Below are 55,473 nucleotides of genomic sequence, written 5' to 3'. Positions count from 1 at the left end.
CACCTCGCCAGGCCGCAGATCGACGGGCAGCCGGACGTCGCGGGCCAGGATGTCGCCCGCCTCGCAGTGGCGGCCCGCGATGGTGGCGGTCATCTGGGGGCCGGTGGCATGCCGGTTGGCGACCACGGCGTCGTAGCGCGCGCCGTAGAGGGCGACGCGCGGGTTGTCGCTCATGCCGCCGTCCACGGTCACATAGGTGTGGCCGTTCTCGACGTGCTTGATCGACAGCACCCGGTACAGCGTGACGCCCGCCCGCGCGACGATGGCGCGACCGGGTTCCAGGGCGATGCGCGGGCGCGGGAACCCGTGCCGGGCGCACGCCGCGTCCAGCGCGTCTTCGATGATGTCGGCCAGTTCGGCCAGATTCAGTTCCGCGTCCCCGCCGCGGTAGGCGACCGCGTGCCCGCCGCCGAGATCCAATTCGGTGAGGGTGATGCCGAATTCGTCGCGGATGCGGGCCATCTCGGCGACCATCCGCCGCACCGCCTCGCCGTAGGGGAAGGTGTTGTAGATCTGTGAACCGATGTGGCAGTGCAGGCCGATGAGTTCCAGATTGGGTTGCCGCACAATGCGGTCCACCACTTCCTTGACCGCCGTGCCGCCGATCGGGAAGCCGAACTTCTGATCGGTGACCCCGGTGCGGACCGCCGGATGCCCGTCGATGTCGATATCGGGGGTGACGCGCACCAGCACCCGTTGCGGTTTCACGGCCAGCGCCGACAGCAGCGTGATCTCGGTGAGCGAGTCGACCACGATGCGCCCGACCCCGCAGCCCACCGCGGTCTCCAGTTCGGCGAACGGTTTCCCGTTGCCGTGCAGCACGATTCGCTCCGGATCGGCCCAGCCGGACAGCGCGACCGCCAGTTCCCCGGCCGAGCACACGTCCAGGGACAGGCCCTCCTCGGTGATCCACTCGGCGACCGCGCGGGTGAGCAGGGCCTTGCCCGCGTAGATGATCTCCGCGTCCGGGAATCGGGTGCGGTAGGCGCGGCAGCGGTCCCGCACCTCGGTCTCGTCGAGGACGTAGGTGGGGGTGCCGTATTGGTCGGCGATGTCGGCCAGCGCCACCCCGCCGACGGTGATGCGCCCGTCGGCGTCGTAGTGCGTGTCGCGCGGCCAGATGGCCGGGTCGAGACGGGGGATCAGGCCCCCGTCCCGCAGCGACGGGAAGATCTCGAGCAGCGTCAAGGCGTCTCCTGGTGAGAGCTCCCCGCTTTCTCTTCTGCGGGGCCGTCACCAGGACTACGCCTGATCAAGGGGTCCGGACCGGTCCGGCACGGGCTCTTGACGAGCGCCGGCCCGATCTTGACGTTTTGCTGATCAGCCGCCGAGCTTCTTGTAGGCGGCGCCCGCCACCACCGAGGTGATGGACCGCGGGCCGAACTGTCCGGCGATGCTCATGCCCTTGCTGATCAGGCCCGGGACCACCCGCATCTTGTTGCGGGCGAGCGCGTCGATGGTGATCTTGGCGGTGTGGGCGGCGGTGACCCAGATGAACTCGGGGATCTTGCTGCCCATCTCCTCCTGGTCCGGGTTGTCGGTGCGGACCGGGCCGGGGGCCAGCAGGGTGACATTGACGCCGGAGCCCTTGAGCTCGCCGCGCAGCGACTCGGAGAAGGTGTTGGTGAACGCCTTGCTCGCCGAGTAGGTGGTGTTGTGCGGAATCGGCATATTGCCGGCGGCGGAACCGGTGATCAGGATGCCGCCCGCGCGGCGCTCCAACATGCCCGGGAGCACGGCCAGCGTGAGGTCGTGCACGGCCACCGCGTTCAGTTCCATGATGTCGCGCTCGTAGTCCAGATCCAGCTTGGCGAGCGCGCCGAAGGTGGCGACACCGGCGTTGTTGCACAGGATCGCGATATCGCGGGCGGCCAGCTCCTTGGCCAGCGGGGCCCGCTGGTCCCGGTCGGACAGATCCACCGCGCGCACCTCGGCGGTGATGCCGTACTGCTCGGTCAGCCGCTGCGCCAGGTCGGCCAGCAGATCGCCGCGCCGGGCGACGAGGATCAGCGAGTAGCCCCGCGAGGCAAGCTCTTCGGCGAGGGCGACCCCGATCCCGGAGGAGGATCCGGTCACGACGGCACGATTGTCGGCGGTGGGTGCAGGCAGGCTCACGACATGGCAGCCTACCCATGGAGTCGGCCGGCGGGCAGCCCGGTGCGAGCGCCGGGTATCCGTACGGGGTGGATACCCGGCGCCGCGGGCTCAGCGCGAACGCGCGGGAAGCGGCTCGCGTCGGCGGTGCCTGGTCAGCCCGCGTTCCCGGTGCACTGCGAATCGGCGATGTGCACGCTGCTCGGCTCGGAGCTGCCCAGGCTCACCAGCAGCGGGCTCGGGTCCGGGCCGCTGGCGGCGATGGCATTGGCCTCGGCCATGGCCTTGGTGCGGCCGAGGCCGGTGTAGAGGGTGCCGTCGCGGTTGGCGAGAGCGGCGCAGCCGTTGACCCAGCGGATCTTCACGTAGCAGCTGGAGACTCCGCACTGTTCCAGGGCGGCGGCGTCCGCGCCGCCCTGATCCTCGTAGTTCCAGGTGGTGCCGATGCTGTAGTAGTCACCGTCGATGCCGACTGCCATCGAGCCGTAGAGGTCGCCCGCGGCGTGCGCGGTGCCCATACCGCCGACGAACATCGCCGCGGTCGTAGAAGCCACCAGGCCGAGGGCGGCCTTGCGAGTCAGAGACATAGAGATTTCTCTCCCCCAAGATCGTTGAAGCACATGCCTCGTGATCATGTCAGGAAGGTACGACACCGCCGACCATCTGAATCGGTTGGCGGATAGGTCAATTCCGGGGTTTCGGCTCCATGAAGGCCACGCCCCACTGCACGTGGCCGCGCCACACTCCCGCGATGCGGCCGCCTTGAACGGCGGGTTTGGGGTCGCCGATCGGACCGCCCGCCGCGCGGACGGCGGCGACGGCGGCGTCCAGGTCGGCGGTCATGAAGGCGACGCCGACCAGGGCGGGTGGCAGGCCGGAGGTGACGGCTTCGATGAAGGGTTCGCCGACGCGGTAGAAGGCCATCTCGGGTCCCTCCGGGCCGCGGGGGAAGAAGCGGCGGCGCGGTGGGACCCCGAGGACTGCGGTCAGATCGGTGACGGCGGAGTCCAATTCGGGAACCCAGTAGACGACGTGGTCGACGATCGTCACGCCGTTGGGATGCGCCGCACCGGACTCGGACGCCGCCGATTCCAGGTAGGGCACGCCCAGGGTGGCGGGGTCGGCGTGGGTTTCGTCGAAGCCCCAGGCGGCCTCGCCCAGAACGCATTCGACCTGCCCGACGCGGAAGCGGCCGTCGGTGACGGTGAAACCCAGTGCCGCCCAGGACTGCTCGTCGCCGGGCAGGCCCAGGCGGGTGAGGTTCGGCATTACAGGCTCGCCGCCAGGCGGGTGCCCTGGTTGATGGCGCGCTTGGCATCGAGTTCGGCGGCCAGGTCGGCGCCGCCGATGAGGTGCACCTTCACGCCCGCGGTCTGCAGCGGCTCGTGCAGGTCGCGCACGGATTCCTGACCGGCGCACAGGATCACGTTGTCGCATTCGATGATCTGCGGGCGCTGCCGCTTCTCGCCGAAGCTGACGTGCAGGCCGCGGTCGTCGATGCGCTCGTAGTTGACGCCGCCGATCTGCTCGACGCCCTTGGCCTTGACCGCGGCCCGGTGCACCCAGCCGGAGGTCTTGCCCAGATCCTTGCCGAACGCGGACGACTTGCGCTGCAGCAGTACCACTTCGCGGGCCGCGGGGGAGGGCTTGGGGGCGGTGACGAAGCCGGGAACGGTCGGGTCGTCGGAGACACCCCATTCCTCCTTCCACTCGTCGAGCTTGAGGCTGGGATGCCCTTCGACGGTGAGGAATTCACTGACGTCGAAGCCGATGCCGCCCGCGCCGATCACGGCCACCTTCTTGCCGACCGGCTTGCCGTCGCGCACCAGTTCGGCGTAGGTGAGCACCTTCGGGTGGTCGATGCCGGGGATATTGGGGATGCGCGGCTTCACACCGGTGGCCAGGATGACCTCGTCGTATCCGCCCGCGATGAGCTGCTCGGCGGTGGCGCGGGTCTCCAGATGCACGCGCACGCCGGTGAGTTCGAGCTGCCGGGTGAAGTAGCGGATGGTCTCGTTGAACTCTTCCTTGCCCGGGATGCGGCGGGCGATGTCGAACTGGCCGCCGACCTTGTCGTCGGCCTCGAACAGGTCCACATGGTGCCCGCGCTCGGCCAGGCTGACCGCGGCCGACAGCCCGGCCGGGCCCGCGCCGACGACGGCGAACTTCCGGGTGCGGCGGGTGGGCAGCAGCTTCAGCTCGGTCTCGTGTCCGGCGCGCGGATTCAGCAGGCAGGATACGGTTTTGGCCTGGAAGGCGTGGTCCAGGCAGGCCTGGTTGCAGGCGATGCAGGTGTTGATCTCGTCGGTGCGCGCGTCCTGCGCCTTGCGGGCCCAGTCGGGGTCGGCGAGCAGCGGACGGGCCAGCGAGATCAGGTCGGAGTCGCCGCGGGTGAGAATCTCCTCGGCGGTCTCGGGCATATTGATGCGGTTGGACGCGCACACCGGAATGTCCACGAGGTCCTTGACCTTCGCGGTCCACTCCACGAACGCGGCGCGCGGCACCGAGGTGACGATGGTGGGCACCCGGGCCTCGTGCCAGCCGATGTCGGTGTTGATGATGGTGGCCCCGGCGGCCTCCACATCCTTGGCGACGGCGGCGATCTCGTCCCAGGTCTGGCCCTGCTCCACGAAATCGGCCATGGAGAGCCGGAACACGATGATGAAGTCCGGGCCTACCGCCTTGCGGACCCGGCGCACGATCTCCCCGGCGATGCGGCGGCGGTTCTCCGGCGAGCCACCCCACTTGTCCTTGCGCTTGTTGGTGCGTTCGGCGAGGAACTGGTTGATGAAATAGCCTTCACCGCCCATGATCTCGACGCCGTCGTACCCCGCGAACTTGGCCAGGGCGGCGGTGCGCGCGTAATCGTCGATGGTGCTCTCGACGCCCTTGCCGGACAGCGCGCGCGGCTTGAACGGATTGATCGGGGCCTTGATGGCCGAGGCGGAGACGCTGGTCGGCATGTAGGAGTAGCGGCCCGCGTGCAGGATCTGCAGCGCGATCTTGCCGCCCTCGGCGTGCACCGCCTTGGTGATGGCGCGGTGCCGGTAGGCCTCGGTCTTGTTGGTCAGCTTCGCGCCGAAGGGCAGCAGCCAGCCGGTGCGGTTGGGGGCGTAGCCGCCGGTGATGATCAGGCCCACACCGCCTTTCGCGCGTTCGGCGAAGTAGGCGGCCAGCCGGTTGGTGTGCCAGGCGCGATCCTCGAGGCCGGTGTGCATGGAGCCCATGACCACCCGGTTGCGCAGGGTGGTGAAGCCGAGGTCCAGGGGTTCGAACAGGTGCGGGTACGCGCTCATCGGCGAGTGCCTTTCGGGTCGGACGCCTGCGATCGGGCTGTGTCGCGTTTCAGGGCGTCGAGTACTTCGTCGCACCAGTCGATGAACCCCTCCTCGACGCGGATGCCGCCGCGCAGGACGAGGTACTGGTGCAGTTTCGGGCCGGTGAGGTCAGCCGGCGCGGGGTAGTCCTTCTTCTCGAAGGCGCGGTACAGGTCGAGGCGGTGGGCGTGCTGGTCGCGGTGGCGCTGCACTTCGGCGACGATCACGTCCGGGTCCCCGAGGGAGGCGGCGCGCAGCTTGACGCCGAGGTCGCTGCGGAGGGGCTCGAGGTCGGCGGTTTCGGCGATCCAGCGGACCAGCTCGGCGCGGCCGGCGTCGGAGACGGTGTAGACCTTCTTGTCCGGGCGGCCGTCCTGCGGCACGGTTTCGGCGTCCACCCAGCCCTGTTCGTCCATGCGCTTGAGCACGCGATAGATCTGCTGGTGGGTGGCGTGCCAGAAGAAGCCGATGGATTTGTCGAACCGCTGGGCCAGGTCGTAGCCCGAACTGGCGCGTTCGGTCAGCGATACCAGGAGCGCGTGTTCGAGGGCCATGCCGTCAGGGTAACTGCTACGAGACGTACTATGCAATTCAGTGCATAGAGCTCGCGCGTGGCGCTCCGGCGTCGGCGTGTCGGTTAACGCGGCCGGTAGCGGGGCTGATTTCTGAGCGAAGCACTCGCCCCGGGGGAGATACTCGGGCGGGGATGAACGTCAGGGGAGCCGATATGCGTTCGACATTCGCCACGGTGGGGGCGGCAGTCCTCATCGCGACATCCGCGGTTCTGATGACCGCGTGCAATGACAAGACGGGCACTCCGATGCCGGTGACCTCGGTCAGCCCCGCGCCGCAGGGCGCCGGGCAGCCGGGCGCCACCAAGCCCGGCGGCGTTGACACCCGGGCGTTCCTGCGCAGCATCGGCAAGACCGGTTGGTACGAGGGCTTCGAGATCACCATCGACCAGGCCACCGTCACCGCCGACGGATTCGGCGGCGCGAAGATCCGCGTCGACATCACCTACAAGAACACCACCACCGCCAACAAGACACTCGCCGTCGTGCCCGCCGTCCAGATCGGCGGCGCGATCGACGGCGGCGCCGGATGGAACAGCCCCGAGGTCCCCGGAAAGGGTTCCGCCACCGGCGATATCACCGCGTCGGTGAAGTCGTACGACACCCCCGAGCACCTGCTCGACACCATCACCATCCTCTACGGCAGCGCCGCGGAGAACCAGACCAAGTTCCCGCTGAAGACCGACGCCAAGGTCGAGAGCGTCGCCCCGCGCACGCTGAACATCACCGGCAAGCTGACCCAGGATCAGACGACGGTCGAGATCACCGGCGCCACACTGACTCCCAGCTACACCAGGAACGAGGCCGGGAAGATGGAGCTGGCGCTGCACGTCAAGTTCATCGGCGGCGGGGGCATCGCCGCGGGCGGCACCAATATCTCCTACACCGACTTCAGCGCCAAGACTCCGGCCGGGTCCACCGAGGTGGCCGACTTCCGCGGCGCCGTCATCGAACTGCTGAGCCGCAACCAGACGATCGACAAGGCCGGCAATTTCATCGTCTTCCTGGTCCCGTCGCCGGGCACCGGCCCGTACACCCTCTCCTTCGACGCCGCCAAGGGCGAGAAACCGGCGGGCACCCTGAGCTTCACCGTCAGCTGAGCCCCGCCCCGCCTCTTTTGCTCCGCGGTAGCCGCGTGCGGGTAGTCGACTACCCGCACGCCACGGTGCGGAGTTCTCCTCCCGGGTGGGCCTGCGTGCACCGCATCGGCCGTTTTGCCTGGTTCGGGTAGTTCTGTACCCGTGAGACCTCGGATCCGAGCGATGAGAATCGATCGTGTCGATTCGGGAAAGAGGCTCCGATGGCTACCACACAGAACGACCACAGCGGCGTGACGGTTCGAGTATCGATGTCCGCCGCGGGGATCGACGACGAGCACATGGACCGGCAGACCCGCATGCTGCGGGCGGAGCTGGCCGCGATGGACGGCGTCGAATCGGCGGTCCTGGCGCGCGACACCGCCGGGGCCGCACCGGGTTCGAAGGTGGCCGACCCGGTCACCCTCGGCGCGATCGTGCTGGCCTTGAGCGCTTCCGGCGGGGTGTTCACCACCCTGATCGAGACGGTGCACGACTGGCTGAGGCGCGAACCGGGCTCCCGCCGGGTGGCGGTCACCATCGAGGGCGAGAGCATCGAAATCGATGCCGCCAGTGACGCCGAGCAGCACGAGCTGGTCGAGGCCTTCCTGCGACGACACGGCGCGGTGGCGGGGTGAGTTGTCATGGCCGGCCGATTCGCCCTGGTAGTGGCGACCTACACCTTCTCCGATCCCGGACTGCGGCAGCTGACCGCACCCGCCCACGACGCCGAAGCGCTCGCCGAGGTGCTGGCCGATCCGGCCATCGGCGGGTTCGAGGTCACCACGTTGATCAACGAGCCGCACCACGTCGTCGGTTCGGCGGTCGGTGACTTCTTCAGCGACCGCAGGCGCGACGATCTGACCCTGCTGTACTTCAGCGGCCACGGCCTCAAGGACGACGCGGGCAAGCTCTATCTCGCGATGACCGACACCCGTACGTTGAACCCGCTTTTCACCTCGGTCGCCGCGGATCAGATCGACTACGCCATGACCGGGTGCCACTCCAACCACCAGATCCTCATCCTGGACTGCTGCTACAGCGGAGCGTTCCCGGTCGGCGCCATCGCCAAGGCCGACGACCAGGTCCACGCCCTGGAGAGCTTCAGCGGCCGCGGCCGCACCGTGCTCACCGCCTCCGACGCCACCCAGTACGCCTTCGAGGGCGACGTTCCGCACGGCCAGGCCTCCCAGTCGGTGTTCACCCGCCACCTGGTTGCCGGCCTCCGCGACGGCGGCGCCGACCTCGACCAGGACGGCGACATCACCGTCGACGAGCTCTACAGCTACGTCCACGACCACGTCGTCGCCGAACGCCCCCGCCAGCGCCCCAAGAAACAGGACAACGTCGAAGGCCGCACCGTCCTGGCCCGCAACCGCAATTGGCAGGTCCCGCAACACATTCGGTCCGCCCTCGAAAGCCCGGCCGTCCGCGACCGCCGCAACGCCCTCGAAGACCTGGACCAGCTCTACCGCACCGGCGGCGCCATCGTCCGCACCCGCGTCCGCGCCGCCGTCACCCAACTCGTGAACGACGACAGCCGCGCCATCGCCGCCGCGGCCACCGCCTGGCTCGACACCCACCCCACCGACACGGCAATGGCGCCGTCCGATGGCGGTATCACTCCACCCCCGAACCCCGAGTTCTATCCGGTCGATGAACCCCTCCCGGCAACGGCGCCGGATCGCACCAACGAAGCTGCGCAGCAACAGGATTCTCCGACCCTGGACCAGACTCATCCACAACCCGCGCCTGAGGAAGTAGGCGCGACCAGACCGGTTGCCCTGTTCGGCGAACCCGAATCGCCTCTGCGGACGAAACGCTGGACCGTAGAACACTTCGGTGGCTGGCTCAAACGCGGACTACGTGATCGGAAGCGGGCGGTACCTCTGGCGGCTGCTGCCATGGCGGTCGCTAGCGTCGCAGTGGTGGGCGGCTGGCATCTCGCCCCGAACGGCGTGGCCGGGCACGCCGTCGCCGGTGCGAAGGCGTTGCGGGGTCCCGAGATCGATCTGCTCAAAGTGATTGCATCACCGGGCTACCACCGCAGCACCTGCTTCCACGCGAACCCGGCCCCGGGTCAGATCGCAGCGATCGCTTGTCGACCCAACGAAGCGGCCAGTGCACCCCTTGCGGGGTTCTACCGCTTCAACAATATGGACCAACTCGCCGACTACTACCAATCCAGTATTCGGGATCGTCACACCGGCAGCTGCCCTGGTGACCCGCCTGGGCCGGATGCGCCGGTCTTCGACAATCTCGCCCGAGCGGTCGGCCGAAAGACGTGTTACCTAGATACCACGGGCGGCCCGGCAGCACCTTCGCTGATCGTGACCGATGAACCCAACCTCGCAATCGCCGAGTTCTATTATCGGCCCGACGATTGGACTGCACCGATCGCGGAACAGCTGCGGGACTACCGGGCCACACGCGGTTACAGGCAGTTCTTGGCCGCGGACGAGGCACGTGACCCAGACGAATTCACCTCCGCGGACAAAGATCTGCTGTCCTTTCTCGGCAGTGCCTTCACCCGCACGAACTGTCGGCATGAAGAACCGTCACAACTCGCCGATGCGGAAATCGTGTGTGCGACACCAGTGAACTATCCTGGCGCATCGTTCATGCAATTTCCCACCTCCGCCGAAGCGACCGTGGTTTATCAGAGTGAATTGAGCGTCCACGCGAGTCATGCCTGTGATGGTCGGCCGGGACAGGACAGCCCCCTTCTCCGGAACGGTCTCCCGATCGGTCGTTTCACTTGTTTCCCGCACCAGGGCGATGCGGCCCACCCCGACGATCACCGTCCCTGTCTGCTCTCGATCCTCGACAGCCCGCATATCGTGCGCAAGTTCTGCGCTAGCGCACCCGGCGCACCCCAGACCGCGATCACCACCGAACCAGCGTTACTCGCTTGGTTCCAGAAATGGTCCGGGTAGCACCTCAGCCGAGTGCCATCGCGAAGGCCCGTGCCGCAGCCAGATCCGCGGCGTCGGGCCGCCCCTTGCGAATTCCCCCGACCAGCTTCAACGGCGCGAAGGTATCGAACCCCCGCGCCGAGAACGTATCCACCAGCTCGAACCCCTTCCGGCCGGGTAGCCGCTTCATCGGCCCCATCACCACCGGAAACCCGCTGGTGGCGAACACGAACGCCCGCCCACCCCGCCCCTCCGGCAGCCCCCGCACAAACTCCCGCAGCCGCGGATGAAACGCCATCGAGAAGATCCCCGACCCGAACCCCACCAGGTCGTACTCCCCGATCTCGGCAGCGGTCACCTCCTCGGGCTCCACGACCCGGGCCCCCAGCACCGCCCCCATCGCGTCGGCCACCCGCCGCGTATTCCCGTGCGACACCGACACGCACACGATCAGAACCTTCATCAAATGCTCCTCGCTCCCCGCAGGATCCGGACATCTCACAGACACCGCCCGAGAACCGGATCGTGACACGTGGCGGCAGTGTCGGCGGTCATACGGACGCCGTCTCGATCAAGCTCCTTTCGAATTATTCGAAAGCGGTGCACAATGGGGTCAACCGAGGAGGGCGAATGACCGAGACGTTGGACGGGCGCACACTGCTACCGGAACACCCGGACCAGATCGCCGAGTTGCGCCGTTTTCTGGACTCGGTGCCGACCACCGTCGAAGCGGCGATCCTGCGGTCCGCGGACGGTGAGGTGGTCGCCTTGCCCGCTGAGGTCGTCGAGGCTTTGCGGCTGGTGGCGCGCGCGCTGTCGGAGGGGAAGGCGGTTACCGTCGCCCCCCTCCATACGACCCTCACCACTCAGGAGGCCGCGGAGCTGCTCGGGATGAGCAGGCCGACCTTCGTGAAGTTGCTCGATTCCGGGGCGATCCCTTTCACCCGTCCCGGCCGTCATCGACGCGTCCGTCTCACCGACGTGCTCGCGTACCGCGAGTACCGACGAGCAGAACGTGCGGCGGGTCTTTCGGAGCTGACCAGGGTCTCCGAGGACATGGGTCTCTACGACGACCTTCCACCGAATCCATTGAGACGGAACTGAATCGATGCGGCGGATACTCCTCGATACCTGCGTCCTGTACCCCGCCCACCTTCGCGACACCATTCTCCGCCTCGCGGAGGCCGACCTCATCCAGCCGCTCTGGTCCGCGGACATTCTGGCCGAACTCCATCGAAATCTCGCGGCCCGGAACGGCAATGACCCCTGTGTCGCCCTACAGGCCGACAGGCTGGTCAGCATCTTGCGCAACTGCTTTCCCGACGCGATGGTGGAGGGCTACGCGGACCTCGTCGACAGGATGGAGAACCATCCCAAGGACCGTCACGTCCTCGCCGCGGCTTTGCAGGGAAAACGCGGATGTGCTGTTGACGTTCAACCTGAAGGATTTCGCAGTCCGGCCCATCGGTGAGGGCTTCCCCGAGTTGCTGCATCCCGACGAATTCCTGTTGGACGCACTCGATCCAGCTCCGGGGCAGGTGCTTCGACTCCTCGGAAATCAGGTCGCCGAGCACAAACGGCCGCCCGAACACATCCAGGGCCTGCTGGACGTGTTGGAGAAGTCCGGAGTTCCAGCGTTCGCCGCCGAAGTCCGCCGTCGGCTGAACTGAGAATTCCGGATGGCTGCCCGACCGCGACACCGAATTGATGTGGTGGCCGTCAAGGTGGATCGGGCGACGGCGGTAGCATCGGCGGGTATGTCGGACGATGCGAGGCCGGTGCTGTGACCACGGCCGGGAGCGGGGACGCGGGATTCACCGGGGCGATTCCCGAGGTGTACGACTCGCTGCTGGTTCCGATGATCTTCGCGGAGCCGGCTCGGCTGCTTGCGCGGACGGTGGCCGCGGCCGACGGGGTCGACGTGCTCGAAACCGCCGCGGGGACCGGCGTGCTGACCAGGGCGCTGGCGCAGTTGGGGAGTCACCGGATCGTGGCGACCGATCTGAACGAGCCCATGTTGGCGGCGGCCGAGGCGCGATTGCCGTCCGAGCGGGTGCGATGGCGGGTGGCGGATGCGGGGGATCTGCCGTTTCCCGATTGCTCGTTCGATGTCGTGGTGTGCCAGTTCGGCGTCATGTTCCTGCCCGACAAGGTGCGTGGTTACGCCGAGGCCCTGCGGGTGTTGCGCCCGGGTGGGATGTTCGCGTTCACCGTCTGGGATCGGATCGAGACGAGTCCGGTCACCCGGGTCGTCACCGATGCCCTGTGTGCCGCCGCACCGGACGAGCCGCTCGAGTTCCTCCGCCGAACCCCGCACGGCTACTTCGACTTCGACCGTATCCGCGGCGAACTCGAGGAGGCCGGGTTCGACCACATCACCGGTGAGTACCTCGACGGTTCGAGCCGCCAGACGGCGGAGACCGGTGCGGTGGCGTTCTGCCAGGGCACACCGCTGCGCGGCGAGATCGAACGCCATCCGACCCTGGACGTCGAGTCCGCGACCGCGATCGCCGCCGCGGCATTGCGGGACAGATACGGGTCCGGCCAGTTCACCGCCCCGATCCGCTGGTTGCAGTGGACGGCCGGCCGTCCCCGGTAGTCGAGCACCGCGAGGACGATGACCGCGAGCGCGGCGACCGTGTAGGGGATGGCCGACCACCCGGAGGTCGATTCGAAAAGGTTTGCGGCACTGCCGGATACGTTGCCGTCTCCGGTCGCCAGGGCTGCCAGCGGTACCAGGTGATCGTCGTATTGATCGGTGAAGTCGGGCATGGTCAGCCCACCAGCCGGGCTCGAACAGTCGCACTGCCAGTGCGGCGAGGACGACCGCGAACTGGCTGGTGGCGAGCAGCACTCGTTTCATGACCAGGACCTCCGGGTAGGCGAAATCAGCCGACATGTCGATCCTGCTGATCGGCGGGCGAGCCGGGATGAGCCCGGCTACGCGCCCTCCTGAGTAGATCTGCCTGGTTGTGCGGGGCCGGGCCCTCACCGGGCCGCTTTGACGGCGAGGGTGGCGGCGACGGCGAGGGTGACTCCTTCCGCGACGGCGGTGACGCCCACGGCGCGGGCGGCGGCGACGGGGTCGGTGGCCAGGGTGAGGAAGAGGGTGCCGAAGGTGGCGACGCCGATGACCACGCCGAGTTGGACGCAGGTGACGAGGATGCCGCTGGCGTCGGCGGCCAGGGTGACGGGGATCTTGCTGGTGGCGCGGGCCATGAGGGGGCTGAAGGCGAGGCCGTAGCCGATGCCCATGAGGGCGAGGACGGTCAGGTCGAGGGGGTTGACGGAGTGGCCGTCGCGCAGGGACAGGCCCATGGCGATGGTGGTCGTGGCGGCGAGCAGGAGGCCCCCGGGGATCATCGCGCGGTGGAATCGGGCGGGGACGCGGGTCCAGTTCAGGCTCACCAGGCCGAAGGTGATGCCGTTGGGGACGAACAGGAGTCCGGCGTGGACGGGGGAGTAGCCGAGGGTCGACTGGAGATGGATGGTGAGGATGAAGACCCAGCCGCCGAAGGTGCACATGATCAGGAAGAGGGTGGCCGCGGCGACGAGCAGGCCGGGGGCGCGGACCACGCGGTCGGCGAAGAGGGGTTCGCCGCCGCGGCGGTGCACCCAGCGTTCCACCAGGGCGAAGGCGGCGAAGCCGAAGGCGGACGCGCCCAACGCGATCCGGGTCCAGGCGGGCCACTGCTGTTCGTGGCCGAGCACGAGCGGCACGGACATCGCGAGGACCGAGGCGGTGAGGACCGCCAGCCCGGGCAGGTCGAGCCGGCGTTCGGCGCGCGGGGTGGCGGCGGGCAGGACGCGTGGCGCGACCGCGAGCAGGGCGATCCCGATCGGGACGTTCACGAGAAACACTCCGCGCCAGCCGGTTCCGGCGATATCGCTGCTCACGATGATGCCGCCGAGGATCTGGCCCGCGACCATGCCGCCGGAGATGACGGCGGCGTACACCGAGAGCGCCCGCGCCCGGGTGTTCCCGGTGGCGGTGATCTGGATCAGGCTCATGACCTGCGGCACCATGGCCGCGGCCCCGATGCCCTGCAGGAAGCGGAAGGCGATGAGCGAGGCTGGATTCCAGGCCAGCCCGCAGGTGAGGGAGGCGAGGGTGAACAGCGTGAGTCCCGCGACGAACATCCCGCGCTGCCCGAACCGGTCGCCGAGTCGTGCGCCGGTGACCAGCAGCACCGCGTAGGCGATGACGTAGCCGGAGACGATCAGTTGCAGCCCGGAACCCGTGGCGTGCAGCGAGGTTCGGATCGAGGGGATGGCGACGTTCACGATGGAGGCGTCCAGGACCGCCATGAACTGCCCGAGCAGGATGACGGTGAGCACCGCGAGCGGACGGCGAACCCCGCTCGCAGCCGGTGCGGAAGGCGGAACGGATACCGGGGGTGGGGTGTGGGTGAGGCTCTGAGACATGGGATTCAGCGTGCGCGGCGACCGATCCCGCTGACAGGAGTCCGCTTATACGGGTACTGGCACCACCTGGATACCCCTAGCGAAAACCGCCACCATGGAGGAATGGTGTCAGCAGCGGGATACAACGTCCTCGTCGAGCGGACCGCCGGAGCGGTCGCCCGCGCCGGTGATCCGCGGTCGGTGCGCAAGGTCCGGCGCGGCGAGCTGTCGACGTTCCTGAAGTCGCGGCGGGCACGGATCCGGCCGGAGGACGTGGGCCTGCCGGTGGGTGCGCGGCGGCGGACGCCCGGTTTGCGCCGCGAGGAGGTGGCGCAGCTGGCCGGGGTGGGGATCACCTGGTACACCTGGCTCGAGCAGGGCCGCGACATCAATTGCAGTGTGCAGGTGCTGGATGCGATCGCCCGGGCGTTGTGCTTGGACGGGGCGGAGCACGCGCATCTGTACCGGTTGGCGGACGTGCCGACGGCTCCGGCGCTGGTGGTCGAGGAGCCGGTGCCCGAGGAGGTGCAGACCATCCTGGATCACCTGCATCCGCTGCCCGCGACGCTGTTCAGCGCCAAATACGATGTGCTGGCGCACAATGCGGCGTACGCGGCGATGTATCCGCTGTTCGTGACGGGCCATCGCAATGTGCTGCGCAAGGTCTTCCTGGCCGACGAGTGCTGTACCCCGTACCCGGCGAACTCGGAACCGGACCACCTGGCCCGCATGGTCGGCTACCTGCGTGCGGCGTACGCCCGCAATCTGGGTGACCCGGAATGGTCCGAGTTCATCGACGGCATGGTGGCCGACAGCTCGCACTTCGCGGAACTGTGGGCCCGCAATGATGTCGCGCTCCCGATCGGCCGGACCCGCGTGGTCCGCAACCTGGCCGTCGGCATGCTGGAGATGTATATGACCAGTATGTCCTTGCCGTCGATCGCGGGCGCGTGGATGCAGGTCTGGACGCCGTCGACGCCGCAGGCCTGGGATCAGCTGCACGCCCTGCTCGCCTTGACCGCCGAGGAGCGTCGCCGCCCGTGGGCCGAGCACGTCGAGCAGGTGCACGGCCGCACCCTGGCCTGACCCGCCACCCCGCGTGGATGTCGCACGCGAGTCGCGTTCGGTCGCTTAGTCTGCGCTGATGACCGAGGCGTCGGGAGAAGTCACCGTCGGGCAGGCGACCGGGCGGGGAACCGTACTGGCGTGGGGATTCTGGGATTGGGCGGGCGCGTCGTTCAACGCGGTCATCCTGACCTTCGTGTTCTCGGTGTACCTGACCGACAAGGTGGGTGAGGATCTGCCGGGCGGTATTTCGGCGAGCGCTTGGCTGGGGTGGGCGCTGGGGGCGGCGGGCCTGGTGGTGGCGTTGACCGCGCCGGTGGCGGGCCAATGGTTCGATGCCACCGCGAGACGCAAACTGGCCCTGGGCATTCTGACCTCGGTGACCGTGCTGCTGATGGCGGCCATGTTCTTCGTGAAGGACGACTACCACTACCTGTGGGTGGGTCTGGTGCTGCTGGCGGTCGGCTCGGCGTCGTTCGAACTGTCGCATGTCCCGTATTTCGCCATGCTGCGGCAGGTGTCCACGCCCGCGAATGTCGGCCGGGTGTCCGGATTCGGCTGGTCCATGGGCTATTTCGGCGGCATCATCCTGCTGCTGATCAGCTATGTCGGATTCATCGCGGGCAAGGGCGACAATCGCGGCCTGCTCGGCGTCCCGATCGAGGACGGACTGAACATCCGCTTGGTCGCGGTGCTGGCGGCGGTGTGGTTCGCCGGTTTCGCGGTGCCGCTGTTCCTGTTCGTCCCGGAGGTGCCGCGCACCGACGCGGATCCCGGTGCGGCGGTGCGCGGCCGGGCGTTCCTGACCTCGTACCGGGTGTTGTTCCGGGATGTGCGGGAGTTGTGGCGCACCGATCGCCGCACGGTGGGATTCCTGCTGGCGAGTGCCGTCTTCCGGGATGGTCTGGCGGGCGTGTTCACCTTCGGCGCGATCCTGGCGGTGAAGGTGTACGGCATCGCCGATGCCGACGTGCTGCTGTTCGGCATCGCCGCGAATGTGGTTGCGGCGCTGGGCGCGCTGCTCGGCGGCCGGTTCGACGACCGTACCGGCCCGAAGGCGGTGATCGTCGCCTCGCTGCTGGGCATGATCGTGTGCGGCGCGTTCCTGCTGGTGTTGTCGGGTCCGCTGATGTTCTGGATTTTCGGCCTGCTGCTGACCGTATTCGTCGGTCCCGCACAGGCTTCGGCCCGTTCATTCCTGGCCCGGGTGTCCCCGCCGGGGCGCGAGGGCCAGATGTTCGGTCTCTACGCGACCACGGGTCGCGCCGTATCCTTCCTCGCCCCAACTCTTTTCGGGTTCTTCGTGTGGGCGTTCGACGCCGAGCGCGCGGGAATCGTCGGCCTGTTACTGGTGTTGATCGTCGGCCTGATGTTGTTGCTGCCCGTACGCGGGGATGACCTGCACGACAAGTGAATTCGCTGTAACGGTCCGGTCTCAGGGCCGCCAGGCGCCCATGCCGAGCGCGATGAGCCGCACCTGGAGCACGGCACGGTCGACGGTGCGTGCGCTCTCGCGGGGTTCGGCCATCAGGTAGTCGGCGATCCGGTCGGCGACGGTGGACACGATGAGGTCGGCCGCCAGCTCCAGATCGTCGGGTGACCAGTCGTCGAGGGCCCGCACCCGGGACAGGTCGACGACCAGTTCCCGTTCGATGAGCTGCATTTCGACCGAGATGGCCCCGCGCAAGGGCGCCGAGCCGCCGTGTCGTTCGCGAATCAGGAATCCCCACAGATCTCGCTTGCCGTCGACCTGTTCGAAAACGAATCGCACGGTCTGCGAGAGCGTCGGATTGGGTGTGCGCCGCATTTCCCGCAGCGCCAGCCGCAATTGCCGCACGCCTTCCTCGACCAGCGTGGTGCCGAGTTCGTCGAGGGAGGCGAAATGCCGGTAGAAGGCGGTGGGCACGATGCCGGCGGAGCGGGCGATCTCACGCAGGGAGAGCGCGGCGAAACCGCGGTCGGCGGCCAAGGCGAGGGTGCCGTCGAGCAGGGCCGCACGGGTGCGTTCCTTGCGCTCGACTCGGGTAGCTGCCTGCTCGCTCATCTCGATGAGCATACATGCGTTCACATTCGTTCCATTCGAGAGATGTCGCGTGGGTCACACGAACTGCCGGTTGAACTGGAGTGGCTTCACCGGGCACACTATCTCAGTGTACAGCTGTGCACCGAAATGGCGTCGAAGTCAGCGTGGACTCCGGCGCCGGCTCGGACAGCGCGTCGAACGTGGAGAGGCGTCGCTGAGCCCGGCGACGCGACAGGAGGCTCACATGGTCGGATTACTCGACCTGGTGCAGAAGACAATGACCACCCCGCACCCGCTGGATCGCTACCTCGAGCTGGTGCGCCCGACCCTGACCCGGCGCTCGATGCGCGCGGAGATCACCCACGTGCGGCGCAGCGCGGTCGGTTCGGTCACTCTCACCCTCAAGCCCGCCCGGCAGTGGACCGGGCACGTGGCGGGGCAATACGTGCAGATCGGCGTCGTGATCGACGGCGTGCGCCACACCCGCTGCTATTCCCCGGTCAATGCCGACGGACGTCGGGACCGGCACATCGAACTCACCGTCAAGGCCCACCCACAGGGGTTGGTCTCGAACTACCTGCACGACAACGCGATCCCCGGCATGGTGGTGGATCTGGAGCCCGCCGCGGGCGTGTTCCACCTGCCCGCCACCCGCCCGGAGGCGGTCGTACTGATCAGCGGCGGCAGCGGCATCACCCCGGTGCTGTCCATGCTGCGCACCCTCGCCAACGAGAGCTACCGCGGCCGGATCCTGTTCCTGCATTACAACCGTTCTCCGGAATTCGTCCCGCACCGCGAGGAGCTGGAGGCGATCGCCATGCAGCACGGCAATGTGCGGGTCGAGTTCCGCTACCCGGAGACCCAGCGTCACGCCCATTTCGGCTATGACGAGCTGGAGGCGGTCGCGCCCTGGTTCCCGACCGCGCAGGCCTACCTGTGCGGCCCGCCGGGCCTGATGAACGCCGTGCGCACCGTCTACGAGGCCGAACAGCTCGGCCCGCGCCTGCACAGCGAGGAGTTCACCCTCACCACCGCGGTCGTCGACCCGTCCGACGCCGAGGGCGAGGTGACCTTCTCCGGCAGCGGCGTGGTCGCCGAGAACACCGGTGAAACCCTGCTCGAACAGGCCGAAGCCGCGGGCCTGAGTCCGGAGTACGGGTGCCGCATGGGCATCTGCTTCTCCTGCACCGCCGTCAAGCGCAGCGGCTGCACCCGCAATGTGCGCACCGGGGAGCTCGACAGCGACCCGGATCAGCCCATCCAGATCTGCATCAACGCCCCCGTCGGGGACGTCGACCTCGCTCTGTGAACGGAGAGATCATGGCGATTCTTACCGAAACCCCCGAGGGCCCGCTGGTCCTCAGCGTCGAACAGGTCGAGGAGATCGGCCGCGAACTCGACGCGCTGCGCGCCCGCGTCACCGCCGACCTGGGCGAGCGCGACCGCGACTACATCTACAAGGTGATCAAGGCCCAGCGCGGCTTCGAGATCGCCGGCCGCGGCCTGCTCTACCTGGGCTTCCTGCCCCCGTTCTGGCTGGCGGGCGTGGCCGCGCTGAGCGTGTCGAAGATCCTCGACAATATGGAGATCGGCCACAACGTCATGCACGGCCAGTGGGACTGGATGCGTGAGCCGACCCTGAATTCCCGTGTCTTCGAATGGGATACGGTGTGCCCGGCCGACCAGTGGCGGCACTCGCACAACTACATGCACCACACCTACACCAATATCCACGACATGGACCGCGACATCGGTTACGGCATCCTGCGGATCGACGAGGGCCAGAAGTGGAACCCCTACTACCTGGGGAACCCGGCTTACGCGTTCGCGCTCATGGTGCTGTTCGAGTGGGGCGTGATGCTGCACGACCTCGAGGTCGAGAACATCCTGACCGGCAAGCGCAGCTGGTCGGACGTGAAGGCCCTGCTCGGGGGCCAGGGCCGCAAGGCGGGGCGGCAGGTCCTCAAGGACTACCTGGTGTTCCCGGCGCTGACCGGCCCGTTGTTCCTGTCCACGCTGGCGGCCAACTTCACCGCCAATATCGTGCGCAACCTGTGGACCTTCTCGATCATCTTCTGCGGGCACTTCCCGACCGGCGTACAGACGTTCACCAAGGAGGAGTGCGCCGAGGAGACCCAGGGCGAGTGGTACGTGCGCCAGATGCTGGGCTCGGCCAATATCAAGGGCTCCAAGCTGTTCCACGTGATGTCGGGCAATCTGTCGCACCAGATCGAGCACCATCTGTTCCCGGACATCCCGGCCAACCGCTACCCGGAAATAGCGCCCGCGGTGCGGGCGCTGTGCGAAAAGCACGGCCTGCCGTACAACACCGGCCGCTTCTCCAAGCAGATCGGTTCGGTGTGGGCGAAGCTGTTCAAGCTGGCGCTGCCGCCGTTCCTGGTCAAGAATTCAGGGCAGGCCGGTGTTATCGTGATGCGCCGGGGGCAGGCGAGTGAGGTGGGCGTATAGATGATTTCCAAATTCGAGAGCAACAAGGATCTGATCCAGGAATTGACGTCGTCGGGAGCACGGCACGTCGGCAATATCGCATCGATCATCACCGGCACGGTCGCCGAGGTGACCCGGGAGATCGGTGACTGGATCACCGACGCCATCGAGATGCGCGAAGCCGCGGCCGCCGCCGAGAAGGACGCCGCCGCGCAGCGCGCCGCGGATCTGTCCGACGACCTCGACGACGATCTCGACGAGACCCCGGAACCGCCACGGGCGCAGGAGGATTCGGCGACGAATCCGGTCCACAGCGAGCGGGTGGCGCAGTCGGACGTCATCGACGCGGAGGTCGTCGACCCGCGCTGACCTCGGGGTCCGGGGGCTTGACCCCACAATCTCGCGGGGGTTCGGGGGCGAAGCCCCGGAGAGTCCCGAGAGTCGGACCTACCACGTGGGGAGTCGCCGCCGGTGCTGGGCGACCTCCGTGATCAGATCCCGATACCCGTCGGCGAGCTCGGCCAGCCGGTACCACTGCAGGTGAGCCTCGGCGTCCACCCCGCGGTGGGGCCGGTCCTCGCTCACCCGGTGCGCCTTGGCGCGGCGCCGGGCTCGTCCGTCGGCTGCTTTCGGAACGCCGTTGGCCGGGGCCGGAGGCCCACCGTTGCCCAGGGCCTGTTGTGCGGCAACCCATTTCGCTGCCATGCGGTCGATGACGGCGCCGAGGGTCTCGGTGTGCAGGGAGGCCCCGGCGCGGTGCGGGATGTTCACCGCGACCCAGTCGTCGATGCGGGATACCAGCTCGGCGCGGCGGGTGTCGATTCGGTCGATGCGGTGGGCGCTGGCGGCGACATCGTCGGGGGTGGCGTCGCCGGCGTGGGCGGAGTCGAGGGCCCGTTGCCGCCGTTCGTGGTATCGCACCAGCTCGTGGGCCGATTCCAGGACGTCGCGGTCGCGGCGGGCGGTGTCAACCGGTTCTCGGAAGGCGCGCAGGAGCGTGTCCGGCGAGGGGAGTTCGGCGCCGAAACCCGCTTCGGTGTAGTCGATTGCCATAGTTCCACCCTCGGCCGGCGCATGCGTGTGGATACGCCAGGGCCGAGGGGGATTCGGGGAGGGGCTCCCCTCGGCTCCGGCGCAGCCCCGCACCCGGAACGCAACAGCCCATCACCAGCGACACGGTGAAGTAACCGGGAAATCCGCGACGATGCGATGAGAAGACTGTCCGATAATGCGGGACATATTCAGGAAAGCGCGATAGTCGGAGGGGCGCAACCATCCCGCGCGTGATCGGCGAAGCTGCCTGAAAATCGTTATACAGCATTACAAGACGGTCACATGGTCGCTGCGGTTGAAGGCCGATCGACACCTGCGCGAGCGGTGGGTGAGATGGCTTCGAGGGTGCTTCGCCGCCGGGGTGAGGTCTGCCGGGGCCGGTTCATTTACCGAAGCTTATGAATAGCTATCTCTGCGGCGCGCCGGGGGTGCGACGCGCCGAAGTCGGTTAGCCTCGATATTCATGTCCGCCTATGCCTCTTCGCCGGAGCTGCGGTTCGGTTTCATGTTCGCGCTGGAAGACCCGGAGCGAATTGCCGAAGTTGTCCGGAACCTGATCGTTCGCCGAACGGTGTCGGTGTTCCGGCTCGCGCATCTGTCCGACGACAACGGACCGCCCGATCGGTTTGTCGTGAACTGGTCCGCGCTGCCGCAGGTCGCCATCACGACCGCCGCGCCGGAGCCCGACGAATTGCGTTCCAGCGGAACGATGCTGGTCAACGCGTTTCTCGGTGAAGACGGCGAGATCAGCCTGTACTCGGCGGGAGCTACACCGCCACAGTAGAAACTGGACGGTCCTCTCTCTGTGATGGGTGACACAGGTCGTCTCAGCTACCTCTCAGCGACAGACAAGGTTCGCCTAAGTCTCCCTCGGCAGTGTGGGTCCCGTCGCCGGCCGGAAATCCCGGACGGCGGCGACAACAGTAGAGAGGCTGAAAAATGATCCCGGTTATCATCAACACTGGTTCCGCTGCTCTGAACGGCGTTCTGGACACTGGCAGCGCCGCCCTGGGTGGTCTGCTGAACACGCTGTGGACGGGTTCGTTCGGCCGTTAATTCGCATTTCCGCGAAGGGTTTTCGGGCAATCGCCCCGGGTGCGTTCGCACCCGGGGCGATTTTTGTTCCGGTCCCGAGTTCGGATCAACCGGCCAGCGCCGGGGCGCGGCGCGACTGCAGGATCTGCTCCAGCAACGCCACCAGCACCAGCTTCACCGACTCCCGATCGCGGGCATCGCAGTCCATGAGGTGAATGGCGGGGGACAGATCCAGCGCCTCGCGGACCTCGCTCAGCTCGAAGCGCGATCCGGACTCGAATCGGTTGACCGCCACCACGAACGGCGTCCCGCGCTGCTCGAAGAAGTCCAGCACCGGGTAGCAGTCCTCGACCCGGCCGGTGTCGACCAGCACGATGCCGCCGATCGCGCCGTCGAGCAGATCGTCCCAGAGGAATTCGAAGCGCTCCTGGCCGGGCGTGCCGAACAGGTAGAGCACCAGGCTGGCGTCGAGGGTGATGCGCCCGAAGTCGAGCGCGACCGTGGTGGTGGTCTTGCCCGTGGCCAGGCCCGGATCATCCAGTCCCACCGACACTTCGGTCATGGCGGCCTCGGTGGACAGCGGTTCGATCTCGGAGATCGCCCCGATGAAGGTGGTCTTCCCGACCCCGAATCCGCCGCTGGTCACGACCTTCACCGAGGAGGCCAGCGGCAGCGGATCACCGGATATTTCAGAGGTTCCGAACAAGGTCCCGGATCCTTTCCAGAGCAGCGGTGGAGAGTTCTTCGGTGCGGCCCACCGACACGTGCCCGGCCGACACCAGATCACTGACCAGCACCCGCGCCACCCCGATCGGCACCCGCAGGGCCGCACCGATTTCGGCGATGGAGTGCGGGCGCTGGCACAGCCGGACCACCCGTTCGAGTTCGAAGCGCAGCGGTGCGGACAACGCTGCCGGGGTGGCGCGCACCAGGGCCTCGATGCGCAGTCCGTCGACGACGGGGGTGGTGCGCCCGGAGGTGATCATGAAAGGTCGCACCACCGGTTCGTCGGGGTCCATGTAGCCGGACGGGCGGGCGCCGGGCGCGGGCGCACCGGACCAGCCGCTGGGGCGGGTCGGTGCGATCATACGCGCGTCCGGCAGCCTATGCGAATCATTCATCGGCTCAACGATTCTCGCAGTTCACTGATCAGCGCGGGGGTGAGCAGCGCGCCGGCCCGGTCGGCCAGCACCGCCATCTGGTAGCCGACGAGGCCGACATCGGCGTTGTGGTCGGCGATGACGCCGATGCAGCTGCCGTTGGCCATGGCCGACACCAGCAGGAACCCGCGCCCCATCTCGATCATGACCAGCCGCAGGCCGTCGAAATCGTAACTGCGCGAGGCGCTTCGGCCCAGGCTGGTGAGACCGGAGACGATGGCGGCCAGCCGGTCGGCGCCATTGCGGTCCAAGCCCTGGGACATGGCCATGAGTAGCCCGTCGGAGGACACCGCCACGGCGTCGCGGACGCCGTCGGTGGTGCGCACGAAATCCGCCAGCAGCCAGTTGAAGGTATGCGGATCGGTATCGGTGTAATGGGTGGTCACCCGGTGTCCTCCTATGCTCGCGATCCGGGTCGGGGCGGTTGGCCGCCCTGCCCGCGCTGATGTCCGGATCGGAATCCGGCCAATATGCTGCGTATCTCGTCGGGTGAACGGTCCGCGACCGGCATCGGGGTTGGCCGCCCGGCTACCGGTTGAGCGCCACCCGGAGTGACGCCCGTGTGCTCGCGAGTCTTCCGGTTGCGCTTGACGAGACCGTTTCGCGTACGTTGCACCTCCGGGACGGCTCCCGAAACGTCCGGCCCCGTCGCCGGTGAGCCTGGCGAAACCTGCTCCACGGCAGTGATCTTGGACGCGATGGCCGCGGTGCCTCCGCCCGCCGCCTCGGCGGGCTTCCCGGCGGCTGCCGACGCCGTGCCAGGATTCCCGGTCGCGGCCGTCGCGCCCGCGGCGCCGGTTGCCTGCGGAACGCCGGGCGTGAAGGCCGATTCGGATGCCGAGATCGGCTGTGCCGCAACGGGCGGCAGCGCGGTGGAATCGCCGGCCGAGCTCGTCGGCGTGGGCCGCGAGACCGCGGGTGTCGGCGCCGCGGCCTGCTGATCCTTGTCCGGCAGCGGAACGAGCTTGATCGTGCTGGGGCGCAGCGGTGAACCGTTGCCGCGGGTGGGTTCGCTCGGGGCCGCGGAGCCCATGTCGCCGATGATCTCGGTGAGGGCCGCGAAAGCGGCGGCCGTGTCGTAGACAGGGTCGGTGGCGGCGGGGGCCTGGGGCTCCGCCTCGTCCACCGGCGTCTCGGCGGGGGCGGCCGGTGTCACCGCGGGCGTGGAGCTGTGGCGGCCGGGCTTGGACTCCGGCATGGTGTCCACCACGGTCGGAAGCTGCGCTCCCGCCGCGTGTTTCGAGTCCTGCGGCGCTGCGGGCCGGTCGGCGTCGGGGTCGCCGAGCAGGTCGGCCGGCAGCAGCATGCGGGCCACCACACCGCTGGTCGGCGACACCGTGAGCTCGACCTCGATGCCGAGCCGCCGCGCCAGCCGGCCCACCACGTAGTGCCCGAGGAACCGGGTGGGCGCGACCAGGAAGTCGGCCTCGCCGCGCAGCCGGGCATTGGCGGTGGCGAGCTGGTCGGGCGGCATGCCGACGCCGTGGTCGACGACCGCGATCATGTACCGCGCGCCCAGGCGGCGACCGTAGATCTCCACCTCGAGGTCTGGCGGGGAGAACGACAGCCCGTTCTCGATGAGTTCGGCGAGCATGTGCGCGACCTCGCTGACGTGCGCGCCCACGATGGCGGTGTCGTCCACCCGGCGCAGCACCACGCGCCGGTAGTCGTCGACCTCGGACAGTCCGGCCCGGATGACGTCGGTCAGCGGGATGGGCTTGGACCAGCGGCGCGGGCTGGATTCGCCGACCAGTACCAGCAGGCTCTCGGCATTGCGGCGCATGCGGGTGGCCAGGTGGTCGAGTTCGAAGAGGTTGGACAGGGCGTTGGGGTCGAGTTCCTCGCGCTCGAACTCGCTGATCAGGGCGAGCTGGCGGCGTACCAGGTTCTGATTGCGCCGGGCCAGGTTGGCCATGGATTCGGTGGAGTTGCGGCGCAGCCGGGCCTGGGCGGAGGCGAGTTCGTAGGCGGTGGTCTGCACCCGGTCCAGGGCGGTGGCCACCGACGCGATCTCGGCGCCGGCGCTCTCGTCGGCGCGGACCGGTTCGGGCGGTTCCGGGTCGGCGTCGTCGGAGTTCTGCCAGGCCTCGATGAGCTGCGGCAGTCGCCGCCCGGCCACCACGTCGGCTTCTTCGGCGAGGCCGGCGAGCGGTCGCACGATAGCGCGCACGGTGGCCACCACCAGCCATACCTGGGCGGCGATGGCGAGCGCGGCGGCCAGCAGGTACAGCGCGAGCACCAGGGCGGCGTCGCGGCGCAGATCGCCGGCCCGGCCGGTGATCTCGCCGCCGATGCTGCGCTGCACGGTGCGTTCGCCGTCGATGACCGAGCTCATCTCGCGCCACCAGTCGGCGGGGTTCACCGGTTCGGTGAGGGGTCCGCGGGTGGAGGCGATGGCGATGGCCTCTGCGGTATTCACCCGGATGGACTCGTCGGTCTGCATGGCGGCGTACAGCTTCGACCGCTGCGCGGGGGTGGCGTCGCGCTCGAATCCGGTGATGGCGGCCTGCTTGGCGGCGCGGATGTCGAGGAACTTCACGTACTCGCCGGGGCCGAACTCGCCCGCGGCGAAGACGCCCGCGAGGAAGCCGCGTTCCTGGGCGGTGAATTCCTTGACGTCGCCGAGGTCGTGCAGCGATTGCAGGCCGCGCCACAGTTGCGGGTCGGGCGCGTGGTCGAGGCCGGGCCGCGCCTGGTTCAGCGCGGCGATGGCATTGGTGTAGAAGGTGAACGACGCGGCGCGGTCGATGCGTCCGGCGTCGACGTCGGAGCGGTTGGCGGTGACTCCGGAGAACTGGGACAGCCCCGAGCGGACCTGATCGGCGCCCGGTGGCTGATCGCTGAGGGTCTGATTCAGTTGCTGCAGTGCGGTATCGGTGGCCAGGCGCTGGTTGCCGATGGCGGGCCGGGCCGCGGCGTCGCCGCCCAGCATGCCGTTGGTGAGGCCGCGTTCGCGCTGGATCTCGTGCACCAGGTCCTGGACGTCCAGGGCCAGGCGCACCGCCCGCGCGGTCTCGCCGGTGTCGCGGAAACTGTTGACCTGGTGGGTGATGATGACGGCCAGCAGGGCCAGTACCAGCGCGACGGAGAAGATCAGGATGCGGCGCAGGCGCGCCGCGATGGTGCGCGGCCGGATCAATTCCCGTGGCGGCGTGAGCTTCACGTTACCCGGCGGCAACATTTTCGCCGAACCCACCTTCACTCCGTCTCCCGATTATCAGCTGGCGTGCCGACCCGGGCCGAGCACATAGAGAATAGTCAGCAACGTCGCACACCCGACCGTTGTCCGCAATTCGAACGATGCCGATGTGGTGTGCGGAACTCGCCGTCGCGCGTGCTATTACGAATCTGGTCACAATGTGTGAGAAGCAGATGTGATCTTCGCGTCGCCGGGGAAACAATGGGGTGAACAACGGCTCACCGCTGTTCGCGCGGCGGTCGCCAGGTGTGCGCCGCCGCTCGAGAGGAGTGATGGCCATGCAGCCAAGTCCTGTTTATCCGGTTCGTGTACGGGGGGATCTGGATCCCGCGGTCTCCCGCTGGCTGTGGATAGTGAAGTGGATACTTGCTATTCCACACCTGATCGTCCTGCTCTTTCTGAGCATCGCCTATCTCGCGGTCAGTATCGTCGCCTTCTTCGCCATTCTCATTACCGAGCAGTATCCGAGAGCGCTGTTCGATTTCAATGTCGGCGTGCTGCGCTGGAGTTGGCGTGTGCGTTTCTATGCCCTCTCTCAGCTGGGCACCGATAAATACCCACCGTTCAGTTTGGAATCTGACCCGGCATATCCGGCGGACCTGGAGGTCGACTATCCCGAACGGTTCAGCCGCGGCCTGGTCCTGATCAAATGGTGGCTGCTCGCAATTCCGCAGTATCTGATCGTGGCGGCGCTGGTGTACGGCGGCCGGAACTCGTTCGCGCCGATGGCGATGCTCGCGCTGGTCGCCGTGATCGCACTGCTGTTCACCGGCGTCTATCCGCAGGGCCTGTACGACTTCCTGATGGGCATCAACCGCTGGTCCTTGCGGGTGCGCGCCTACGCCTCGCTCATGACCGACGTCTATCCGCCGTTCCGGCTCGATCAGGGTGCGAGGGAGCCCGACGCCGCGGCCTCGTAGAGCCGCCGCACCACGTCCTCGATATCGGGTTCCTCGATGGACAGGTCGCGGACCTCGGCGCGCGCCGACACGGCCCCGAGCAACTGCGCGGCGGTGGTGGTCTCGGTATCGAAGGCCAGCCGCTGCCGCATGCCCGCGCCCGCGCTGTCGAGCAGTTTCGCCCCGGGCAGGTCGTCGAGGTCCGCTGTCGGCTCGGCGAGATCGACGGTGAGCACCCGTTGCGCGCCGACGGTCGCGCCGAGCCCGGTCAGGGTGCCGTCGTGGATCAGCCGCCCGTGATCGACCACCAGCACCCGCTCGCACAGCCGCTCGATATCGCCCATGTCGTGGGTGGTGAGCAGCAGGGTGGTGCCGCGCTGGGTGCGCTCGTGCCGCAGGAATTCGCGTAATCGCTGCTTGGACAACACATCCAGGCCGATGGTCGGCTCGTCGAGAATGACCAGGTCCGGCGAATGCAGTAGCGCCGCCGCGACTTCCGCGCGCATGCGCTGCCCCAGCGACAACTGCCGCACCGGGGTGTCGAGGGTGCCGCCCATCTCCAGCTGCGCGATGAGCTCGGCGGTGCGGGCCCGCGCGGCGGCCGGTTCGAGCCGGTGGATGGCAGCCAGGATCGAGAACGATTCGCGCAGCGGCAGATCCCACCACAACTGTGAGCGCTGCCCGAACACCACCCCGATCCGTGCGGCCAGTTCGCGGCGCTGCCGCACCGGGTCCAGGCCGCAGGTCCGCAGCCGTCCGGACGAGGGCACCAGGATTCCGGTGATCATCTTGATGGTGGTCGACTTGCCCGCGCCGTTCGCGCCGATATAGCCGACCGCCGCGCCGGGCTCCACGCGAAAGCTCATGTCGTCCACCGCGGTCAGCACCTCGCGCCGCCGTCGCCAGCGGCCCTCCTTCTTGCTGACCGTGAAAGTCCGTGTCAGGCCCTCGATCTCGATGATGGGCCGCTCGCCGGTCAGCGTCGCGCTCATCCGCCGCCTCCTTGATAGTGCCGGGTCCCGAGCCGCCACAGGAACAGCGCCACCGCCCACACCCACGCCGCCGCCACCGGAGTCGCCCACGCCAGCCAGCCCGGCAGTGGCGCGGGCCCGGGCAGTCCGAGCAGTGCGATGGCGGGCAGATAGGAGGTGAAGGCGACCGGAATGAGAAATCCGAACACGAGCTTCATCGGTGTGGGGAACACCGAGGTCGGTTGCATCGAGGCGTAGGAGCCGCCGTAGGTGAACGAATTCGTCAGCTCCGAACCGTCGATCAGAAAGAACTGCACTCCGGCCGCGCACACGAAAAGCCCTGCGAAGATGGCGATTCCGGAGGCCACGGTGACCGCGAACAGCACCAGGTGCGCCGCGGACCAGTCGATGTCGTTGCGCGTCAGGCCGAACGCGAGCACGGTGGCGGCCACCGCGATGCGTGCCACACGTCGCAATTGCACATCACTGGTCATGAGCTGGAGCAGCAGCGGTTGCGGCCGTAGGTAGTACGCGTCGAGGGTGCCCATCCGGATGTAGGTGGGCAGTGTGTCGGCGTGCCCGACCACCATGTCGGCGACGGCGAAACAGGTATTGCTCATGCCGAACAGCAGCAGCATCCCGTTCAGATCGAGCCCGCCCAGTTGCCGCACATTGTGGAAGACCACCCACATCTCGGCGAATTCCATCAGCCCGATCAGGAAGGCGCTCAGCACATCCGTGGCGAAGGACAGCGGGTACGCGCGTTGCGCGCGCAGCCGGGATCCGAGGACCGCGCGATAAGGCGCCAGACGTGAGGGGATCGTCTCACCCACCCTGCACCTCCAGCTTGCGGCGTCCGGCCCGCAGCAGCAATTGCCCGAGCGCGACCAGAACCACCAACCAGAAGCATTGCACGGCAAGGATTTCCACCGCATCCCACCCGGTGGTGCGGCCGGACAGCAGATCGACCGGCCATTGCAGCATGGACGGGAACGGGGTGGAGTAGGCCACGGTGCGCAGCCAGTCCGGGAACAGGTGGACCGGCGCGAACAGGCCGGCCAGGAAGGTCCCGCAGATCATGTGCAGGGACCGCAGTCCGCGCGTCTCGATGAGCCAGAACCCGGCCAGGCTGACCGCGAACATGGACAGGAACGACAGGATCATGGCCAGCAGCAGGCTGATCGCGCCCAGCGCGTACGGGCCGGGTGTGGCCGGGAAGGCGAGTCCGAAGGTGAGCGCCCCGGCCAGGATGCTGGGCAGCCCGCGCGGCAGCAGTGAGAACCCCGCGCGTCCCAGGTATTCCGCGAGGTGCGCGAACTGGATGTCGACGGGTCGCAGGAAGTCGATGGCGACGTCGCCGGTGCGGATGCGTTCCACGATGTCGGGCAGCATCCAGAAGGCGATGGCCCCCAGCAGTCCCTGGGAGAGCCAGATGTAGGCCCCGATGGTGCCGCGGTCGTAGCCGCCGAAGCCGTCGTTCTCCTGGACGGCCGTCATCAGTACGGCCGCGCGGACGAAGCCGAACACGAGATTGGTGAGCAGGCCCGCCGCCATCGCCAGCCGATAGTGCGATTGTCTGCGAAACCCTGCTTTGACCAGCTGCCAGTAGACCCCCACGTCGCTGCGCACAAGGGTGTGACCCTACGGGTGCGGCCGGTGTCCCGCAACGAGTTATGCTGTGTGCCGGTCTGTTGCGGTGTGCGTCACGTGGTCATAGGCAGCGGGTATGGCAGCCCGATTCGAAAGAAAATGATTTCGCTTCGGTGCCCATGTGATAGAAACAACAGCGTTTCACTTAGTTGCGACGCTAGGAACCACACGATGACCATTGCAGAGACGACCGTTTTCGAGGCGCTCGAATCCAATGTGCGTGGCTACTGCCGTTCCTGGCCGACCGTATTCGACACAGCGCGCGGCGCGTGGCTGACCGACGAGAACGGCAAGGAGTTCCTGGACTTCTTCGCCGGTGCCGGCACCCTCAACTACGGTCACAACAATCCGGTCTTCAAGAAGGCCCTGGTCGACTACATCATGGCCGACGGCATCACCCATGCCCTGGACATGTCCACCGTCGCCAAGCGCCGTCTGCTCGAGACCATGCGCGATCTGGTGTTCACCCCGCGCGGCCTCGACTACAAGATCCAGTTCCCCGGCCCGACCGGAGCCAATGCCGTGGAGGCCGCGCTCAAGCTGGCCCGCAAGGTCACCGGTCGCACCACCGTCCTGAACTTCACCAACGCCTTCCACGGCATGACGCTGGGCGCGCTGTCGGTCACCGGCAACGCCGCCAAGCGCGCCGCCGCGGGCGTCCCCCTCGCGCACGCCACCCCGATGCCCTTCGACGGCTATCTGGATGAGCCCGAGGACTTCTCGTGGATGCGCCGCGCGCTCGACGACACCTCGTCGGGACTCGACAAGCCCGCCGCCGTCATCGTCGAGACCGTGCAGGGCGAGGGCGGGGTCAATGTGGCCCGAGCCGAATGGCTGCGCGCCCTGTCCGAATTGTGCTCGGCCCGCGGCATTCTGCTCATCGTCGACGACGTGCAGATGGGCTGCGGCCGCACCGGCCCGTTCTTCTCCTTCGAGATCGCCGGCATCACCCCCGACATCGTCTGCCTGTCGAAGTCCATCAGCGGCTACGGCCTGCCGATGGCGCTGGTGCTCATGCGCCGCGAACTGGACCAGTGGGCGCCCGGCGAACACAACGGCACCTTCCGCGGCAACAACGCCGCCTTCGTGACCGCCGAGGTGGCGCTGCGCGAGTACTGGTCCGACGACCTCCTGCATCAGTCCACCCTGGCCAAGGGCGCTCGCATCCACGACCAACTGGTCACCCTCACCGAATCCTTCGGCGGCATCACCACCCGCGGCCGCGGTCTGGTCCACGGCCTGGTCTTCGAGGACGCCTCGCAGGCCGAGAAGGTCTGCCAGGTCGCCTTCGAACTCGGCCTGCTGGTCGAGACCTCCGGAGCCACCGAGCAGGTCGTGAAGCTGCTCCCGCCCTTGACCGTCAGCGATGACGAGATCACCCACGGCCTCGGCATTCTCGCCCGCGCCGTGGAGATCGTCCGCGACGGCCACTAGACGTCGGCCACCGCCCACACCGGTGCCGACCTGGTGCCGGGTTCCCAGCTGCGGAGGGAACCCGGCACCACCCCTCTCCTGATCCGCGGCATCTGACACACAGCTCTCCCAGGCCCTCGGGACCCCAGAATCACGGGGATTCCAACCGGTGACCGGCCGGGCTCGGAACGGCACAGTCGGACAGGTGGCGCTCGAAGGCCCTCGGCCGCCACGGTCCCCGTCCCGTTCGCCCGAGGGGTGCTTCGTGTCCTCCATTGCCGTGCAGGCCAAGCCCGTCGTGGGCCGGCCCCGCCTGCCGAACGTTTCCGTCCTGGCCCGCTTCGTCGCGCCGCTGCTGGTGGTCGTGGCCTGGCAGCTGGCCAGCGCGACCGGGGTGCTGCCCGAGCGACTGCTCGCCTCCCCGGTGACGGTCGTCGAGACGGCCGTGGACCTGCTCGAGGACGGCACCCTGACCAAGGCCGTCTCGGTATCGCTGAGCCGTGCCGCGCTGGGCTTCGCCTTCGGCGCGGCCGCCGGCATCGCACTGGCGCTGGCGGCCGGGCTGAGCCGCGCGGGGGAGTACCTGGTCGACCCGCTGATGCAGATGCTGCGGACGCTGCCGTTCTACGGTCTGATCCCGCTGTTCATCCTGTGGTTCGGCATCGGGGAGCTGCCCAAGATCGTGCTGGTCGCCTTCGGCGTCGCGATTCCCCTGTACCTCAACACCTTCGCGGGCATCCGCAGCGTGGACGGCAAGCTGGCCGAGCTCGCGCAGGTGCAGCGGCTCAGCCGCGCAGGACTGGTCCGGCACATCGTGCTGCCGGGCGCGCTGCCCCAGACCCTGGTGGGGTTGCGGCAGTCGCTGGGCGTGGCCTGGCTGGCGCTGATCGTGGCCGAACAGGTGAATGCCGATGCGGGCCTGGGCTTCATGATCAACGACGCCCGCGAATTCCTGCGCACCGACGTGATCGTGGTCGGACTGCTCGTCTACAGCGTGCTCGGGCTGCTCACCGACGCACTCGTCCGTTCGATCGAGAGGAGAGCGCTGTCATGGCGACGCGGCTTCCTGGCACACTGACCGATTCGGTCATCGCGGAGACCCTGGCCGGACTCGAGGAGACCGTCCGCGCGGAGGCTCCCGCGACCGCCGAGACCCCGGTCGTGCGAATTCGCGGTCTGGTCAAGGACTTCGGCGAACGCCGCGTCCTGCACGGCCTGGATCTCGACATCCGCCCCGGCGAGTTCGTGGCCCTGCTGGGCCGCAGCGGCTCCGGCAAATCCACCCTGCTGCGGGCGCTGGCGGGCCTCGATCGGGAGACCGAGGGCGAGCTCACCGTCTCCGGCGAGGCTGCGGTCGCCTTCCAGGAACCGCGGCTGGTCCCGTGGAAGCGGGTGCGCGACAACGTGATCCTGGGCCTGCGCCGCGCCGACGCCACAGCGGCGGCCGCGGCCGCGCTGGCCGAGGTCGGACTGGCCGAGCGTGGCGAGGCCTGGCCGCTGACGCTCTCCGGCGGCGAGGCTCAGCGCGCCTCGCTGGCCCGCGCCCTGGTCCGGGAACCGGATCTGCTGCTGCTCGACGAACCCTTCAGCGCCCTGGACGCCCTGACCCGCATCACGATTCACGGCCTGGTGCTGGATCTGTGGGCCCGGCATCGGCCCGGCGTCCTGCTGGTCACCCACGACGTGGACGAGGCGCTGCTGCTGGCCGACCGCGCCCTGGTACTCGACGGTGGGCGCATCGGCCGCGAGCTGCCCATCGACCTGCCGCGCCCCCGGCGGCGCGACCATCCCGAATTCCAGGCTCTGCGGGCGGCTCTGCTCGCCGAGCTGGGCGTCACCCCGGAAGGAACCACCGAATGAAGACCAAGCGCCTGTTCGCCGCCCTGGCCGTCGCCGCGACCCTCGCGGGCGCGGCGTGCTCCTCGGGCGATGACGACACCAAGGGCGTGAACGCGGACGGTTCGGTGGATCTGTCCCAGGTGACCCTGCACGTCGGCGACCAGAAGGGCCTGGCGCTGCAAGCGCAGCTGGAGGTGTCGGGGGAGATCGAGAAGCTGCCCTACAAGATCGAATGGTCCACCTTCACCGCCGGTCCGCCGCTGCTGGAGGGCATCAACTCCGGGTCGGTCGACTTCGGTGGCGTGGGTGACGCGCCGCCGGTGTTCGCGGCGGCCGCCAAATCCCAGATCAAGATCGTGGGCTCCTACGACTCCGGCGTCGCCGGGAACGTCGTGATCGTGCCCAAGGATTCGGCCATCAAGGACCCGAAGGACCTGCGCGGCAAGAAGATCGCGGTCACCAAGGGCAGTTCCGCGCACTACCACCTGCTGTCGGTGCTGACCAAGAACGGGCTCACCTTCGGTGATATCGAGCCGCAGTACCTGCAGCCCGCCGACGCGCTCGCCGCCCTGTCCACCGGGCGCGTCGACGCCTGGACGGTGTGGGATCCCTACGCCGCGCAGGCCGAGGTCGGCGGGGCGCGCGTGCTCGTCGACGGCACCGGCTACGTGAAGCCTGACAGCTTCTACGTCACCGGCTCGAAGACGTTGGACAACAAGGCGAACGCCGCTGCCGTGCGGGATCTGCTGGAGCGGCTGCGGCGGGCGCACGTGTGGATCACCGGGCACCGCGAGGAGTGGGCCAAGCGGTCCTCGGGCATCACCGGCGTGCCCTACGACGTCACCCTGCTGGCCGTGAATCGCGCCAACTACCAGGATCATCCGCTCGACGAGGCGACGATCGCCGCGGAACAGCAAGTGGCCGACGGCTTCGCCGACGCCAAGCTGATCCCCGGAAAGGTCCGGATCGCCGACTTCATCGACACCCGCTTCAACGACCGATTCACCTCCTAGGAGTCCCCGCATGAGCTTGTCGTTCCATTGGTTCCTGCCCACCTCCGGCGACTCCCGGGGCCTGGTGGTCGGCGGGCACGGCACCCCCATGTCCGGGGACCGGCCCGCCTCGCTGCACTACCTGAACCAGATCGCCGCCGCCGCCGAGAGCAACGGATTCGAGGCCGTGCTCACCCCCACCGGATCCTGGTGCGAGGACGCGTGGCTGACCACCGCCATGCTGGTCGAGACCACCGAGACGCTGAAGTTCCTGGTCGCGCTGCGGCCCGGCCTGATGAGCCCGACCCTGGCCGCGCAGATGGCGGGCACCTTCCAACGGCATTCGGCCGGACGGCTGTTCATCAATGTGGTGACCGGCGGCGAGCCGCGCGAACAGGCCGCCTACGGCGACTTCGCCGACAAGGAGTCCCGCTACGCGCGGACCGGCGAGTTCCTGGATGTGGTGCGGTCGCTGTGGAATTCGCACGAACCGGTCACCTTCCACGGCGAGCACATTCGCGTCGAGAACGCGCTGCTGAGCAATCGGCCGGACCCGGTGCCGCCGATCTTCTTCGGCGGGTCCTCGGGCCCGGCCGGACCGGTGGCGGCCCGCTCCGCCGACACCTACCTGACCTGGGGCGAACCGGTCCTCGCGGTGAGCCGCAAACTGGATTGGATCCGCGGGCTGGCCGTCGACGCGGGCCGCAAGCTCGACTACGGGCTGCGCATCCACGTCATCACCCGCGACACCTCCGAGGAGGCGTGGGCGGTCGCCGACAAGCTGCTCGCGGGCATCGATCCCGCCGATATCGAACGCGTCCAGGCCGCCCTGGCGCAGAGCGAATCCGAGGGGCAGCGCCGCATGTCGGAACTGCACAACGGCAACACCGACCGGCTCGAGATCGCCCCCAACCTGTGGGCGGGCGTCGGCCTGGTCCGCGGCGGCGCGGGCACCGCCCTGGTCGGCTCGCACGAAGAAGTGGCCGAACGGCTCGTCGAGTACTCGAAGGCGGGCATCTCCCACTTCGTGCTCTCGGGCTACCCGCACCTGGAGGAGGCGTACTGGTTCGGTGAGGGCGTGCTGCCCATCCTGGAGCGAAAGGGCCTGTGGCGGCACCCGATCCGGCGTCCGGCCGCTCCCGCCGCCACGCCGTTCGCGAGCGCGTCCAGCAGCTAGCGGATCCCGCCGACGGCCGCCCACCCGCACAGGTGCGGCGGCCGTCGGCGGTGACGGCGGAATTCACCCCGTCGTCGTGCGTGCGTCGACGGCGTCTGACACAGTCGACAACCATGAGCGGTCGGCGTGTTCTCGGTGTGTGCGCGACGGTGCTGAGCCTGGCCCTGGTGGCGGGGTGCGGGGGAGCGGAGCACGCCGCGCCCGCGACTCCGAGCGCCGCGCCCCTGGTCTCGACCTCGGATCTGCCGCAGGCGAAGCCCGGTGAGGTGCACCTGTTCGGCCTCAACGACCTGCACGGCAACCTCCAGCCGCCGGAGGGGTCCAATGGCAAGGTGGGCGCGTATCAGGCCGGGGGAGCGGTGTACCTGGCCGCGCATCTGGCCCGGTTGAAGGCGGCCTATCCGGACAGCGCGGTCCTCGCGTCCGGGGACGACGTGGGCGCGAGCCCGCTCGTCTCGGCGCTGTTCCACGACGAGCCCACCATCGAGTTCCTCGATTCGGTCGGCGTCGCGGCCTCCTCGGTCGGGAACCACGAATTCGATCACGGCGTAGTCGAACTGCGCCGGCTGCAGCAGGGCGGCTGCGCGCCGGAAGGGTGCAGCCCGGGCGAGCCGTTCACCGGTGCGAAGTTCGCGTACCTGGCCGCGAATGTCACCGACGCCGACGGGCAACAGCCGCAGGGCCTGAAGCCGTGGACCATGCTGGAACTGGGCGGGCACAAGATCGGTGTGGTCGGCGTGGTCACCCCCGACACCGCGAACATCGTCATGCCGGAAGGCATCCGCGGCTACCGCTTCGGCGACGAGGCCGACGCCATCAACAAATACGTCCCCGCCATGAAGGCCGCGGGCGCGGAAACCGTGGTGGCGCTGCTGCACGACGGCGGGACCCAGCAGACCCAGGGCCGACCCCTGGACTACAACGGCTGCGACGGCATCTCGGCGGGCGTGAAAACCTTGGCGCACAAGACCGATGCCGCCGTCTCGGTGATGCTCACCGCGCACAGCCACCAGGCCTACAACTGCACCCTCGACGGCAAGGTGGTCACCCAGGCCGCCTCCTTCGGCCGCCTCGTCACCGATGTGACGCTGCGCTTCCACGACGGCACGGTGCAGGCTTCGGCCGTCAACCGGGTCGTCACCCGCGACATCGCCCCCGACCCGGCCACCGCGAAACTGGTGGATTTCTTCGCCGCGCAATCGAAGCCGCGCGCCGAACGCGTCATCGGCTCGGCCGCCGCGCCCCTGCCCGCCGAACCCGCGCCCGCCGGGGACTCACCGCTCGGTGACGTCATCGCCGACTCCATGCTCGACGCCATGGCCTCGGTGCGGGCGGTGGCCGCGTTCATGAACTCCGGCGGCGTCCGCGCGGGCCTGTCCGGCGGGAACATCACCTACGCGCAGGCGCATACGGTGCAGCCGTTCGGCAATCAGGTGGTGGCCGTGACGCTGACCGGGCAGCAGATCCTGAATCTGCTGGAACAGCAATGGGACAATGTGAGCAAGCCCGGCGTGCTGTCGGTCGCGGGCATCACCTACTCGTATTCCGACGGCGCGCCCAAGGGGCACAAGGTGATCGAGGGCAGCGTCCGGGTGGCGGGGGAGCCGTTGAATCCGGTGGCGGTCTACCGGATATCGACCAACAGCTTCCTCGCCGCCGGCGGCGACGGCTTCTCGGTGTTCACGCAGAGCACCGAAACCCTGGTCGGGCCCATCGATCTCGACGCCCTGGAGGCGTACCTCCGGACCCGCGGCGCCGTCGGCCCGCCGGCCGGCCGGATCGAGAAGCGCTGACCCCCGGAGTTATTGGCCCATCACGTATTTCACGGTCGGCCCGGTCGTCCAGCCGCCGTCCACGGCCAGTTCCGCGCCGGTGACGTAGGAGGCCGCGTCCGAGAGCAGGAAGACGATGGCCGCCGCGATCTCGTCGGCCTCGCCGACCCGGCCCATCGGGGTATTCGGGTAGCCGCCCTCGCCCTGCTGGATGCCGACCTGCGCGGTCATCGGCGTGTAGGTCATGCCGGGGTGCACCGAGTTGACCCGAATGCGGTCGATGCCGTTCTCGATGGCGGCCACCTTGGACATGCCGCGCACCGCCCACTTGGACGCGCCGTAGCTGCCGGTGAGCGCGAGACCCATGAGCCCGGCCGCGGAGGAGATATTGACGATCGACCCGCCGCCGGCCTCCTTCAGCGCCGGGATGCAGGTCCGCATGCCGAGGAAGACGCCGACCAGATTGATGTCGATGACCTTGCGGAAATGCTCGACCGACTCGTTCGCCAGCAGCTCGCCGGTGGAGATCCCGGCATTGTTGACCAGGCCGTTCACGGTCCCGTCGAAGGCGTCGCGGGCGGCGGCCAGCGCTGCCACCCAATCGGGCTCGGAGGTGACGTCGAGATGCTGGTAGACGGCCTGTGCGCCGAGCTCGGCCGCGAGCGCCTTGCCGTCGTCGTCGAGCACGTCCGCGATCACCACGTTCGCCCCGGCCGCGACCGCCTGCCGCGCGGTCTCGGCGCCGATGCCGCGGGCCGCGCCGGTGATCAGGATCGTCTTGCCGGACAGGTCGTGCATGGGAGGCTCCTTCCAGAGGATCCGGCGCACAGGCACGGTGACCCGCTCGCCGGTCACACACAGGTGGTTTGCTGAATATTGTCCAATGCGTTCCGGATTCGCCCGGAGCCGCACCCGAATCCCTATTGTGGATATGTCAACCAGATCAACCCCGGGGTCGGGACGGGTTTTCCCCGGGCAGTTGCGCCGCCTCCCGTCGAAGTGGGGAACGCCCGTGTCGCGGTGTCGGCGACCGCTGTCGTCGGAGAGTCGGGTGAGCGGTTCCGTCGGAGTGTCGGGTGGGCGGCAGTGTCGCGGGGTCGGGCGAGTGGCTGTGTCGGAGTGTCGGGTGAGCTCACGGGTCGCGGGTCAGGTGAGCTCACGCGTCGCGGTGTCGGGTGATCAGCCGGGCCGCCGCGGTGGCGAGCGCGGTCCGCACGTCATAGGGTGCGGGCGTGAACCGCGCGCCCGCCGCCCCGGCTGCCGAGGTCGTCCCCGCCGCCGAGGTCGACGACGTCGACCGGTCCGCGGTCGCCCCGATCGTGTCCGTCGCCGACCTCATGGCGCTGCTCGCCGACTGCCACGACGCCTGGGACATGCCCGATCGCAGCGGCGATCCGGTCGACATCCTCGACCACGACCGGCAGTGCGCCGAGTTGCTGCGCCGCGACTTTCCCGCCGATGAGGAGCTCCAGGTCGCCGGGCTGGTGCACGACATCGGGCACAAGCTGGTGGCCGGCGACGACGGGGGTCACGGGGAGCATGGCGCCGCGGCCGTTCGCGGCCTGCTGGGTGATCGCGTCGCACGGCTGGTCGAGCTGCATGTGGTGGCGAAACGGTATCTGGCAGCGACGGATTCGCTGCACGTCGCGGCCTTGTCGGAGTCCAGTCAGCGCACCTTGGTCGCGCAGGGCGGCCCGATGACCGCGGCCGAGATCGCCGCCTTCGAGCGCGACCCCGAGTTCGCCGCGGCCGTCGCACTGCGCCGCGCGGACGACGCGGGCAAGGTCGTCGGGCTGGCCGTCCACCCGCTCGACTCCTGGCGGCCCGTCATCGAGCGGGTGGCCGCCGCCCGCTGACACGGCGACCTCTCTCGGGCCGTCGAGCCGCGGTGAGGTCTGTGCATAGACTCGATCTATGCCGCTATCCCCGCGCGTCCCGGATCTGTCCGCGCTCGACCTGCTGCTCTCGGTGATCGAGCTGGGCAGTCTCGGGCGGGCGGCCAAAGCGCACGGGATCAGTCAGCCGTCGGCCAGCTCGCGGATCCGCTACCTCGAGCAGTTGGTCGGTGTTCCGGTGCTGGAGCGGACCACGCTCGGTTCGCGGCCCACCGCGGCGGGGGCGCTGATCGCGGAATGGGCCCGGGACGTGGTGGACGCGGCCGCGCGCCTGGACGCCGGGATCGACAGCCTGCGCGCGCAGCGGGATTCGCGGTTGCGGGTCGCGGCCAGTCAGACCGTGGCGGAGTACCTGTTCCCGAAATGGCTGATGGCCCTGCGCACGCGGATGCCGGACACCTCCATCGCCCTGGAATCGGGCAATTCGACCGAGGTTGCCAAGGCGGTGCTCGACGGCCGGGCCGGGATCGGGTTCGTCGAGAGCCCACACCTGCCCCGTGAGCTGGAAAGCCATGTGGTGGCCCGGGATCGGCTGGTCGTGGTGGTCGCGCCCGGACACGCGTGGGCGCGGCGAGGGGAGATCGACGCCGCCGAGCTGGCCCGCACCCCGCTCATCTACCGCGAGCCCGGTTCGGGCACCCGCAATTCGTTCGAGCGCGCCATGATCGCTGGTGTTCCCGGGTGGCAGCCGGAGATCGCCCTGGAGTTGTCCTCCACCACCGCCATCAAGACCGCGGTCGCCGACGGCCTCGCGCCCGCGGTGCTCAGTTCGCTGGCGGTCGCGACCGAATTGGCCGAGGGCATTCTGGTTTCGCCCGGGGTGACCGGCCTGGATCTGGAGCGGCAGTTGCGAGCGGTGTGGCCGATCGGCCGGAAGCCGAGCGGCCCGGCGCGAGACTTGTATGTCATTGCGAGCCGACCGATCTGAGGCATTCAGGGGAGTTTCCCTGTCACTTCAGGGAGTTTTGTCCGAGTTGTTGACAGAGTGACGCCGATCACCTTAATGTTCCGGCGCAGGTGAACCGGATTTCCGGATGGCCATGTCTGCCTGCACATTCAAACCTTCTTTACAATGGCTTCGCTGAATTCGCAGCGCGAAGACACAAGTGCGCCAACGGCTCCCGCGCGTGTTATCAAAGGGTTATGGTCACGGAATGGTGCGAAACGCCGCCTCTGCCACAGACCCGGATGAGCCTGTCATCCCGGCTGCTGCTTCGCGGCCCAAGCTAGAGGTTGTTCCCGAAACGCCCGACTCCGAAGCGTCACAGCCCCACTCCTTCGGCGCACACGTCCTGGGCACGGCCGATATCGAGCGTCTCCCGTCCTCGGCCCGCCACCGCATCGCGGCCTTCATTCACCTGCAGGTGGCGACCCTGGAGGAGTGGCCCGAGCCGGTCCTGCCTCCGATCCCGGAGCTCGACGAGCTCTGACGGAAACCGGCCGGTCGCGGAGGGTTCGTGCTGGTCGCTGTACGGGCCGTTCGACGGTCTGTCCGGTTCGGCTATTCATGGCCCGACCGGCCGTGTTCACCTCTCGGACACTATTCATACATTCAGGTGAACAACGGAAAACCTTGGCGCACAACGGGACATCTCGTTTGTGTAACAAGTCACTTATGGCAAATATGCATTGCCGCCTCACTGAGAACCGACTTAGAGTCTGCTTGTCAGTAACTGAACCTGCGATGAGTTCTATTTCCGCGGGCATACTCAATCGAGGGAAATCACATGCGCAAGAGCGGAATCGCGGCGATGACCGCACTGGTGGCCACCATCACGGCAATCACCGCAGGTACGGCAAATGCCCAGACCCAAACGGGTGATGTGGGCGCCATTCACTACACGGCGTCGGCCACCGACCGGTCGGGGACCATTTCCACCGATATCGGGTCGATGGATGTCGAAAACGGCGTCTTCAAGATCAAAGCAGCCGATGGCACGGTGGTGGCCGGAACCGAGCTGAATTTCCGGGTGGACGATTTCGTGTTCCCGATCGCCGCCGAAATCCGGGACCGCACAGTCACTCTGACGCCGCAATTCGATCTGGGCCACGCGGCGTATCACCCGGTCGCGCTGCCGTTCGAGGACACCGCGCCGTGGAAGACCCCCTACGACCGCGAGCAGGCGGCGTGGAACCGCATGAAGGACACCATCTCCGTCGGCGCCACCATCGGCACCCTGGTCGGCGGCATCGGTGGTGCGGCCGTGGGCTGCGCCCTGGGCGGCATCGCCGTCGGCGGCGGCGCCACGCTGGCCACCGGCATCATCGGCGGCCTGTTCAGCTTCCTGCCGGGTGCGGTCGTGGGCTGCCTCGCGGGCGCCGCGGCCATGGGCGCGCTCGGCGCGGTCGGCGGCCTGATCCTGGTGACCGCCCCGGTGGCCATCGCCGCCGCGGTCCAGTACTTCACCACCATCAACCAGCCGTTCAACCCGGCTCCGGCCCCGGCGAAGTAAGCCTCGGGACCCGAGGCCGTGGGGTCGTGGCCGTCAGCCGGTCACGACCCGGCGCCCTGGCCGATGCCCTCGCCCTTGCGTACCTGCCACGAGCTGAGTTCGTGGCCCCGCCACTCGCCGCGGACCAAGGGATTGTGCCCTTGCCGTCCCTTCTGCTGTTCCCGCCGGAATTCGCGGAAGTATTCGAACCGAATCCAGAGCAGACCCGAAACGATAAGCACCGCAGTGACAATCGCCCCGATTATGGTCCAGCCGTAGAACTTGGACGCGGCCGCCACGATCGTCATCCCGAGCGCGGCGATGCCGAGCAGGCACATAATCAACGCCGGCCCTTCCCGCGGATCTTCGATAGCGTCGCCGGGATGCGGATGCCAGTGTTCGCCGTTGGCTTCGACCGCCGTCACCCTGACCATGTCCCTACCTCCCTCGAGCAGCGGAAATTCCTGTCTTCCCTCCAGAATGCACCTGCCGCCGGGGCTACGCGAGAGCAATTTCCGGAAAACTCGAACTCCGCGCCGGAGACAATTGTCAGCCCCCTTTTCGGGGAAATGAAAGTGACGGCCGCGCAAGGCATCTGAAGCGCCCGGGCATCGGAGCGCCGGGAGATCCGGCACCGGACGTTGGCGGGATCCGGCACTGTACGTTCGGGGGATGGGGAGTTCGGACGACGTGGGGCGTCGATCACGCCGGTTTCGCCGTCCGCTGGCGGTGGTCGCCGGTCTCGTGGCGGCGGTGACCGTCGCCGGGCTACTGCCGGGCTGGTGGTGCGGCCGCGACGCGGACGCCTGGTTCCGCGGGGATCCGGGGCGGGTGCACGGCCTGGCCGAGGAGTTGCTGGCCTTCGAAGCCGCCGACGACCAGCGGCGCGCCGCCGGCTCGGGCGGGGAACTCACCGACATGTGGGGGCTGCTCGCCCATCAGATGACCGCCCTCGGCCTGGCGCAGATCTCCCTGGACCACCCCGAATGGCGTGCCCGCTACGCCCCCGTCGCCACTCGCGCGGCCGCCAAGACGCTGCGCCCCGAGATGCGACCGGTCTTCACCGCGGCCTGGCACGGCGAGGACGGCGTCACGGTCCCTCGCCCTCGCCGCGATCCTGATGGCGTTGCGCGTGATCGCGCTGGTCATCGTCCCGGCCTATCTCGTCTGCCGCCTCGTGGTCGCCGCGGTCATCCGCGTCCCAGGCGGTGGTCGATAGGGGTCCGTGGGTGCTCTCCGTGGTCGGTTCCGTAGTCACCACGGATGTCCCCTGCCGGTCCGGAATTTAGCGTTGTAGCCATGACGAACACCGCTTCCGCCGCCGCTTCCACCGCCCTCGACGTGACCCTCGAGGCCACCGACCCCACCGCTGTCGCCGCCGCCTACGAGGCCGCTTTCGGTCTCGGCGACCAGCTCTCCTTCGCTCCCGCGTCGGCCCCGTCGGAGGGCTTCCGCGGCTTCATCATGTCGCTGGTCGTGGCCCAGCCCGGCAATGCCGACAGCCTCATCGCCAGCGCCCTCCAGCACGGTTTCACCGTGATCAAGCCCGCCAAGAAGAGCTTCTGGGGCTACGGCGGCGTGATCCAGGGCCCCGACGGCACCGTCTGGAAGATCACCACCTCCGAGAAGAAGGACACCGCCCCCGTCACCCGCGCCGTCGACAGCGTCGTCCTGCTCCTCGGCGTCGAGGACGTGAAGGCCAGCAAGCAGTTCTACGTCGATCGCGGCCTCACCGTCGCCAAGAGCTTCGGCGGCAAGTACGCCGAATTCGACCTCCCCGACTCCCCGATCAAGCTCGCCCTCTACCCCCGCAAAGCCGCCGCCAAGGAAGCCGGCGTCCCCGTCACCGGCTCCGGCTCCCACGGCCTCGTCGTCACCGGCCCCCTCGGCGCCTTCGCCGACCCGGACGGCTTCGCCTGGGCCGCCGCCTGACGCCCCGCGAATCGCTGTGCGGTGCTGGGGTTTCGCGGGTGTTGATTGAACTCGGGGGCGGCGGCGTCGAAACTTGACTCTCGACTGTCGCTGGAGGTGAGGCTGGTGGGTTGGCGGAGAGCGTTCGGGCTGGTGAGCATCCTGACCGTGGGACTCGGAACCGCGGTCGCGGGGGTGGGAACGGCCGAGGAGCGCGGGTCCGGACCGCATAGCGAGGAATTCGCCAACCCAGTGGTCGCCGCGGGAGCCGACCCGAGCATGACCTACTACCAAGGCCGGTTCTATCTGGTGCAGGGGGACTTCTACAACGATGACAATGTCGTCATCCGGGCTTCGGACACGCTCGGCGGGCTCGGGAAGAGCGAGCCGACGGTGGTGTGGGAGCACGGGGAGTGCCCGGGGGAGGCGTGCACGAAGATCTGGGCGCCGGAGTTGCAGCACATCGGGGATCGGTGGTGGATCTACTTCGCGGGGCAGGAGGACGACCGCAACGAGACGCATCGGATGTATGCGTTGCGGTCGGTGGGGGATGATCCGGCCGGGCCCTACGAATACCTCGGGAAGATGAATCTGCCTGGGGGATGGGCGATCGACGGAACCTACCTGCGGTATCGGAACGCCGGATATTACCTGTGGTCGTGTCTGCGCGACCCGGAAGACACACGGGTGCAGGACATTTGCGCGGTGCGGATGTCGGATCCGATGACGCCGGTCGGTGAGCGAGTGAGCATCGCGACGCCGACCGCGGAGTGGGAGACCGTGCCGAACGACGCCGATTTGAAGATCAACGAGGCGCCGGAGGCGCTGATCGGCCCCGACGCCCGACTGTTCGTTACCTTCTCCGCCAATGCCAGTTTCGACGACACCTACCGGATCGGCCTGCTCGAACTGGCGAAGGGCGGCGATCCCATGAACCCGGCGGCCTGGACCAAATCCGGTGGCCCCCTCCTGCCGGGCGGCCCGGGAGCGATCGCCCCGGGCCACAACGGATTCCTCACCATCGACGGCCGCCCGTGGATCACCTACCACGCCCGTCTGGAACCCGGCACCGGCTGGGAGGGCCGCAGCGTCCGCGTGCAGCCCATGGATTTCGGCCCCGACGGCCGCCCCCGCTTCGGCATGGCCTTCGGTCCCGACGCCCCGATCGTGATCGAGGGCCGGGACCCGGCCCAGCGCTAGCTGCCCGGAACGATCGACATGATCGGCCGGTAAGCCCAGTTCAGCATGCGTGAGGCGTCATCCTTGGCGGCTGCCCCGCTCCACGCCGAGCTGTGCAGCACCACGCCGATCATCGGAATCCCCGCCCGCACCGTCTCGAACAACAGACAAGCCCCGGCCGCATCGGTCGACCCGGTCTTGATCCCGATCGCGCCCGGATAGTCCTTCAGCAGCTGATTCGTGGTCTCCCACACGTGATCCCGGTTTCCCGCCGCCGCGGGTACGTGATAGCTCGGCGTCCCCGCGACCTCCCGGAACACCGGGTGCCCCATGGCCCGCAGCCCGAGCGCGATCAGATCGGCCGGCGTCGAGAACGTCGAGCCGTCCTCGGGCACCGGCAATCCGCTCGGGTCGGCGAAATACGTTGCCCTCAACCCCATCTGCCGAGCCGTATCGTTCATCCTGCCGAGAAACACGTCCTGGCCCGGCCCATATGCCTCGGCGAGCGTATACGCCGCATCGCAGCCCGACGGCAACATCAGCGCATACAACAACTGCCGCGTACTGAGCACCTCTCCCGCGCCCAGCCCCGCCGTACTCCCGTCATTCCGCGAGCAATACGAAATCGCCTCGGCGGGAACGGTGACGGCCCGATCCAGAGTGTTCGCATTGATCACCACCATCGCCGTCATCACCTTCGCGATACTGGCGATCGGCACCGGCGTATCGGCTTCCCGAGACCACAACAAGGTCCCGGTGAACCCATCCGCCAGCGCGGCCCCCTGGGCCTGCACCCCATCCGGCTCACCACTGAGGAAAGGCAACTGAATCTGTGGTGCGGCAGCGGCGGGCATGGCCTGCATGCCCTGACCGGCGCCGACCACCACCGCTCCGACAACCACTGCTTGCAACACTCGGGCAAATGTCTGCATGGGCACACATTGTGCACCGCACCCCTATCGACCAGCGGTATTTCAGGGCCGGGGAGCGTGCCGCCGCAACCATTAGAACAGCAGCGATTCCAGTTGTGCGGCATAGCTGCGCGCGGACTCGTCGAAACCGGTCATGGCGTCCAGGCGGCTGGTGGATCCCGCCAGGCAGAGGGCGGCCTCGGGGGTGCCGGATTCGCTGTGGATGGGGTAGGCGAAGCAGGTCAGGCCCGGCAGTAGTTCGTCGACGGCGCGGGCGTGGCCGGTGGATCGGATGGCGGCGATGTCCGCGGCGAGGGCCGCCTGGGTGACTCGGGTATTCGGGGTCAGGCGGATCGGGGCGGGAACCAGTGCGGGCCAATCGGTTCGGGCGGACAACAGCAGCTTCCCCGCCGCGGAGGCGTGCAGGCATCTGGTCAGCTCGCGTTCGGCCGGGACCGGATGGTCCGGGTCCTGGTTGATCACCTGAACGGTGCTCACGCCGAAGCCGATCACGTTCACCGCGAAGCGGGTGGACGCGCGGAATTCGGCGAGGCACTGGCGTGCGGCCCGGGAGACGGTCGGCGTGTTCAATGCGGTCGCCAGGCCGCGCAGCCGCGCACCGAGACCGAAGCCGCGCAGATCGGCTGTCCGGATCAGGTATTCGTCGGCGACCAGAGAATTGAGCAGACGATACGCCGTCGCGGGCGGGAGACCGAGGCGTTGCGCGATTTCCTTGGCGGTGATTCCCACCCCGCATTCCGCCACGATCTCGATAATCGCGATGGTATTGGTGACCGACGTGCCGCGTGTGCTCATGGGCTACCGGAACAATGAGGTCAGCAACAGGTCGTCGCGTTGCGGTTCATCGAATATCCCGACACCTCGCAGCCGGTCCGGCGCGAATCGGCGCAGCGCGACGGCGAACCCGATGCCCGCCGCCATGACCGCGACGTACACCGCCACCACCGCGACATTGCCCGGCTGCCCCGAGAACGCGGCCGTGACCATCAACAGCCCGATCAGCGTCGCGGCGGTGCCGCCGAGTATCGCCAGCGCCCGGCTCGGTTCCCCGATGCGCCGCAGCAGCATCGGACCGGCCAGGCAGGCCGGGAGATAGGACCCGAGGTAACCGAAGGCGCTGAGCGTGAGGAACGAACGGATGGCGTCCTGCGGCGCCACGCCCGCCCACAGCACCGCGATCGCGCACCCGGTCACCACGGTCATGGCCGCGGCGATGGCCGCGGACGGAGTGTGGAAACGCGGATGCGCGCGCCCGGCCACCCGCGGCGCGATGCCCTCCCGGCCCATCGTGAACAGCACCCGCACCAGGGCGTTGATCGAGGCCACGGTGCAGGCGAAGAACGAGGCGGCGACGCCGAGATCCAGGGCGACCGCGAGCAGCCGCGAATCATGGTGCAGGAGTAGATCCGACAATGGGGTGCCGCTGCTCGCGGTGGGGTCCGCCGACAGCGCCACCGCCTCGGCGCTCACGGCGAGCAGGTAGATGACGCCCGCCGCCAGCGGGGTCCACAGCACGGTTCTCGGCACCGAGCGGAACGGGCGGAAGGACTCGGCGGACAGGGTGGTCGCGCTCTCGAAACCGACGAACGCGCTGATCGCCACCACCGCGCTCATGGCGAGGTCACCGGTGTCGCCGTGCCAGGACATGGCCCGGACCGGATCGACGCCGTGGCGCTCGGCGACGAGCAGGTAGCCCAGGGCCGTCAGAATCGCCACCACCGAAACGCATTCGATGAGCAGGGTCGCGACCGCCGACGGCCGGATGCCGCGGGTCATCAGCACCGTCGCGGCTCCCGCCGCGGCGATCGACAACAGCATCGTCACCGTGACCGGGACATCGATCCCGGCGAGCATCGCGACGCGACCGAGATAGGTGCCGACCGCGACCAACCCCGCGACACTCACCGCGGCGTACCCGACGATCGCGGACCAGCCGACCGGAATCGCCCCGGTCGGTCCCAAACTCTTGGCCGCGTAGGTATACAGCCCGCCGGTGACCGCGATCCGCTGCGCCATCGGCCGCACCACGAGAGCCACACACCAGGTCAGCAGTGCCGCGCCGAGGAAGGCGAGCACGCTCGGCCCCCCGCCGACCGCGGCGATCACGAACGGCGGTGTGACCGCGGCCGTCCCGGCGGGCGCGATGGCCGCCACCGACTGCGCGAACACCGGGGCGAAGGCGAGCCGCCGCCGCCGGAGTCCGCTGATCGACGACCGTTCGACCACCAGCGGTGGCGTCGGCGTGGGTACGGTCACACGGAAACAGCCTTTCTTCTGCCGCCGCGGACCGGGCTTCGTCCGCGAAAGAGCCTCAGCGTAGCCAGGTGCTTGTAGCACGGCTGTTACGTTCAGTTACTTCCGTATTTCCGCGCGTGAGAAAATTCTCCGCCGGAATTCTCATCGCCGGTTATCCGGGAACGGCGCTGCCGTAACAGAACCCGATTAGCGTCTGCCGCCATTGGAATTCAACGGCTTCCGAGCCGGGCGTGAGAGGACGTTTCCCGCGATGACTTACCGTCAGCAGATCGGCGGACGGACCTACGTGTTCGGGAGCCTGATCGATGTTCTGGCGAAGGCCGGTCCGGCCCGATCCGGAGACGAATTGGCCGGGTGTGCGGCGGAATCCGATGCCGAGCGCGCCGCCGCGAAATGGGTGCTCGCCGATATTCCGCTGCCGGTGTTCCTGAACGAACCGGTGGTGCCCTATGAAACCGACGAGGTCACCCGGCTCATCATCGACACGCACGATCGAGCCGCCTTCGCTCCCATCGCGCACCTGACCGTCGGTGAGTTCCGGGATTGGCTGCTCACCGAAGTGGCCTCGGGGACAGCCGAGTTCACGATCCCCGCCCTCGCGCGCGGCATCACTCCGGAGATGGCGGCGGCGGTGTCGAAGCTCATGCGCAACCAGGACCTGATCACGGTCGCGCGGGTGCTGTCGCCGCGGGCGGCGTTCCGCACCACCATCGGCGCGCCGGGCCGGTTGGCGACCCGGCTGCAGCCCAACCATCCCACCGACGATCCGCGCGGCATCGCGGCGGGCATCCTCGACGGCCTGCTGCTCGGCTGCGGCGACGCGGTGGTCGGCATCAACCCCGCCTCCGACGATCCGGTCGCGATCGCCCGGCTGCTGCATCTGCTCGACGACGTCCGGCTGCGCTTCGACATCCCGATGCAGTCCTGCGTGCTCACCCACGCGACGACGACGCTGGAGCTGATCCAGCAGGGGGTACCGGTCGATCTGGTGTTCCAGTCCATCGCCGGCACTCAGGCGGCCAACACCGGCTTCGGGATCACCCTGGACCTACTGGCGGAAACCGCCGCGGCGGCAGGCGAATTGGGTCGCGGCACGGTCGGGCACAACGTCATGTACTTCGAGACCGGCCAGGGCGCGGCGTTATCGGCGGACGCGCACCGGGGCGTGGGCGGGCAACCGGTCGATCAGCAGACCCTGGAGGCCCGGGCCTACGGCGTGGCGCGGGCCTTCGATCCACTGCTGGTCAACACCGTCGTCGGATTCATCGGCCCGGAATACCTCTACAACGGCAAGCAGATCACCCGTGCGGGCCTGGAGGACAACTTCTGCGGCAAACTGCTCGGCCTGCCGATGGGGGTCGACGTCTGCTACACCAACCACGCCGAGGCCGACGGCGACGACATGGATCTGCTCGCGACCGCCCTGGCGGTGGCCGGGACGGCGTTCATGATCACCGTCCCGGGCTCCGACGACACCATGCTCGGCTACCAGAGCCTGTCCTTCCATGACGCGCTGTACCTGCGCCGCGTCTGCGGGCTGCGACCCGCACCCGAATTCGAGGCGTGGCTGCGGCGGATGGACATGGCCGACGACCACGGCCGCGTGCTGCCCGCCGGCCCGGCCGGATCTCCTCTGCGCGCGCTGGCGGCGAACCGATGAACCGGCCCATCGACGTTACGCGATCCGCGCAGCCCGGCGACGGTATCGATCCCTGGGATCGGATGCGGGCACACACCTTGGCCCGGATCGGGCTGCGCCGGGCCGGTGACACGCTCGCCACTCCGGAAGTGCTGGCGCTCAACGCATCCCACGCGCTCGCCCGGGATGCGGTGCGGACGCCGCTGGATGTGGCTGCAGTGCGCACCGCCCTGGCCGAGCTGGAACTGGGCACCCCTGTTCACGTGACCAGCGCGGCGGCGGATCGCGACCAATATCTGCGTCGCCCCGATCTGGGGCGGATGCCGTCCGGACCCCTCGAATTCGGTTTCTCCGGAACGGATCTGGCGCTGGTGGTGTGTGACGGACTGTCGGCCACCGCGGTCACCGACCATGCCGCGGGGTTGTGTGCCGCGCTGTCCCAGGCGTTCGCGCCGGACTATTCCCTGGCGCCTCCGGTGATCGCCACGCAGGCACGGGTGGCGCTGGGCGACCATATCGGCCGAACCCTCGGTGTGCGAGCGGTATTGGTGGTGATCGGGGAGCGGCCCGGCCTGTCGGTCACCGACAGCCTGGGCATCTATCTGACCTATGCGCCGCGGCCCGGCCGCGCCGACTCCGAGCGCAACTGCATCTCCAATATCCGCCCACCACACGGCCTGGGCTACACCGACGCCGCCACCGTGGCCCGTGACCTGATCGACCAGATGTTCCGCGCCGGTCGCTCCGGCGTCTCGATCAAGCCCCGAGCCTCCTCCGCGCCGCTGCCGAGTCGGCCACTCGGCATTACATCCGATAGTGAAATTGCTTAGCAGAGAGAGTATTTCGATGACGCAGCAGATAACCCGCGCAGCCGTGGACGGTGCGCCGACCGAGTCGGAGACCACCGTCCACCGGCTCAAGCCCAACGCCATCGGACTGCTCGGCGTGGTGTTCATGGCCATCGCCACCGCCGCGCCGATCACCGCCATGACCGGCAACGTGCCATTCATGATCTCCGCCGGCACCGGCAAGGGGACGCCCGCGGCCTTCCTGATCGCCATGGTCGTGCTGGCCGTGTTCTCGGTGGGCTTCACCACCATGAGCAAGCACATCACCGCCACCGGCGCGTTCTACGGCTTCATCTCCTATGGCCTCGGCCGCACGATCGGCCTGGCCTCGGGCTTGCTGGCGGCGTTCGCCTACATGGTGTTCGAGCCGTCGCTGATCGGAATCTTCGCCAGCTTCGGCACCAATACCGTGCTCGCGCAGTTCGATACGCACATTCCGTGGTGGGTGTTCGCGATCGCGATGCTGGCGATCAATGCGGTCGGCACCTGGTTCGGTGTCGCGGTGGCCGAAAAACTGCTGGTGGTCCTGCTTTTCACCGAGATCACGGTGCTCGCGGTGATGGCGGTGTCGGTAGCGATCCACGGTGGCGGGCCGCACGGATTCTCGCTGGCGCCGCTCAACCCGGTCAACGCGTTCACCGGGCCCTCGGCCGGGCTGGGTCTGTTCTTCGCGTTCTGGTCGTGGGTCGGGTTCGAATCGACCGCCATGTACGGCGAGGAGTCCAAGAACCCCAAGAAGATCATCCCCAAGGCCACCATGATCGCCGTCCTCGGCGTCGGGGTGTTCTACGTGCTGGTGTCGTGGATGGCGATGTCCGGCAACGGCATCGGCGAATCGATGGATCTGGCCGGCTCGGCCAACCCGATGGATGTGTTCTTCAATCCGACCAACACCTATGTCGGCCACTGGGCGGTCACCGCGATGCAATGGCTGATGATGACCGGTTCCCTGGCCTGCGGCATGGCCTTCCACAACTGTGCCGCCCGCTACCTCTACGCCCTGGGCCGCGAGGGCGTGCTGCCCGTGCTGCAGCGCACCCTCGGCCGCACCCACCCCAAGCACGGTTCGCCGCACATCGCCGGTCTGGTCCAGACGATCATCGCCGGACTGCTGATCGCGGGCTTCGGCATCGCCGGCAAGGACCCCTACACCGGCACCTACACCCTGCTCGCGATCCTGGGCACCATGGCGATCCTGGTCGTGCAGTCGCTGTGCTCGTTCGCGGTGCTGGTCTACTTCCGCAACCATCACCCCGAGACCAGGCACTGGTTCAAAACCCTGGTCGCGCCGCTGACCGGTGGTCTGGCGATGCTGGGAGTGGTGATGCTGCTCGTGGTCAATATGGGCACCGCGGCCGGCGCGGAATCCGGATCGCTGGTGCTGAAGGCGACGCCGTGGCTGGTCGGGCTGGTCGGTGCGGCCGGTATCGGCTACGCCCTCTACCTGAAGCTGCGTGATCCCGCCCGCTACGCGCTGCTCGGCAGGACCGTGCTGGAAGAAGCCCACGAACGCTGAAGACGCCCAGCCGATTACGGAGAGCACACCTCTATGAAGACACGATCCCTCGTCGGGCTGATCGCGGCCGCCGGCGCCCTGCTGTCACTGACCGCCTGCGGCTCCGAGTCCGATGGCGCCGCCGCGACCACCTGCAAGCAGCTGGATTCCGGGCAGGCGTGGTACGGCGCCAACAAGGACACCCTGTCGACCTTCATCGCCACCACCGGAACCTGCGGCAAGCAGGTCGACTCGAAGCCGCTCGCCTTGTTCGACTGGGACAACACACTGGTCAAGAACGATGCCGGAGAGGCCACGTTCTATTGGCTGCTGTCCCACGACAAGGTGCTACAGCCAAGCGACTGGTCGGCCACCAGCCCGTACCTGACCGCCGCGGCCAGTGCCGCACTGCGTGCCGCCTGCGGCACCGCGGCATCGGGAACCCCGCTGCCCACCTCCACCAACCCCTCGTGCGCCGACGAGATCCTGGCCATCGGCGACGGTGGCAAGACGAAAGTCGGGGCCCCAGCATTCGACGGCTACGACCACCGCCGACTGGAACCGGCCTACGCCTGGCAGGTTCAACTGCTGGCCGGACACACCCCCGCCGAACTGACCGACTACGCCACCCAGGCTCGAGCCCAGAACCTCGCCGCCCCGGAAGGCACCGAACAGACCATCGGCACCACCAAGGTCGACGGCTGGGTCCGCTACTACAGCCAGCAGCGGGATCTGGTCACCACGTTGCAGGCCAATGGATTCGACGTCCGCATCATCACCGCCTCGGCCGAGCCGGTGATCAAGGTCTGGTCACCTGAACTGGGCGTACCCGCCGACAAGGTGATCGGCATCGTCCCCCTGACCGACCAAGGCACCTACACAGGCCATATCGCCGGCTGCGGCGGCCTCGGTCCCGACCAGGTCATCACCTACATGGAGGGCAAACGCTGCGCGATCAACGAACGCATCTTCGGCATCACCGGCCCCACCGCCTTCGACCAACAGCCACCCGACAAACGCCCGGCCCTGGCCGCCGGCGACTCCGACACCGACGTGGTCTTCGTCAGCGACGCCACCGCCCTCCACCTGGTCATCAACCGCAACAAAACCGAACTCATGTGCCAGGCGTACGCCAACACCGACGGCAAATGGCTGATCAACCCGATGTTCATCAACCCCAAAAAGCACAAGGACCAGCCCTACCCCTGCGCCACTGCGGGTTTCACCACCGCCACGGGCGCCCACCAACCTCTGACCCAACCCAGCGGAACCGTGATCCCAGATCAACAGGACGGCGTCTACTGACTGGGCGGGATCCACGGACCTCGGGCTCCTCGATATGACGATCCGGCCTCCATCGAAAGTTGATCTCGGAACGGATCGAACTCCTCTATGGCTGTGCGGGCAGCACACGCAGAATTCCGGTAATGCGGAGCGATACAGGACCTGCGGCAGATCCGGCACTGCGGCCACCACGCCGGAGCCCGAGCGATCAGCCCTATCTGCCGGACGCCCCGGCGGCGGACCGGAAGGCGTGGATCGGGCTCGGTGTGCTGGCCGCGGGGCTGTCGATGATCGTCGTCGACGGCACAATCGTCGGCGTCGCGCTGCCGGCGATCGTCGCCGATCTCGGGCTCGATCTCACCGATGCGCAATGGGTCAACAGCGCCTACTCGGTGGTTTTCGCGGCCCTGCTGCTGACCGCGGGCCGCCTCGGCGACCGGCTCGGTCGGCGCCGCATGTTCGTGGCCGGTGTGCTGATGTTCCTGATGGGCAGCGTGCTGGCCGCGGTGGCCTCGAGCGCGGCCACGCTCATCCTTGCTCGGGTGGTTCAGGGCCTCGGCGGTGCGTTCGTATTGCCGGCCACTCTGTCCAGCGTGAACGCCACCTTCCGCGGCCGCGACCGCGTCGTGGCGTTCGCGGTGTGGGGCTCGGTCATCTCCGGGATGGCCGCGGTGGGCCCATTGCTGGGTGGCAGCCTGACCACCTATGTCGGCTGGCGCTGGATCTTCTTCGTCAACATCCCCATCGGGATCGCGGTCCTGGCCGGCGCGCTGCTCGTGGTGCGGGAAACGAAGGCCGGGGTCCGGGAACCCGGCTTGGACGTCGGCGGATTGCTGCTCAGCGTCATCGGATTCGGTGGCACCATCTTCGCGCTCATCGAAGGCCAGCGTTTGGGCTGGTGGCGGCCGCTCGGCGAGTTCGGTGTCCTCGGATTCGAATGGCCTTCGTACGCACCGGTTTCGGTGGTGCTGGTCATCGTCGCGATCGGGATCGGCGCGCTGGCCTTGTTCGTCGTCTGGGAACGGCATCGGGCCCGCCGCGGCCGTTCGGCGATCCTGGACCTGAGCCTGTTCTCGGTCCCGACTTTCACCTGGGGCAACGTGACCGCGCTGACCGTGGCGATCGGGGAGTTCGGTCTGCTGCTGGTGTTGCCGTTGTTCCTGGTGAACGCCGTCGGCCTGTCGACCATGAGCGCCGGCCTGGTGCTGGCGGCAATGGCCCTGGGCGCCTTCGCCTCCGGCGCCGCCGCCCGCCATATCGCCGTGGTGCTCGGTGCGCCGCGCACGGTGATGGTGGGGCTGGCGCTCGAGGCGGTCGGGGTGATCATTGTCGCGCTGTGTGTTTCCTCGACGGTGTCGTCGTGGCTGCTCGCCGGTGTCCTCGCGGTGTATGGCGCCGGGTTGGGTCTCGCCTCGGCGCAGCTGGCCGGAACGGTTCTGGCCGACATTCCCCCCAAGCAGTCCGGTCAAGGCTCGGCGACGCAGAGCACCGTGCGGCAACTCGGCGCCGCCCTGGGCGCGGCCATCCTCGGCGCGGTGCTGTCCGTCGGCCTGGCCCACGACCTCACCGATCGGTTGGAATCGATTGAGCAGCTTCCGTCGCCGGTAGCGGCCCGACTGGTTACCGCGACTCGGGACTCGGCCGGCGGGGCCATCTCCGGACTGCGCGACCAGGGCGATGCGGGCCGCCTCGGCCGCCAAGGCCCCGCCGTCACCGCCGCCTTGTCCGAAGGCTTCGCCGACTCCACCCGCAGAGCGCTGTTCGTGGCCGCGGGCTTCCTCGTCCTCGGCCTCGGTAGCGCGACCGCCCTGAACGCTCGCAGCCGGCACACACACTGAGATCAGCCGCTACGTCACCGATCCGATGCCAACATTCGATCACCATTCCGACCCGTCGCACCAGGGAGAACAGATGAAGAGGGCGTACTTCGCCGCCGCCGGCTACACATTCCTGGGCCTGATCCTCGGCTTCTTCTACCGCGAATTCACCAAATCCCACGACTTCACCGGCCCATCCCAGCTGACCGGCACCCACACCCACGTCCTGGCCCTCGGCACCCTCTTCTTCCTGATCGTCCTAGTCCTCGACAAACACTTCACTCTCTCCAGCACCCGCCTGTTCACGGCCTTCTTCTGGACCTACAACCTCGGTCTCCTGCTGACCGTCGCCATGATGGTCACCCACGGCATCCTCACCGTCACCAACCACACCGTCAGCCCCGCCATATCCGGGATAGCCGGCCTCGGGCACATCATCGTCAGCATCGGCTTCATCCTGTTCTTCATGTGCCTCTACACCCCGCTCATGACCGCCGCCGAGCACCCCGAACCCGCTAAAACACCGGCAGCCGAGTAGTTCTGCGACAGTCCCGCGAGCGGGCCGGGCCACCCGGAGCACGAAGAACGAGGGCGTCTACGTCGAGTGCGGCGATCTCGGGGAGTTTCGGATTAACGGTGGATCCGACCTCGGTGTGGGTTAGTTCCCGGTCGGGTGGATCCGGCCTTCGAAGGTGATGGCGAACGCGTTGA

Annotated in this window: 56 protein-coding genes (1 of these 56 only partly in view); 34 read left to right on the top strand and 22 right to left on the bottom strand. The window is 68.2% G+C overall.

All coding sequences use genetic code 11. The annotated features are described in order from the left end of the window. The 6 genes from lysA to ACFYTS_RS29240 form a co-directional block, all read right to left on the bottom strand. Positions 1 to 1,188, bottom strand: the 5' portion of a protein-coding gene (gene lysA / locus ACFYTS_RS29265; protein ID WP_387308735.1) for a diaminopimelate decarboxylase. Its footprint begins 159 nt before the window's first position; only the first 1,188 of its 1,347 coding nucleotides appear in the window; its start codon is at positions 1,186 to 1,188; its stop codon lies beyond the left edge, outside the window. Positions 1,189 to 1,320: 132 nt separating this feature from the next. Beyond that, positions 1,321 to 2,115, bottom strand: a complete 795-nt coding sequence (cmrA, locus tag ACFYTS_RS29260; RefSeq protein WP_387308733.1) for a mycolate reductase — start codon at positions 2,113 to 2,115, stop codon at positions 1,321 to 1,323. A gap of 134 nt (positions 2,116 to 2,249) precedes the next feature. Beyond that, positions 2,250 to 2,681, bottom strand: coding sequence for a DUF4189 domain-containing protein (locus tag ACFYTS_RS29255; protein WP_387308730.1), 432 nt, complete (start codon positions 2,679 to 2,681; stop codon positions 2,250 to 2,252). A 97-nt stretch (positions 2,682 to 2,778) separates the two neighbouring features. Next, a complete protein-coding gene (locus ACFYTS_RS29250; RefSeq protein WP_387308729.1) occupies positions 2,779 to 3,363 on the bottom strand; it encodes a VOC family protein in 585 nt (194 codons plus the stop codon). Beyond that, positions 3,363 to 5,390, bottom strand: a complete 2,028-nt coding sequence (locus tag ACFYTS_RS29245; RefSeq protein WP_357284459.1) for an NADPH-dependent 2,4-dienoyl-CoA reductase — start codon at positions 5,388 to 5,390, stop codon at positions 3,363 to 3,365. Before ACFYTS_RS29245 ends, ACFYTS_RS29250 begins: the two co-directional genes overlap by 1 nt. Then, complete coding sequence (locus tag ACFYTS_RS29240; protein ID WP_387308727.1) at positions 5,387 to 5,965, bottom strand: PadR family transcriptional regulator; 579 nt, start codon at positions 5,963 to 5,965, stop codon at positions 5,387 to 5,389. Before ACFYTS_RS29240 ends, ACFYTS_RS29245 begins: the two co-directional genes overlap by 4 nt. A 173-nt stretch (positions 5,966 to 6,138) precedes the next feature. On the opposite strand from ACFYTS_RS29240, the gene ACFYTS_RS29235 reads away from it, so the two are divergent. The 3 genes from ACFYTS_RS29235 to ACFYTS_RS29225 all read left to right on the top strand — a co-directional run bounded on the left by ACFYTS_RS29235 (position 6,139) and on the right by ACFYTS_RS29225 (position 9,995). Next, positions 6,139 to 7,083 (top strand): hypothetical protein, encoded by a 945-nt coding sequence (locus ACFYTS_RS29235; RefSeq protein ID WP_387308725.1) that lies wholly within the window; start codon positions 6,139 to 6,141, stop codon positions 7,081 to 7,083. A gap of 200 nt (positions 7,084 to 7,283) precedes the next feature. Next, positions 7,284 to 7,697 carry a hypothetical protein gene (locus ACFYTS_RS29230; protein WP_387308723.1) on the top strand — a complete coding sequence of 138 codons (414 nt, stop codon included), beginning with the start codon at positions 7,284 to 7,286 and terminating at the stop codon, positions 7,695 to 7,697. A 6-nt stretch (positions 7,698 to 7,703) separates the two neighbouring features. Next, positions 7,704 to 9,995, top strand: a complete 2,292-nt coding sequence (locus ACFYTS_RS29225) for a caspase domain-containing protein (RefSeq protein ID WP_387308721.1) — start codon at positions 7,704 to 7,706, stop codon at positions 9,993 to 9,995. Between the two features lie 4 nt (positions 9,996 to 9,999). Here the strand turns inward: ACFYTS_RS29225 and ACFYTS_RS29220 are convergent, their stop codons facing one another. Next, complete coding sequence (locus ACFYTS_RS29220; RefSeq protein ID WP_387308719.1) at positions 10,000 to 10,437, bottom strand: flavodoxin family protein; 438 nt, start codon at positions 10,435 to 10,437, stop codon at positions 10,000 to 10,002. A 167-nt stretch (positions 10,438 to 10,604) separates the two neighbouring features. Between ACFYTS_RS29220 and ACFYTS_RS29215 the strand changes: the two genes are divergently transcribed. From ACFYTS_RS29215 to ACFYTS_RS29195, 5 genes are all read left to right on the top strand, one after another. Then, entirely contained in the window at positions 10,605 to 11,078 is a 474-nt protein-coding gene (locus ACFYTS_RS29215) for an excisionase family DNA-binding protein (RefSeq protein ID WP_387308717.1), read from the top strand. Between the two features lie 4 nt (positions 11,079 to 11,082). After that, positions 11,083 to 11,445, top strand: a complete 363-nt coding sequence (locus ACFYTS_RS29210; RefSeq protein WP_387308715.1) for a PIN domain-containing protein — start codon at positions 11,083 to 11,085, stop codon at positions 11,443 to 11,445. Continuing rightward, complete coding sequence (locus ACFYTS_RS29205; RefSeq protein WP_387308713.1) at positions 11,402 to 11,644, top strand: hypothetical protein; 243 nt, start codon at positions 11,402 to 11,404, stop codon at positions 11,642 to 11,644. Before ACFYTS_RS29210 ends, ACFYTS_RS29205 begins: the two co-directional genes overlap by 44 nt. Positions 11,645 to 11,757: 113 nt before the next feature. Beyond that, a complete protein-coding gene (locus ACFYTS_RS29200) occupies positions 11,758 to 12,573 on the top strand; it encodes a class I SAM-dependent methyltransferase (RefSeq protein ID WP_387308711.1) in 816 nt (271 codons plus the stop codon). Between the two features lie 159 nt (positions 12,574 to 12,732). Then, on the top strand, positions 12,733 to 12,930 hold the full coding sequence (locus ACFYTS_RS29195; RefSeq protein WP_387308708.1) for a hypothetical protein: 198 nt from the start codon (positions 12,733 to 12,735) through the stop codon (positions 12,928 to 12,930). A 32-nt stretch (positions 12,931 to 12,962) separates the two neighbouring features. On the opposite strand, the gene ACFYTS_RS29190 is transcribed toward ACFYTS_RS29195, so the two are convergent. Next, positions 12,963 to 14,399: an MFS transporter gene (locus ACFYTS_RS29190; protein ID WP_387308706.1), complete on the bottom strand. Its 1,437-nt coding sequence runs from the start codon at positions 14,397 to 14,399 to the stop codon at positions 12,963 to 12,965. Positions 14,400 to 14,501: 102 nt separating this feature from the next. Between ACFYTS_RS29190 and ACFYTS_RS29185 the strand changes: the two genes are divergently transcribed. Together ACFYTS_RS29185 and ACFYTS_RS29180 are read left to right on the top strand one after the other, a co-directional pair. Continuing rightward, complete coding sequence (locus ACFYTS_RS29185) at positions 14,502 to 15,464, top strand: helix-turn-helix transcriptional regulator (protein ID WP_357284489.1); 963 nt, start codon at positions 14,502 to 14,504, stop codon at positions 15,462 to 15,464. Positions 15,465 to 15,522: 58 nt separating this feature from the next. Then, on the top strand, positions 15,523 to 16,857 hold the full coding sequence (locus ACFYTS_RS29180) for an MFS transporter (RefSeq protein ID WP_387308703.1): 1,335 nt from the start codon (positions 15,523 to 15,525) through the stop codon (positions 16,855 to 16,857). Between the two features lie 21 nt (positions 16,858 to 16,878). Here ACFYTS_RS29180 and ACFYTS_RS29175 read toward each other — a convergent pair whose 3' ends face one another. After that, positions 16,879 to 17,487 (bottom strand): TetR family transcriptional regulator, encoded by a 609-nt coding sequence (locus ACFYTS_RS29175; RefSeq protein WP_379101027.1) that lies wholly within the window; start codon positions 17,485 to 17,487, stop codon positions 16,879 to 16,881. Positions 17,488 to 17,710: 223 nt separating this feature from the next. Here ACFYTS_RS29175 and ACFYTS_RS29170 point away from each other — a divergent pair, with 223 nt between their 5' ends. Genes ACFYTS_RS29170 through ACFYTS_RS29160 form a run of 3 tightly spaced genes read left to right on the top strand, consistent with a single transcriptional unit; the run spans position 17,711 to position 20,283 of the window. After that, positions 17,711 to 18,775 carry a ferredoxin reductase gene (locus ACFYTS_RS29170; RefSeq protein ID WP_387308701.1) on the top strand — a complete coding sequence of 355 codons (1,065 nt, stop codon included), beginning with the start codon at positions 17,711 to 17,713 and terminating at the stop codon, positions 18,773 to 18,775. 11 nt (positions 18,776 to 18,786) lie between these two features. Further along, positions 18,787 to 19,935, top strand: coding sequence for an acyl-CoA desaturase (locus ACFYTS_RS29165; RefSeq protein ID WP_357284500.1), 1,149 nt, complete (start codon positions 18,787 to 18,789; stop codon positions 19,933 to 19,935). Continuing rightward, a complete protein-coding gene (locus tag ACFYTS_RS29160; RefSeq protein ID WP_357284503.1) occupies positions 19,936 to 20,283 on the top strand; it encodes a hypothetical protein in 348 nt (115 codons plus the stop codon). A gap of 78 nt (positions 20,284 to 20,361) precedes the next feature. Here the strand turns inward: ACFYTS_RS29160 and ACFYTS_RS29155 are convergent, their stop codons facing one another. Then, positions 20,362 to 20,967 (bottom strand): DUF4254 domain-containing protein, encoded by a 606-nt coding sequence (locus ACFYTS_RS29155; protein ID WP_357284506.1) that lies wholly within the window; start codon positions 20,965 to 20,967, stop codon positions 20,362 to 20,364. A gap of 463 nt (positions 20,968 to 21,430) precedes the next feature. Here ACFYTS_RS29155 and ACFYTS_RS29150 point away from each other — a divergent pair, with 463 nt between their 5' ends. Next, entirely contained in the window at positions 21,431 to 21,751 is a 321-nt protein-coding gene (locus ACFYTS_RS29150) for a hypothetical protein (protein ID WP_357284509.1), read from the top strand. 357 nt (positions 21,752 to 22,108) lie between these two features. Here the strand turns inward: ACFYTS_RS29150 and ACFYTS_RS29145 are convergent, their stop codons facing one another. The 4 genes from ACFYTS_RS29145 to ACFYTS_RS29130 are packed head-to-tail and all read right to left on the bottom strand — an operon-like array spanning position 22,109 to position 26,358. Beyond that, positions 22,109 to 22,669: an ATP/GTP-binding protein gene (locus ACFYTS_RS29145; protein ID WP_357284587.1), complete on the bottom strand. Its 561-nt coding sequence runs from the start codon at positions 22,667 to 22,669 to the stop codon at positions 22,109 to 22,111. A 22-nt stretch (positions 22,670 to 22,691) separates the two neighbouring features. Then, positions 22,692 to 23,090 (bottom strand): DUF742 domain-containing protein, encoded by a 399-nt coding sequence (locus ACFYTS_RS29140; protein WP_387308698.1) that lies wholly within the window; start codon positions 23,088 to 23,090, stop codon positions 22,692 to 22,694. Positions 23,091 to 23,119: 29 nt separating this feature from the next. Next, the gene (locus ACFYTS_RS29135) at positions 23,120 to 23,548 is read right to left on the bottom strand and encodes a roadblock/LC7 domain-containing protein (RefSeq protein ID WP_357090392.1); all 429 of its coding nucleotides are present in this window, start codon (positions 23,546 to 23,548) and stop codon (positions 23,120 to 23,122) included. Between the two features lie 11 nt (positions 23,549 to 23,559). Continuing rightward, a complete protein-coding gene (locus tag ACFYTS_RS29130; protein WP_387308695.1) occupies positions 23,560 to 26,358 on the bottom strand; it encodes a nitrate- and nitrite sensing domain-containing protein in 2,799 nt (932 codons plus the stop codon). Between the two features lie 281 nt (positions 26,359 to 26,639). Between ACFYTS_RS29130 and ACFYTS_RS29125 the strand changes: the two genes are divergently transcribed. Further along, positions 26,640 to 27,281, top strand: coding sequence for a DUF4389 domain-containing protein (locus ACFYTS_RS29125; protein WP_357284589.1), 642 nt, complete (start codon positions 26,640 to 26,642; stop codon positions 27,279 to 27,281). Here the strand turns inward: ACFYTS_RS29125 and ACFYTS_RS29120 are convergent. The 3 genes from ACFYTS_RS29120 to ACFYTS_RS29110 are packed head-to-tail and all read right to left on the bottom strand — an operon-like array spanning position 27,245 to position 29,860. Beyond that, complete coding sequence (locus ACFYTS_RS29120; RefSeq protein ID WP_387308693.1) at positions 27,245 to 28,252, bottom strand: ATP-binding cassette domain-containing protein; 1,008 nt, start codon at positions 28,250 to 28,252, stop codon at positions 27,245 to 27,247. The genes ACFYTS_RS29125 and ACFYTS_RS29120 overlap by 37 nt on opposite strands. Continuing rightward, complete coding sequence (locus tag ACFYTS_RS29115; RefSeq protein WP_387308691.1) at positions 28,249 to 29,064, bottom strand: ABC transporter permease; 816 nt, start codon at positions 29,062 to 29,064, stop codon at positions 28,249 to 28,251. Before ACFYTS_RS29115 ends, ACFYTS_RS29120 begins: the two co-directional genes overlap by 4 nt. Then, positions 29,057 to 29,860: an ABC transporter permease gene (locus tag ACFYTS_RS29110; protein ID WP_387308689.1), complete on the bottom strand. Its 804-nt coding sequence runs from the start codon at positions 29,858 to 29,860 to the stop codon at positions 29,057 to 29,059. The genes ACFYTS_RS29115 and ACFYTS_RS29110 overlap by 8 nt, the downstream gene beginning before the upstream one ends. A 192-nt stretch (positions 29,861 to 30,052) precedes the next feature. Between ACFYTS_RS29110 and ectB the strand changes: the two genes are divergently transcribed. The 6 genes from ectB (at position 30,053) to ACFYTS_RS29080 (ending at position 37,095) form a co-directional block, all read left to right on the top strand. Further along, positions 30,053 to 31,315 carry a diaminobutyrate--2-oxoglutarate transaminase gene (gene ectB / locus ACFYTS_RS29105; protein ID WP_357284527.1) on the top strand — a complete coding sequence of 421 codons (1,263 nt, stop codon included), beginning with the start codon at positions 30,053 to 30,055 and terminating at the stop codon, positions 31,313 to 31,315. Between the two features lie 244 nt (positions 31,316 to 31,559). Then, complete coding sequence (locus tag ACFYTS_RS29100) at positions 31,560 to 32,372, top strand: ABC transporter permease (RefSeq protein WP_357284529.1); 813 nt, start codon at positions 31,560 to 31,562, stop codon at positions 32,370 to 32,372. Next, the gene (locus ACFYTS_RS29095) at positions 32,345 to 33,154 is read left to right on the top strand and encodes an ABC transporter ATP-binding protein (protein WP_387308686.1); all 810 of its coding nucleotides are present in this window, start codon (positions 32,345 to 32,347) and stop codon (positions 33,152 to 33,154) included. Before ACFYTS_RS29100 ends, ACFYTS_RS29095 begins: the two co-directional genes overlap by 28 nt. Next, the gene (locus ACFYTS_RS29090) at positions 33,151 to 34,146 is read left to right on the top strand and encodes an ABC transporter substrate-binding protein (protein WP_387308684.1); all 996 of its coding nucleotides are present in this window, start codon (positions 33,151 to 33,153) and stop codon (positions 34,144 to 34,146) included. Before ACFYTS_RS29095 ends, ACFYTS_RS29090 begins: the two co-directional genes overlap by 4 nt. Positions 34,147 to 34,156: 10 nt before the next feature. After that, the gene (locus ACFYTS_RS29085) at positions 34,157 to 35,302 is read left to right on the top strand and encodes an LLM class flavin-dependent oxidoreductase (protein ID WP_357284537.1); all 1,146 of its coding nucleotides are present in this window, start codon (positions 34,157 to 34,159) and stop codon (positions 35,300 to 35,302) included. 113 nt (positions 35,303 to 35,415) lie between these two features. After that, positions 35,416 to 37,095 carry a bifunctional metallophosphatase/5'-nucleotidase gene (locus ACFYTS_RS29080; protein ID WP_387308682.1) on the top strand — a complete coding sequence of 560 codons (1,680 nt, stop codon included), beginning with the start codon at positions 35,416 to 35,418 and terminating at the stop codon, positions 37,093 to 37,095. Positions 37,096 to 37,104: 9 nt separating this feature from the next. Here the strand turns inward: ACFYTS_RS29080 and ACFYTS_RS29075 are convergent, their stop codons facing one another. Next, positions 37,105 to 37,872, bottom strand: coding sequence for a glucose 1-dehydrogenase (locus tag ACFYTS_RS29075; RefSeq protein ID WP_357284541.1), 768 nt, complete (start codon positions 37,870 to 37,872; stop codon positions 37,105 to 37,107). 434 nt (positions 37,873 to 38,306) lie between these two features. Between ACFYTS_RS29075 and ACFYTS_RS29070 the strand changes: the two genes are divergently transcribed. The 4 genes from ACFYTS_RS29070 to ACFYTS_RS29055 all read left to right on the top strand — a co-directional run bounded on the left by ACFYTS_RS29070 (position 38,307) and on the right by ACFYTS_RS29055 (position 41,422). Next, entirely contained in the window at positions 38,307 to 38,930 is a 624-nt protein-coding gene (locus ACFYTS_RS29070) for an HD domain-containing protein (RefSeq protein WP_387308679.1), read from the top strand. A gap of 58 nt (positions 38,931 to 38,988) precedes the next feature. Next, on the top strand, positions 38,989 to 39,897 hold the full coding sequence (locus ACFYTS_RS29065; protein ID WP_387308677.1) for a LysR family transcriptional regulator: 909 nt from the start codon (positions 38,989 to 38,991) through the stop codon (positions 39,895 to 39,897). A gap of 226 nt (positions 39,898 to 40,123) precedes the next feature. Further along, positions 40,124 to 40,399 (top strand): hypothetical protein, encoded by a 276-nt coding sequence (locus ACFYTS_RS29060; protein WP_357284547.1) that lies wholly within the window; start codon positions 40,124 to 40,126, stop codon positions 40,397 to 40,399. A 297-nt stretch (positions 40,400 to 40,696) separates the two neighbouring features. Then, the gene (locus ACFYTS_RS29055) at positions 40,697 to 41,422 is read left to right on the top strand and encodes a hypothetical protein (protein ID WP_357284549.1); all 726 of its coding nucleotides are present in this window, start codon (positions 40,697 to 40,699) and stop codon (positions 41,420 to 41,422) included. Positions 41,423 to 41,463: 41 nt separating this feature from the next. Here ACFYTS_RS29055 and ACFYTS_RS29050 read toward each other — a convergent pair whose 3' ends face one another. Next, the gene (locus tag ACFYTS_RS29050) at positions 41,464 to 41,835 is read right to left on the bottom strand and encodes a hypothetical protein (protein ID WP_357284551.1); all 372 of its coding nucleotides are present in this window, start codon (positions 41,833 to 41,835) and stop codon (positions 41,464 to 41,466) included. Positions 41,836 to 42,073: 238 nt separating this feature from the next. On the opposite strand from ACFYTS_RS29050, the gene ACFYTS_RS29045 reads away from it, so the two are divergent. The 3 genes from ACFYTS_RS29045 (at position 42,074) to ACFYTS_RS29035 (ending at position 44,512) form a co-directional block, all read left to right on the top strand. Beyond that, positions 42,074 to 42,655 carry a hypothetical protein gene (locus tag ACFYTS_RS29045; protein WP_387308674.1) on the top strand — a complete coding sequence of 194 codons (582 nt, stop codon included), beginning with the start codon at positions 42,074 to 42,076 and terminating at the stop codon, positions 42,653 to 42,655. A gap of 45 nt (positions 42,656 to 42,700) precedes the next feature. Then, positions 42,701 to 43,333, top strand: a complete 633-nt coding sequence (locus tag ACFYTS_RS29040) for a glyoxalase (protein ID WP_387308671.1) — start codon at positions 42,701 to 42,703, stop codon at positions 43,331 to 43,333. 105 nt (positions 43,334 to 43,438) lie between these two features. Next, positions 43,439 to 44,512, top strand: a complete 1,074-nt coding sequence (locus ACFYTS_RS29035) for a family 43 glycosylhydrolase (protein WP_387308669.1) — start codon at positions 43,439 to 43,441, stop codon at positions 44,510 to 44,512. Here the strand turns inward: ACFYTS_RS29035 and ACFYTS_RS29030 are convergent. The 3 genes from ACFYTS_RS29030 to ACFYTS_RS29020 all read right to left on the bottom strand — a co-directional run bounded on the left by ACFYTS_RS29030 (position 44,509) and on the right by ACFYTS_RS29020 (position 47,679). Further along, entirely contained in the window at positions 44,509 to 45,423 is a 915-nt protein-coding gene (locus ACFYTS_RS29030) for a D-alanyl-D-alanine carboxypeptidase family protein (RefSeq protein ID WP_387308667.1), read from the bottom strand. The two genes, ACFYTS_RS29035 and ACFYTS_RS29030, sit on opposite strands and share 4 nt — an antisense overlap. Before the next feature lie 72 nt (positions 45,424 to 45,495). Then, positions 45,496 to 46,218 (bottom strand): IclR family transcriptional regulator C-terminal domain-containing protein, encoded by a 723-nt coding sequence (locus ACFYTS_RS29025; RefSeq protein WP_357284561.1) that lies wholly within the window; start codon positions 46,216 to 46,218, stop codon positions 45,496 to 45,498. Positions 46,219 to 46,221: 3 nt separating this feature from the next. Beyond that, entirely contained in the window at positions 46,222 to 47,679 is a 1,458-nt protein-coding gene (locus tag ACFYTS_RS29020; RefSeq protein ID WP_357284563.1) for an APC family permease, read from the bottom strand. Between the two features lie 250 nt (positions 47,680 to 47,929). On the opposite strand from ACFYTS_RS29020, the gene ACFYTS_RS29015 reads away from it, so the two are divergent. The 6 genes from ACFYTS_RS29015 to ACFYTS_RS28990 all read left to right on the top strand — a co-directional run bounded on the left by ACFYTS_RS29015 (position 47,930) and on the right by ACFYTS_RS28990 (position 55,300). Then, complete coding sequence (locus ACFYTS_RS29015; protein WP_387308659.1) at positions 47,930 to 49,339, top strand: ethanolamine ammonia-lyase subunit EutB; 1,410 nt, start codon at positions 47,930 to 47,932, stop codon at positions 49,337 to 49,339. Next, complete coding sequence (eutC, locus tag ACFYTS_RS29010) at positions 49,336 to 50,148, top strand: ethanolamine ammonia-lyase subunit EutC (RefSeq protein ID WP_387308658.1); 813 nt, start codon at positions 49,336 to 49,338, stop codon at positions 50,146 to 50,148. Before ACFYTS_RS29015 ends, eutC begins: the two co-directional genes overlap by 4 nt. A gap of 16 nt (positions 50,149 to 50,164) precedes the next feature. After that, positions 50,165 to 51,682 carry an APC family permease gene (locus tag ACFYTS_RS29005; protein WP_387308656.1) on the top strand — a complete coding sequence of 506 codons (1,518 nt, stop codon included), beginning with the start codon at positions 50,165 to 50,167 and terminating at the stop codon, positions 51,680 to 51,682. 33 nt (positions 51,683 to 51,715) lie between these two features. Continuing rightward, a complete protein-coding gene (locus ACFYTS_RS29000) occupies positions 51,716 to 52,966 on the top strand; it encodes a haloacid dehalogenase-like hydrolase (RefSeq protein ID WP_387308654.1) in 1,251 nt (416 codons plus the stop codon). 122 nt (positions 52,967 to 53,088) lie between these two features. Beyond that, a complete protein-coding gene (locus ACFYTS_RS28995; protein ID WP_387308652.1) occupies positions 53,089 to 54,783 on the top strand; it encodes a DHA2 family efflux MFS transporter permease subunit in 1,695 nt (564 codons plus the stop codon). A 73-nt stretch (positions 54,784 to 54,856) separates the two neighbouring features. After that, positions 54,857 to 55,300, top strand: coding sequence for a DUF2871 domain-containing protein (locus ACFYTS_RS28990; RefSeq protein WP_387308650.1), 444 nt, complete (start codon positions 54,857 to 54,859; stop codon positions 55,298 to 55,300). Positions 55,301 to 55,473: the final 173 nt, after the last annotated feature.

It is taken from the genome of Nocardia sp. NPDC004151, assembly GCF_042874235.1.
Classification (GTDB): domain Bacteria; phylum Actinomycetota; class Actinomycetes; order Mycobacteriales; family Mycobacteriaceae; genus Nocardia.
Note: the sequence above shows the minus strand (reverse complement) of the source record. Positions and strands in the feature narration are given on the sequence as shown.

Bases quoted from the DNA above. Each gene is read 5' to 3' on its own strand.
- ACFYTS_RS29125 (WP_357284589.1), top strand. From the start codon at position 26,640: ATGCAGCCAAGTCCTGTTTATCCGGTTCGTGTACGGGGGGATCTGGAT.
- ACFYTS_RS29240 (WP_387308727.1), bottom strand. From the start codon at position 5,965: ATGGCCCTCGAACACGCGCTCCTGGTATCGCTGACCGAACGCGCCAGT.
- ACFYTS_RS29000 (WP_387308654.1), top strand. From the start codon at position 51,716: ATGAAGACACGATCCCTCGTCGGGCTGATCGCGGCCGCCGGCGCCCTG.
- ACFYTS_RS29165 (WP_357284500.1), top strand. From the start codon at position 18,787: ATGGCGATTCTTACCGAAACCCCCGAGGGCCCGCTGGTCCTCAGCGTC.
- ACFYTS_RS29180 (WP_387308703.1), top strand. From the start codon at position 15,523: ATGACCGAGGCGTCGGGAGAAGTCACCGTCGGGCAGGCGACCGGGCGG.
- ACFYTS_RS29190 (WP_387308706.1), bottom strand. From the start codon at position 14,399: ATGTCTCAGAGCCTCACCCACACCCCACCCCCGGTATCCGTTCCGCCT.
- ACFYTS_RS29185 (WP_357284489.1), top strand. From the start codon at position 14,502: ATGGTGTCAGCAGCGGGATACAACGTCCTCGTCGAGCGGACCGCCGGA.
- ACFYTS_RS29150 (WP_357284509.1), top strand. From the start codon at position 21,431: ATGTCCGCCTATGCCTCTTCGCCGGAGCTGCGGTTCGGTTTCATGTTC.
- ACFYTS_RS29230 (WP_387308723.1), top strand. From the start codon at position 7,284: ATGGCTACCACACAGAACGACCACAGCGGCGTGACGGTTCGAGTATCG.
- ectB (WP_357284527.1), top strand. From the start codon at position 30,053: ATGACCATTGCAGAGACGACCGTTTTCGAGGCGCTCGAATCCAATGTG.
- ACFYTS_RS29095 (WP_387308686.1), top strand. From the start codon at position 32,345: ATGGCGACGCGGCTTCCTGGCACACTGACCGATTCGGTCATCGCGGAG.
- ACFYTS_RS29015 (WP_387308659.1), top strand. From the start codon at position 47,930: ATGACTTACCGTCAGCAGATCGGCGGACGGACCTACGTGTTCGGGAGC.
- ACFYTS_RS29140 (WP_387308698.1), bottom strand. From the start codon at position 23,090: ATGATCGCACCGACCCGCCCCAGCGGCTGGTCCGGTGCGCCCGCGCCC.
- ACFYTS_RS28990 (WP_387308650.1), top strand. From the start codon at position 54,857: ATGAAGAGGGCGTACTTCGCCGCCGCCGGCTACACATTCCTGGGCCTG.
- ACFYTS_RS29235 (WP_387308725.1), top strand. From the start codon at position 6,139: ATGCGTTCGACATTCGCCACGGTGGGGGCGGCAGTCCTCATCGCGACA.
- ACFYTS_RS29075 (WP_357284541.1), bottom strand. From the start codon at position 37,872: ATGCACGACCTGTCCGGCAAGACGATCCTGATCACCGGCGCGGCCCGC.
- ACFYTS_RS29060 (WP_357284547.1), top strand. From the start codon at position 40,124: ATGGTGCGAAACGCCGCCTCTGCCACAGACCCGGATGAGCCTGTCATC.
- ACFYTS_RS29155 (WP_357284506.1), bottom strand. From the start codon at position 20,967: ATGGCAATCGACTACACCGAAGCGGGTTTCGGCGCCGAACTCCCCTCG.
- ACFYTS_RS29160 (WP_357284503.1), top strand. From the start codon at position 19,936: ATGATTTCCAAATTCGAGAGCAACAAGGATCTGATCCAGGAATTGACG.
- ACFYTS_RS29065 (WP_387308677.1), top strand. From the start codon at position 38,989: ATGCCGCTATCCCCGCGCGTCCCGGATCTGTCCGCGCTCGACCTGCTG.
- eutC (WP_387308658.1), top strand. From the start codon at position 49,336: ATGAACCGGCCCATCGACGTTACGCGATCCGCGCAGCCCGGCGACGGT.
- ACFYTS_RS29055 (WP_357284549.1), top strand. From the start codon at position 40,697: ATGCGCAAGAGCGGAATCGCGGCGATGACCGCACTGGTGGCCACCATC.
- ACFYTS_RS29255 (WP_387308730.1), bottom strand. From the start codon at position 2,681: ATGTCTCTGACTCGCAAGGCCGCCCTCGGCCTGGTGGCTTCTACGACC.
- ACFYTS_RS29210 (WP_387308715.1), top strand. From the start codon at position 11,083: ATGCGGCGGATACTCCTCGATACCTGCGTCCTGTACCCCGCCCACCTT.
- ACFYTS_RS28995 (WP_387308652.1), top strand. From the start codon at position 53,089: ATGCGGAGCGATACAGGACCTGCGGCAGATCCGGCACTGCGGCCACCA.
- ACFYTS_RS29215 (WP_387308717.1), top strand. From the start codon at position 10,605: ATGACCGAGACGTTGGACGGGCGCACACTGCTACCGGAACACCCGGAC.
- ACFYTS_RS29040 (WP_387308671.1), top strand. From the start codon at position 42,701: ATGACGAACACCGCTTCCGCCGCCGCTTCCACCGCCCTCGACGTGACC.
- ACFYTS_RS29080 (WP_387308682.1), top strand. From the start codon at position 35,416: ATGAGCGGTCGGCGTGTTCTCGGTGTGTGCGCGACGGTGCTGAGCCTG.
- ACFYTS_RS29005 (WP_387308656.1), top strand. From the start codon at position 50,165: ATGACGCAGCAGATAACCCGCGCAGCCGTGGACGGTGCGCCGACCGAG.
- ACFYTS_RS29090 (WP_387308684.1), top strand. From the start codon at position 33,151: ATGAAGACCAAGCGCCTGTTCGCCGCCCTGGCCGTCGCCGCGACCCTC.
- ACFYTS_RS29030 (WP_387308667.1), bottom strand. From the start codon at position 45,423: ATGCAGACATTTGCCCGAGTGTTGCAAGCAGTGGTTGTCGGAGCGGTG.
- ACFYTS_RS29120 (WP_387308693.1), bottom strand. From the start codon at position 28,252: ATGAGCGCGACGCTGACCGGCGAGCGGCCCATCATCGAGATCGAGGGC.
- ACFYTS_RS29050 (WP_357284551.1), bottom strand. From the start codon at position 41,835: ATGGTCAGGGTGACGGCGGTCGAAGCCAACGGCGAACACTGGCATCCG.
- ACFYTS_RS29220 (WP_387308719.1), bottom strand. From the start codon at position 10,437: ATGAAGGTTCTGATCGTGTGCGTGTCGGTGTCGCACGGGAATACGCGG.
- ACFYTS_RS29250 (WP_387308729.1), bottom strand. From the start codon at position 3,363: ATGCCGAACCTCACCCGCCTGGGCCTGCCCGGCGACGAGCAGTCCTGG.
- ACFYTS_RS29085 (WP_357284537.1), top strand. From the start codon at position 34,157: ATGAGCTTGTCGTTCCATTGGTTCCTGCCCACCTCCGGCGACTCCCGG.
- ACFYTS_RS29170 (WP_387308701.1), top strand. From the start codon at position 17,711: ATGGTCGGATTACTCGACCTGGTGCAGAAGACAATGACCACCCCGCAC.
- ACFYTS_RS29045 (WP_387308674.1), top strand. From the start codon at position 42,074: ATGGGGAGTTCGGACGACGTGGGGCGTCGATCACGCCGGTTTCGCCGT.
- ACFYTS_RS29175 (WP_379101027.1), bottom strand. From the start codon at position 17,487: ATGAGCGAGCAGGCAGCTACCCGAGTCGAGCGCAAGGAACGCACCCGT.
- ACFYTS_RS29025 (WP_357284561.1), bottom strand. From the start codon at position 46,218: ATGAGCACACGCGGCACGTCGGTCACCAATACCATCGCGATTATCGAG.
- ACFYTS_RS29245 (WP_357284459.1), bottom strand. From the start codon at position 5,390: ATGAGCGCGTACCCGCACCTGTTCGAACCCCTGGACCTCGGCTTCACC.
- ACFYTS_RS29225 (WP_387308721.1), top strand. From the start codon at position 7,704: ATGGCCGGCCGATTCGCCCTGGTAGTGGCGACCTACACCTTCTCCGAT.